The 57671-nt window shown below is 62.0% G+C and carries 51 protein-coding genes and 1 pseudogene (2 of these 52 cut by a window edge); 19 read left to right on the top strand and 33 right to left on the bottom strand.

Annotated features, from left to right (window positions below; genetic code table 11):
- Positions 1–592, top strand: the 3' portion of a protein-coding gene (locus tag LPB73_RS28120; RefSeq protein WP_231078917.1) for a YidB family protein. The gene continues 38 nt to the left of window position 1, outside the view; the window shows 592 of its 630 coding nt (coding positions 39–630); its start codon lies off the left edge, out of view; the stop codon is at positions 590–592.
- Positions 593–619: 27 nt separating this feature from the next.
- On the top strand, positions 620–889 hold the full coding sequence (locus LPB73_RS28115) for a GlsB/YeaQ/YmgE family stress response membrane protein (protein ID WP_089267746.1): 270 nt from the start codon (positions 620–622) through the stop codon (positions 887–889).
- 74 nt (positions 890–963) lie between these two features.
- Here the strand turns inward: LPB73_RS28115 and LPB73_RS28110 are convergent, their stop codons facing one another.
- Positions 964–1749 (bottom strand): SDR family NAD(P)-dependent oxidoreductase, encoded by a 786-nt coding sequence (locus LPB73_RS28110; protein WP_231078916.1) that lies wholly within the window; start codon positions 1747–1749, stop codon positions 964–966.
- Between the two features lie 256 nt (positions 1750–2005).
- Between LPB73_RS28110 and LPB73_RS28105 the strand changes: the two genes are divergently transcribed.
- Genes LPB73_RS28105 through LPB73_RS28095 form a run of 3 tightly spaced genes read left to right on the top strand, consistent with a single transcriptional unit; the run spans position 2006 to position 5090 of the window.
- Positions 2006–3070, top strand: a complete 1065-nt coding sequence (locus LPB73_RS28105) for an acyl-CoA dehydrogenase family protein (RefSeq protein ID WP_231078915.1) — start codon at positions 2006–2008, stop codon at positions 3068–3070.
- Positions 3071–3097: 27 nt separating this feature from the next.
- Positions 3098–4258, top strand: coding sequence for an acyl-CoA dehydrogenase family protein (locus tag LPB73_RS28100; RefSeq protein WP_231078914.1), 1161 nt, complete (start codon positions 3098–3100; stop codon positions 4256–4258).
- 25 nt (positions 4259–4283) lie between these two features.
- Complete coding sequence (locus LPB73_RS28095) at positions 4284–5090, top strand: enoyl-CoA hydratase/isomerase family protein (protein ID WP_089267749.1); 807 nt, start codon at positions 4284–4286, stop codon at positions 5088–5090.
- Positions 5091–5190: 100 nt separating this feature from the next.
- Here the strand turns inward: LPB73_RS28095 and LPB73_RS28090 are convergent, their stop codons facing one another.
- The 4 genes from LPB73_RS28090 to LPB73_RS28075 all read right to left on the bottom strand — a co-directional run bounded on the left by LPB73_RS28090 (position 5191) and on the right by LPB73_RS28075 (position 10238).
- Entirely contained in the window at positions 5191–7317 is a 2127-nt protein-coding gene (locus LPB73_RS28090) for an acetate--CoA ligase family protein (protein WP_231078913.1), read from the bottom strand.
- Between the two features lie 110 nt (positions 7318–7427).
- Complete coding sequence (locus LPB73_RS28085) at positions 7428–8189, bottom strand: hypothetical protein (protein ID WP_414716833.1); 762 nt, start codon at positions 8187–8189, stop codon at positions 7428–7430.
- A gap of 2 nt (positions 8190–8191) precedes the next feature.
- Positions 8192–8980 carry an enoyl-CoA hydratase gene (locus LPB73_RS28080; protein ID WP_231078911.1) on the bottom strand — a complete coding sequence of 263 codons (789 nt, stop codon included), beginning with the start codon at positions 8978–8980 and terminating at the stop codon, positions 8192–8194.
- 52 nt (positions 8981–9032) lie between these two features.
- Positions 9033–10238, bottom strand: coding sequence for an ABC transporter substrate-binding protein (locus tag LPB73_RS28075; protein WP_089267753.1), 1206 nt, complete (start codon positions 10236–10238; stop codon positions 9033–9035).
- 195 nt (positions 10239–10433) lie between these two features.
- On the opposite strand from LPB73_RS28075, the gene LPB73_RS28070 reads away from it, so the two are divergent.
- Both LPB73_RS28070 and LPB73_RS28065 read left to right on the top strand, forming a co-directional pair.
- Positions 10434–11222 (top strand): thermonuclease family protein, encoded by a 789-nt coding sequence (locus LPB73_RS28070; protein ID WP_231078910.1) that lies wholly within the window; start codon positions 10434–10436, stop codon positions 11220–11222.
- Between the two features lie 101 nt (positions 11223–11323).
- Entirely contained in the window at positions 11324–12787 is a 1464-nt protein-coding gene (locus tag LPB73_RS28065; protein ID WP_414716832.1) for a M48 family metalloprotease, read from the top strand.
- A gap of 84 nt (positions 12788–12871) precedes the next feature.
- Here the strand turns inward: LPB73_RS28065 and LPB73_RS28060 are convergent, their stop codons facing one another.
- The 5 genes from LPB73_RS28060 to LPB73_RS28040 all read right to left on the bottom strand — a co-directional run bounded on the left by LPB73_RS28060 (position 12872) and on the right by LPB73_RS28040 (position 19983).
- Entirely contained in the window at positions 12872–13936 is a 1065-nt protein-coding gene (locus LPB73_RS28060; RefSeq protein WP_414716831.1) for a CarD family transcriptional regulator, read from the bottom strand.
- A 259-nt stretch (positions 13937–14195) separates the two neighbouring features.
- The gene (gene fdxA / locus LPB73_RS28055; protein WP_068730400.1) at positions 14196–14534 is read right to left on the bottom strand and encodes a ferredoxin FdxA; all 339 of its coding nucleotides are present in this window, start codon (positions 14532–14534) and stop codon (positions 14196–14198) included.
- Positions 14535–14685: 151 nt separating this feature from the next.
- Positions 14686–14955 (bottom strand): RNA-binding S4 domain-containing protein, encoded by a 270-nt coding sequence (locus LPB73_RS28050; protein ID WP_089267756.1) that lies wholly within the window; start codon positions 14953–14955, stop codon positions 14686–14688.
- Between the two features lie 48 nt (positions 14956–15003).
- Entirely contained in the window at positions 15004–18477 is a 3474-nt protein-coding gene (locus LPB73_RS28045) for a helicase-related protein (protein WP_231078908.1), read from the bottom strand.
- Positions 18478–19023: 546 nt separating this feature from the next.
- The gene (locus tag LPB73_RS28040) at positions 19024–19983 is read right to left on the bottom strand and encodes a DUF3108 domain-containing protein (RefSeq protein ID WP_231078907.1); all 960 of its coding nucleotides are present in this window, start codon (positions 19981–19983) and stop codon (positions 19024–19026) included.
- Between the two features lie 373 nt (positions 19984–20356).
- On the opposite strand from LPB73_RS28040, the gene rpmB reads away from it, so the two are divergent.
- Positions 20357–20659 (top strand): 50S ribosomal protein L28, encoded by a 303-nt coding sequence (rpmB, locus tag LPB73_RS28035; RefSeq protein ID WP_089267758.1) that lies wholly within the window; start codon positions 20357–20359, stop codon positions 20657–20659.
- Positions 20660–20765: 106 nt separating this feature from the next.
- Here the strand turns inward: rpmB and LPB73_RS28030 are convergent, their stop codons facing one another.
- The 9 genes and pseudogenes from LPB73_RS28030 to LPB73_RS27995 all read right to left on the bottom strand — a co-directional run bounded on the left by LPB73_RS28030 (position 20766) and on the right by LPB73_RS27995 (position 27435).
- A complete protein-coding gene (locus tag LPB73_RS28030) occupies positions 20766–21239 on the bottom strand; it encodes a nucleoside 2-deoxyribosyltransferase (RefSeq protein WP_231078906.1) in 474 nt (157 codons plus the stop codon).
- Positions 21240–22886, bottom strand: coding sequence for an SIR2 family protein (locus tag LPB73_RS28025; RefSeq protein WP_231078905.1), 1647 nt, complete (start codon positions 22884–22886; stop codon positions 21240–21242). It lies immediately after the preceding gene.
- Positions 22887–22892: 6 nt separating this feature from the next.
- Positions 22893–23246: a hypothetical protein gene (locus LPB73_RS28020; protein ID WP_231078904.1), complete on the bottom strand. Its 354-nt coding sequence runs from the start codon at positions 23244–23246 to the stop codon at positions 22893–22895.
- A 462-nt stretch (positions 23247–23708) separates the two neighbouring features.
- Positions 23709–24101 (bottom strand): annotated as a pseudogene (locus tag LPB73_RS29265) (DUF6884 domain-containing protein); the annotation flags it as partial.
- 3 nt (positions 24102–24104) lie between these two features.
- Complete coding sequence (locus LPB73_RS28015; RefSeq protein WP_256461231.1) at positions 24105–24728, bottom strand: 7-cyano-7-deazaguanine synthase; 624 nt, start codon at positions 24726–24728, stop codon at positions 24105–24107.
- Positions 24729–25064: 336 nt separating this feature from the next.
- Positions 25065–25397 carry a helix-turn-helix domain-containing protein gene (locus tag LPB73_RS28010; RefSeq protein ID WP_231078902.1) on the bottom strand — a complete coding sequence of 111 codons (333 nt, stop codon included), beginning with the start codon at positions 25395–25397 and terminating at the stop codon, positions 25065–25067.
- A 283-nt stretch (positions 25398–25680) separates the two neighbouring features.
- A complete protein-coding gene (locus LPB73_RS28005) occupies positions 25681–25947 on the bottom strand; it encodes a hypothetical protein (protein WP_231081272.1) in 267 nt (88 codons plus the stop codon).
- 330 nt (positions 25948–26277) lie between these two features.
- Positions 26278–26931 carry a dihydrofolate reductase family protein gene (locus LPB73_RS28000; protein WP_231078901.1) on the bottom strand — a complete coding sequence of 218 codons (654 nt, stop codon included), beginning with the start codon at positions 26929–26931 and terminating at the stop codon, positions 26278–26280.
- 60 nt (positions 26932–26991) lie between these two features.
- Entirely contained in the window at positions 26992–27435 is a 444-nt protein-coding gene (locus tag LPB73_RS27995) for an SRPBCC family protein (protein WP_231078900.1), read from the bottom strand.
- Positions 27436–27500: 65 nt separating this feature from the next.
- On the opposite strand from LPB73_RS27995, the gene LPB73_RS29140 reads away from it, so the two are divergent.
- Both LPB73_RS29140 and LPB73_RS27990 read left to right on the top strand, forming a co-directional pair.
- A complete protein-coding gene (locus tag LPB73_RS29140; protein WP_349768816.1) occupies positions 27501–27740 on the top strand; it encodes a DUF2283 domain-containing protein in 240 nt (79 codons plus the stop codon).
- 365 nt (positions 27741–28105) lie between these two features.
- Positions 28106–28441: a PepSY domain-containing protein gene (locus tag LPB73_RS27990; protein ID WP_231078899.1), complete on the top strand. Its 336-nt coding sequence runs from the start codon at positions 28106–28108 to the stop codon at positions 28439–28441.
- A 222-nt stretch (positions 28442–28663) separates the two neighbouring features.
- Here LPB73_RS27990 and LPB73_RS27985 read toward each other — a convergent pair whose 3' ends face one another.
- Positions 28664–29296, bottom strand: a complete 633-nt coding sequence (locus LPB73_RS27985) for an HAD-IA family hydrolase (RefSeq protein WP_231078898.1) — start codon at positions 29294–29296, stop codon at positions 28664–28666.
- 280 nt (positions 29297–29576) lie between these two features.
- The gene (locus LPB73_RS27980; RefSeq protein ID WP_231078897.1) at positions 29577–30503 is read right to left on the bottom strand and encodes an AraC family transcriptional regulator; all 927 of its coding nucleotides are present in this window, start codon (positions 30501–30503) and stop codon (positions 29577–29579) included.
- A 349-nt stretch (positions 30504–30852) separates the two neighbouring features.
- On the opposite strand from LPB73_RS27980, the gene LPB73_RS27975 reads away from it, so the two are divergent.
- From LPB73_RS27975 to LPB73_RS27965, 3 genes are all read left to right on the top strand, one after another.
- Entirely contained in the window at positions 30853–31602 is a 750-nt protein-coding gene (locus LPB73_RS27975; RefSeq protein ID WP_231078896.1) for an SDR family NAD(P)-dependent oxidoreductase, read from the top strand.
- A gap of 240 nt (positions 31603–31842) precedes the next feature.
- The gene (locus LPB73_RS27970) at positions 31843–33333 is read left to right on the top strand and encodes a sensor domain-containing diguanylate cyclase (protein ID WP_231078895.1); all 1491 of its coding nucleotides are present in this window, start codon (positions 31843–31845) and stop codon (positions 33331–33333) included.
- Positions 33334–33458: 125 nt separating this feature from the next.
- Positions 33459–36188, top strand: a complete 2730-nt coding sequence (locus LPB73_RS27965) for a bifunctional diguanylate cyclase/phosphodiesterase (protein WP_231078894.1) — start codon at positions 33459–33461, stop codon at positions 36186–36188.
- A gap of 68 nt (positions 36189–36256) precedes the next feature.
- Here LPB73_RS27965 and LPB73_RS27960 read toward each other — a convergent pair whose 3' ends face one another.
- Genes LPB73_RS27960 through cobS form a run of 4 tightly spaced genes read right to left on the bottom strand, consistent with a single transcriptional unit; the run spans position 36257 to position 40694 of the window.
- Complete coding sequence (locus LPB73_RS27960) at positions 36257–37309, bottom strand: esterase-like activity of phytase family protein (protein WP_231078893.1); 1053 nt, start codon at positions 37307–37309, stop codon at positions 36257–36259.
- A gap of 51 nt (positions 37310–37360) precedes the next feature.
- Complete coding sequence (gene cobT, locus LPB73_RS27955; RefSeq protein WP_231078892.1) at positions 37361–39262, bottom strand: cobaltochelatase subunit CobT; 1902 nt, start codon at positions 39260–39262, stop codon at positions 37361–37363.
- A gap of 9 nt (positions 39263–39271) precedes the next feature.
- Positions 39272–39682 carry a GNAT family N-acetyltransferase gene (locus LPB73_RS27950; RefSeq protein WP_089267772.1) on the bottom strand — a complete coding sequence of 137 codons (411 nt, stop codon included), beginning with the start codon at positions 39680–39682 and terminating at the stop codon, positions 39272–39274.
- 4 nt (positions 39683–39686) lie between these two features.
- The gene (gene cobS, locus LPB73_RS27945) at positions 39687–40694 is read right to left on the bottom strand and encodes a cobaltochelatase subunit CobS (RefSeq protein ID WP_068729504.1); all 1008 of its coding nucleotides are present in this window, start codon (positions 40692–40694) and stop codon (positions 39687–39689) included.
- A gap of 297 nt (positions 40695–40991) precedes the next feature.
- Here cobS and LPB73_RS27940 point away from each other — a divergent pair, with 297 nt between their 5' ends.
- Both LPB73_RS27940 and LPB73_RS27935 read left to right on the top strand, forming a co-directional pair.
- Positions 40992–41642, top strand: a complete 651-nt coding sequence (locus LPB73_RS27940; protein WP_231078891.1) for a DedA family protein — start codon at positions 40992–40994, stop codon at positions 41640–41642.
- A 139-nt stretch (positions 41643–41781) separates the two neighbouring features.
- Positions 41782–42744, top strand: coding sequence for an acetyl-CoA carboxylase carboxyltransferase subunit alpha (locus tag LPB73_RS27935; protein WP_231078890.1), 963 nt, complete (start codon positions 41782–41784; stop codon positions 42742–42744).
- A 285-nt stretch (positions 42745–43029) separates the two neighbouring features.
- On the opposite strand, the gene LPB73_RS27930 is transcribed toward LPB73_RS27935, so the two are convergent.
- Entirely contained in the window at positions 43030–43977 is a 948-nt protein-coding gene (locus LPB73_RS27930) for a GlxA family transcriptional regulator (protein WP_231078889.1), read from the bottom strand.
- A 122-nt stretch (positions 43978–44099) separates the two neighbouring features.
- Here LPB73_RS27930 and LPB73_RS27925 point away from each other — a divergent pair, with 122 nt between their 5' ends.
- A complete protein-coding gene (locus LPB73_RS27925) occupies positions 44100–44927 on the top strand; it encodes an SDR family NAD(P)-dependent oxidoreductase (protein ID WP_231078888.1) in 828 nt (275 codons plus the stop codon).
- Positions 44928–44990: 63 nt separating this feature from the next.
- Here the strand turns inward: LPB73_RS27925 and LPB73_RS27920 are convergent, their stop codons facing one another.
- Positions 44991–45929, bottom strand: a complete 939-nt coding sequence (locus LPB73_RS27920; protein WP_120287408.1) for a peptidylprolyl isomerase — start codon at positions 45927–45929, stop codon at positions 44991–44993.
- A gap of 368 nt (positions 45930–46297) precedes the next feature.
- Here LPB73_RS27920 and secA point away from each other — a divergent pair, with 368 nt between their 5' ends.
- Both secA and LPB73_RS27910 read left to right on the top strand, forming a co-directional pair.
- The gene (gene secA / locus LPB73_RS27915; RefSeq protein ID WP_231078887.1) at positions 46298–49144 is read left to right on the top strand and encodes a preprotein translocase subunit SecA; all 2847 of its coding nucleotides are present in this window, start codon (positions 46298–46300) and stop codon (positions 49142–49144) included.
- A 202-nt stretch (positions 49145–49346) separates the two neighbouring features.
- Positions 49347–50054: an MgtC/SapB family protein gene (locus tag LPB73_RS27910; RefSeq protein WP_231078886.1), complete on the top strand. Its 708-nt coding sequence runs from the start codon at positions 49347–49349 to the stop codon at positions 50052–50054.
- Positions 50055–50084: 30 nt separating this feature from the next.
- On the opposite strand, the gene LPB73_RS27905 is transcribed toward LPB73_RS27910, so the two are convergent.
- Both LPB73_RS27905 and LPB73_RS27900 read right to left on the bottom strand, forming a co-directional pair.
- On the bottom strand, positions 50085–51593 hold the full coding sequence (locus LPB73_RS27905) for a L,D-transpeptidase family protein (RefSeq protein ID WP_231078885.1): 1509 nt from the start codon (positions 51591–51593) through the stop codon (positions 50085–50087).
- A 400-nt stretch (positions 51594–51993) separates the two neighbouring features.
- Positions 51994–52650 (bottom strand): J domain-containing protein, encoded by a 657-nt coding sequence (locus tag LPB73_RS27900; RefSeq protein WP_089267780.1) that lies wholly within the window; start codon positions 52648–52650, stop codon positions 51994–51996.
- A 137-nt stretch (positions 52651–52787) separates the two neighbouring features.
- On the opposite strand from LPB73_RS27900, the gene LPB73_RS27895 reads away from it, so the two are divergent.
- Positions 52788–53060 (top strand): BolA family protein, encoded by a 273-nt coding sequence (locus LPB73_RS27895; RefSeq protein WP_184512230.1) that lies wholly within the window; start codon positions 52788–52790, stop codon positions 53058–53060.
- 169 nt (positions 53061–53229) lie between these two features.
- On the opposite strand, the gene LPB73_RS27890 is transcribed toward LPB73_RS27895, so the two are convergent.
- The 4 genes in view from LPB73_RS27890 to LPB73_RS27875 are tightly spaced (at most 15 nt apart) and all read right to left on the bottom strand, a layout consistent with a single transcriptional unit that may run on beyond the window.
- Entirely contained in the window at positions 53230–53457 is a 228-nt protein-coding gene (locus tag LPB73_RS27890; RefSeq protein ID WP_068729526.1) for a formate dehydrogenase subunit delta, read from the bottom strand.
- Positions 53429–54286 carry a formate dehydrogenase accessory sulfurtransferase FdhD gene (gene fdhD, locus LPB73_RS27885; RefSeq protein ID WP_231078884.1) on the bottom strand — a complete coding sequence of 286 codons (858 nt, stop codon included), beginning with the start codon at positions 54284–54286 and terminating at the stop codon, positions 53429–53431. The genes LPB73_RS27890 and fdhD overlap by 29 nt, the downstream gene beginning before the upstream one ends.
- A gap of 15 nt (positions 54287–54301) precedes the next feature.
- Complete coding sequence (gene fdhF / locus LPB73_RS27880) at positions 54302–57211, bottom strand: formate dehydrogenase subunit alpha (protein ID WP_231078883.1); 2910 nt, start codon at positions 57209–57211, stop codon at positions 54302–54304.
- An 11-nt stretch (positions 57212–57222) separates the two neighbouring features.
- A protein-coding gene (locus LPB73_RS27875) for a formate dehydrogenase beta subunit (RefSeq protein WP_231078882.1) crosses the window boundary here: on the bottom strand, positions 57223–57671 show its 3' portion. It continues 1123 nt past the right edge of the window; only the last 449 of its 1572 coding nucleotides appear in the window; its start codon lies off the right edge, out of view; the stop codon is at positions 57223–57225.

Below are 57671 nucleotides of genomic sequence, written 5' to 3'. Positions count from 1 at the left end.
GCCGCGTGGCCCCAGCGATCCCGACGACAAGAGCGGCGGCATGTCGCCGATGACGATGGCGATCCTCGCGCTGCTCGCCTACAAAGGCTACAAGCACTTCACTGGCAGCCAACCGGCGGCACAGGGGCACGCGCAAGAAATCCCGCCGCCGAATACAACGCAGGCCAGCGTGCAGGATGGCGGCCTCGGTGGTATGCTTGGCGGCCTCCTCGGCGGAAATTCTGGCACTGCAGCAGGCGGTGGCGGCCTCGGCGACCTTCTGAAGGGCCCGCTCGGCGGTCTGTTAGCGGGTGGAGCTGCCGGCAGCGTGCTTAGCGGTGGCCTCGGCGACCTGCTCAAGCAGTTCCAGCAGAACGGCCATGGCGACGCCGCTGATTCCTGGGTCAGTTCCGGCCCGAACAAGCAGATCTCGCCTAATGATCTCGGCGCCGCACTTGGCGCGGATCAGATCGCGCAACTGACGTCGCGCACCGGCATGTCCCGCGAGCAGCTTCTCGCGGAGCTGAGCAACGAACTGCCCGATGCCGTTAATCAGTTCACACCGCATGGCCGGCTACCCACGGAAGACGAAGTTAAGTCCAGCTGGGTTTAAAGCGCACTTGAAAGAGGGGATATTGCTATGATCTGGATTCTCGTTGTGGGCTTTGTCGCTGGCATTATCGCCCGCCTTCTGTCACCGGGGCCAAACAATCCCAGCGGCTTCATCCTGACTACGATCCTGGGTATTGCCGGCGCATTCCTGGCGACATTCATCGGCCAGCAGATCGGCCATTACGGCCCGAACCAGGGTGCCGGCTTCATCACCGCCACGATCGGCGCGCTGGTGGTGCTGTTCATCTGGAACAGACTGGTTGCCCGCCGGATGATTTCCGATCCGGGCAATCGCTGACGTGCCTGCAGTCGAGAATGAAAAAAGCCTCGGGCATCACCCGAGGCTTTTTGCTGTTTGACGCAGGTTTCCGATCAGGCCAGCAGATGCATGCCGGCATCCATCCGCACCAACTCGCCCGTCATATTGCTCGATGGCGACGTGGCGAGGAAGCAGATCAAGGCGGCGACGTCCTCCGCGGTCGAGGCCACCTTCAGCGGAACTCGCGCGATTACGGCATCGCGAACTTTGGCAGCGCCGTCCGCACCGCGTCCCTTGGTGAACCATGGCGTATCGATATAGCCAGGGCAGACCGTATTGACGCGGATCAGCGGAGCCAATGCCCGGCCGAGCGACAGCGTCATCGAATTCAGCGCGCCCTTGCTGGCGGCATAGGCGACTGACGAACCGCCGCCTGTGATACCGGCCATCGACGAGACATTGACGACGGCCGAAGCACGACCCGACGCCTTGGCGCCGGCTTCGAGCAAGGCACGCGCCGCACGCACCATCTGATAGGGCCCGATCGTGTTGACCGCATAGATGCGCTGGAAATCTTCCGCGGACAGGCCATCGAGATCGTGATGCGGCACATGCTTGGTCATGCCGGCATTGTTGATCAGCGCATCGAGCCGCCCCCAGTGCTGGGCAGCCGCGACGATGTTCTTGCAATCGTCGTCCTTCGATACATCGCCTTGAACCACGATGACTTCGGTTGCACCCGCATCGCGGCACAGCTCGGCAGTGGCTTCGGCTTCCTTCTGACTCGACGAATAGTTGATGACAATACGGGCGCCGTCCTTGGCGAGAATGGCGGCGGTCGCAGCACCAAGCCCCGATGCCGACCCTGTAATCACGACGCACAAACCGTCACTTGCCATCTGCATTTCCTCTGCTTGTTCTGCCGCTGATGCGATCTACCATAATGCGGTCGCGCTGGTATACAACGCGGCACAAGTTCGCTTTGCGGAATTAAATTGCGTCGCACCAACATATCATGCCGCCACCGCAGGCCCCTCTGCGGCCAGCCCGCTTGTCTTCCTTCCGCCTTTTCCGCATCATGAATGCAAGAAAAGTGGCAGCGCCCATGCCCGGCATTCCCTGCCGAATGAGATGCGCTAGCACACGGGGAACGCCTTGACGGACGCAGACAATATCGTTGCGGAAACCGCGGAACGTATTTTCGCCGATCTCGCTGACGCACAGACCATCAATCACGACAAGAACGGCAGCTGGAAAGCGCCGCTCTGGCAGGCACTGACCGATGCTGGCCTGCCGCTCTCATGGGTGCCTGAAGAGTGCGACGGCTCCGGCACCAGCATGGCCGAAGGTTTCAGCGTCCTCAGCGTCGCCGGCCGCGCCGGCGTTGCGGTGCCGCTCGCCGAGACCATGCTGGCAGGCTGGCTGCTCACCCAGGCCCAGATCAAATCGCCGGCAGGAATGATGACCGTCGCGCCGGCAAGCCCGCGCGATCGCCTCACGCTCAACGCGGATGGTACAATCACCGGCCGCGCACGTGGCGTGCCGTTCGCGAAGGATGCGAAATACATCGCCGTCGTCGCCTCCGGCATTGGCGGCGCCTCTATTGCCCTGGTCGACGCCAGCGCCTGCCGGATTGAGGGTGGGCTCGGTCTGGCCGATGACCCGTCCGACACGGTGCATTTCGACGCTGTGAAGCCGGTGACCCTTCAATCTGCACCATCGGGCTTCGATCAGAACGCGCTGTTGCTGATGGGCGCACTCGTGCGCAGCCAGCAGATTGCCGGTGCACTGGAAACCATGCTCGGCATCGGCGTGAACTATTCCGGCGAGCGCGTGGCGTTCGAGAAGAAGATCTCGAAATTCCAGGCGGTGCAGCACAATCTGGCGAAGCTCGCAGGCGAGACCTCGGCAGCCCTCGCCGCTGCCAGTTCCGCGGCTGACGCCTTCTCCAGCGGGGCACCGCTTGACGACGCGCTCTTCCTCGAGGCCGCCGCTGCAAAGATCCGTTGCTCCGAGGCCGCCGAAAAGGGCGCCGCCATCGCGCATCAGGTTCTTGGGGCCATCGGCTTCACGCAGGAGCACATCCTGCATCGCTACACGCTGCGCGCATTGGCATGGCGCGATGATTTCGGCAGCGAGAGCTACTGGGCGGTCGAGCTCGGCAAACTGGTCGCTGCGCGCGGTGCCGACGAGCTGTGGCCTCTGGTCGCTTCGCGCTGATCGAATACAAGTAACGAGATCTTTCACATGACCGCAGCCCTTCGTTTCGATCCGATCCGCCTTCCGCCCGAATGCGAGCAGTTGCGCAAGGAAGTCCGCGCGTTCCTCGCCGAGGAAATCGCCGCCGGCACTTTCGATCCGCACAAGCCCCAGCGCGAGGACTCGGACAATCCCGAATTCAGCAAGCGCGTCGGCGAACGCGGTTGGCTAGGCATGACCTGGCCCAAGAAATATGGCGGCCACGAACGCTCGTTCCTTGAACGCTACGTTGTTACCGAGGAGATGCGCGTTGCCAACGCGCCGGTGCGCCGCTTTTTCGTCGCTGACCGCCAGAGCGGCCCGGTGCTGCTGAAATACGCGCCCGAACACATCAAGATGGATATCCTGCCGCGCATCTGCCGCGGCGAGGTCTGCTTCTCTATCGGCATGAGCGAACCGAATTCCGGCTCCGACCTGTTCGCCGCCAAGACCAAGGCCACCAAGACCGACGGCGGCTGGCTCATCAATGGCAGCAAGATCTGGACGACCTCGGCGCATATGGCCGACTACATGATCGCGATCTTCCGCACATCGGCCCCGACCAAGGAAAATCGCCGCCACGGGTTGACGCAGTTTCTGGTCAATATGAAGACACCGGGTATCACCGTGAACCCGATCGCGCAGATCACCGGCCAGTATGAATTCAACGAAGTCGTCTTCACCGATCACTTCGTGCCGGACGACCACATGCTGGGCGAAATCGACAGCGCCTGGAAACAAGCCACCAGTGAGCTCGCTTATGAGCGATCCGGCCCCGAACGTTTCCTTGAGACCTATTACGTGCTGACTGAACTGGTCCGCGCTGTCGGCCCGGAACCGGACACCCGCAGCGCCGAAGGCATCGGCCGCCTTGTCGCGCAGCTGCACACGATGCGGCGCATGTCGGTGTCGGTGGCCGGCATGCTGCAGGCCGGCAAGGAGCCGGTGGTGGAAGCGTCCATCGTCAAGGATATCGGCACAATCTGGGAGCAGCAGTTGCCGCATCGCGTGCGCGAACTCGCAGCCTTCGTCGACGACAACGCCTCGAACCACGCCACGCTGGACGAAATGCTCGGCTTCGCCATCAAGACGGCACCGAAACTCACCATTCAGGGCGGCACCACCGAAGTCCTGCGCGGCATCATCGCGCGCGGACTTGGTCTGCGCTGATCCATCCATTCAACAGAGAGCCATCATGACCACCTACAAAGACATCGGCGTCGAGACCCGCGGCCACATTGCGATTATCGAGATTCGCAAGCCGCCTCTGAACTTCTTCGACATCCTGCTGATCCAGCAGATCGCCAACGCGCTGGACGAGATCGATGCCAATCCCGAAATCCGGGCGACGGTTCTGTGCGCGCAAGGCAAGGCGTTCTGCGCCGGCGCCGATTTCAGCGATCCCAACCGCAAGGAAACCGAAGCGGCCGCCAAAAGCGGCGACCCCGCTGACAATCTCGGTTCCATCGGCCATCTCTATATGGAAGCCGTGCGTATCTTCCGCGCCAAGAAGCCGATCGTCGCCGCCGTCCAGGGCGCAGCCATCGGCGGTGGCCTCGGCCTCGCGGTGTCGGCCGATTTCCGCGTAGCTTGCCCGGAAACCCGCTTCGCTGCCAATTTCACCAAGCTCGGCTTCCATCCCGGCTTCGGCCTCACTGTGGCGTTGACCGAGCTGATCGGCAAGAATAACGCCGAGCTGATGTTCTATACATCGCGCCGCGTCGGCGGTGAGGAAGCCTTGAAGATGGGCCTCGCCAATGTGCTGGTGCCGCAGGCCGAGGTCCGCGACGCCGCCATCAGGCTTGCGGAAGAAATCGCGGAATGCTCGCCGCTCGGCCTGCTTTCGACCCGCGCCACCATGCGCAACGGCCTCGCCGACCGCGTCGCCAAGGCGACGGAGCACGAACTCGCCGAACAGACGCGCCTGCGTAAGACAGAAGATTTCAAGGAAGGCGTTGCGGCGACTGCCGAACGCCGGGTGCCGAACTTCAAGGGGCGCTAAGTCCCCGTCGGGTTTGTTTTTCAAACCTCACTTGGAAATGGCCGGGCAGCGCGAAGCGAGCTTCGCTAGACGCCCCGGCCATTTTTATTTGACGGCCGCGCTACCCCTTCCTCACCACCAACGCATCGACGATGGTGACGCCCTCGCCCGCCGGATGCACGAGCACGGGATTGAGTTCGATCTCCGCGATCTCGCCCTCGAACTGCGCCGCAAGCTGCGAGAGCTGCGCAATCAGCTCCGCCGCCGCCGACACATCGGCCTTCAGCGCGCCGCGAAAGCCGTTCAGCAACGGCGCGGCCCTGAGTGCGCCTAGCATGGAAGCAGCCTCAGCGGCACTCACGGGCGCCGGACGATAGACCACGTCCTTGAACAATTCCGCCGTCACTCCACCAAGGCCGACCATCACCATCGGCCCAAAGGTCTCATCCAGTAGTGTGCCCACGATGATCTCGACACCCTTGCTAGCCATCGGCGAAACGAGCACGCCCTGCAGCGCGGCCTGCGGTCGGTGCTGCCGGGCGCTGGCGGTCAGCGCATCATAGGCAGCTGAGGCTTCATTCTTCGTGGTGATGTTGACCCTGACGCCGCCAACCTCGCTCTTGTGCGGAATGTCGCGTGACTGGATCTTCATCGCCAGCGGGAAGCCGATCTTGGCAATCGCTGCATCCAGCGCCGATCTGTCGGTGACAAGAACCTCGCCTGGCAGCGCGACACCGGCAATCTGCAGCAGCGTCTTGCTGTCATACTCGGAGAGCGTCGGCGCGGTCAGATGCTCAACCAGATCGTTCGGCGCAGCCGCGACCGTGGCGACCGGTTCAGCCAGATTGAAACTGGCGTGATCGACAAGTCGCCTCAATGCGACGCTGACATGCGTGAGGCCGGATAACACGACCACACCGGATTCGGCGAGACCGGTGCGCGCAAAATTGGACGGCAGCGTATAGGACCAGAACACGATCGGTTTGCTCTGCGCAGCAATGACGGGCTTCAGCTCCGGCGTCTTGAACGGCATCCGCGTCTCGCTCGATAGCGAGATGACCACCAAGATTGCATCGACCTCGTCAGACCTGTCGAGCAATTCAATGGTCTTTTGTAGCCCGCCACTATGCACCGCTTGGGCCGTGATATCGATCGGATTGCATGGCGACCCGTAGGACGGGATCAGCCCGCGAATCGCCGCCTGAACGCCGTCCGACAATTCGGGCACCTGCAGCCCCTGCGCCGACACGGCATCAGCGCCCCAGATACCTGCGCCGCCCGAGACGGTGACGACAGCGACGCGATCGCCCTTCGGCAGCGGCGACGTGGTCAGCACGGCGGCGATGGTCACCGCTTCGTCGAGATCGTTGGAGACGATGAAGCCATAACGCGCGAACACCGCATCATAGGCAGCCGTCCAGCCCGCCATGCTGGCGGTATGCGAGGCTGCTGCGCGCCCGCCAGCACCGGAGCGGCCAACCTTTACGACGATGACCGGCTTGCCGAGCTCCGCTGCCTTGCGAGCCGCGGCGAGAAATTTGTCGACGTCGCGAATGCCCTCGATGAACAGCAGGATCACGTCGGTTGCCGTATCCTGCACCATGTAGTCGAAGAATTCGCCGGCGCCGAGATCGGACTCGTTGCCGGTCGAGATCACGGTGCTCAGAGCAATGCCGAGCGACTTGGCGCGGTTATAGATCGCAAAGCCGATGCCGCCGGATTGTGCGACGATGCCGATCCGCTTCGTGGTAGCGGCCAGCGGTAGCTGATCCGGCCTTACATCAACGGTTGGGCTGAAGGTCGCGGCAATGCCGGCGATCTGGTTGTAGTACCCCTCGGCGTTCGGTCCGGAGATCCGCATCCCCGTGCGCTTCGCCAGCGTCGCAATAGCATCCTGCATCGCGATGGAATCGCCGCCTTCCTCGGCAAAGCCGGAGGAGATGACGATGGCGTGTTTGACGCCGAGCGTCGCGCACTCCTCAAGCGCGCCGAGCACGACACGCGCAGGAATGATCACGATGGCGAGATCTATCGGCTGCCCGATGGCTGCGATGCTCGGATGGCACGTCAGCCCATCGATATCCGGATAGTTCGGATTGACCGGATAGATCGCGCCGGAGAACTGGTTCTTGCGCAGAAAGGAGAGAAGCAGGCCCGGGATCTTCGTGACATCGCGGGAGGCGCCAATGATGGCGATGCTAGATGGATTGAAGAACGAGTCCAGCGGATGCGGACATGTCACAGTCATGGCATTTCCCGTTTATTGTTGTTGCCGTAGCGTTTCCGAGCGAAGTGGATACCGGTTCGCATGAAGGAAACGCGTCAGAACAAGAAGGGATCGTGCGGCGATTGCCGCAATCACGCAACGACGCGAAACGTGACCCCGGCCAGCAGAAATGCATCCCCGGCGCAAGGACAGCCACGCGCCCGTGCACTGCCGAGCACCTGCGCAACGTCGTTGACGCGAAAGGTGAGCCCGGTCATTGCCTCTGCCTTGCCCTTGGCGAAGCGCAAACAGCCGTTCGTGAACGCGATCTGCGGATCGTCGTTGCGGGCCGAGGTCAGCGGCACGCCGATGATATTGCTCCAGTGCTGCGCTAGATCGTAATGGTCCGGACTCTGCAGCTCGACCTCGGTGAGCGCGCGCGTGATGTCGTGGCGGATCGCGTCCTGCCAGTCCGGACCGGCCGGTGGATACGGCCCGAAATCGTCGTCGCTGTCTTTGGTGTGATTGAACTCGATGAAGGCGGCCCGGCAATCGCGTGGATGCAATTGCACGCCGTGATAGGGCGGATGATCGATCACATTGGCGGTGCGCACGCCGATGCTGGCGGCGAAGCGCCCGCGCTCGTCAGGATCCTCGCAGGACAGGATCACCATATAGCCGCCGCGCCCGCCGGATTTCTCCATGAACCGCCCGGCCGCCGTGCCCGGCTGCGTCGGCGCGACCACTTCGAGCAACGTCGCCTCAACCGGCATCAGTGCATTTTCGAGGCCGTATTTGCCGACATGGGGGTCGCGGTAGCAGATATCCAGGCCGAGAATGGCCGCGATATCGCTCACCACCGGCTCCAGATGCGGAGCGACCAGACAAACTTGCCGCAACCGCATCTGGCTCATGGTCATTGCCCCTTGAAGACCGGCTTGCGCTTCTCGACGAAGGCCTGGGCGGCCTCCTTGTGATCGTCGGTGTCGCTGCAGCGGGTGTGATGGATCGACTCGGCGTCGAAACAGGCTTCGAGCGTCATCGTCTCGGCATTGTTGATGTTGGTCTTGATGTAACCGTAGGTGATGCTCGGGCCCTGGGCGAGTGACATCGCCAGGTCGCGCGCCGCTGTCTCCACCTCGGCGTCATCGACGACCTTGGTCACCATACCGAGCGCCAGCGCTTCCTGTGCGGAGAGCACCGGCGACATCAGATAGAGCTCGCGTGCCTTGGCGCTGCCGAGCATCTTGGTCAGGAAATAGGTGCCGCCATAATCACCGGAGAAGCCGACCTTGGCGAAAGCCGTGGTGATCTTCACCGATTTGCTGGCGACACGGAGATCGCAGGACAGCGCGATCGAAAGACCGGCGCCTGCGGCCGCACCGTCGAGCTGCGCCACCACCGGCTTCGGCATCTGGTGCAGAATGCGCGACACTTCCATGCCGCGGCGCAGATTGGCGCGCTTGGCCTCGAACGGCAGCGGCGCGCGGCCGGCCGCCATCGACTTGACGTCGCCACCGACACAGAACGTGCCGCCGGCGCCCTTGATGAGCACGGCGCGGACGTCGTGATCTTCCTGCGCACGGCGTGCTGCCGCGACCAGCCCCTGTGTCATCTCCGGATTGAGCGCATTGCGCCGATCCGGACGATTCATGGTGATGGTCAGAAGACCGTTGTCGAGGTCCTGCAGGACGATGTCGCTCATGATTGCGCTCCTTGTTGTTCTTGATCGTCCGGCAAGCTTCAGGCCCCGACGATTACTTTTTCACCAGCGGACAGCGCGAGGCCTCCAGCGGCTGGAACGCCTGCTCTGCGGGAACGGTTGCCAGCAGCTTGTAGTCGTCCCAACGGCCCTTGGATTCCGACGGCTTCTTCACCTCGAACAGGTACATGTCATGCACCATGCGCCCATCCTCGCGAATCCGGCCATTCTTGGCGAACATGTCGTTAATCGGCGTCTCCTTCATGAGCTTCATGACCGGAGCCGAGTCCGTGGTGCCGGCGGCCTTCACGGCCTTGAGATAATGCAGCACCGATGAATACACGCCGGCCTGGGCCGATGTCGGCACGCGCTTGGTGCGCTCCTGGAAGCGCTTGGTGAACGCGCGCGTCTCGTCATTGAGATCCCAGTAGAACGCTTCCGCCAGGATCAGGCCCTGTGCAGTATCAAGACCGACGCTGTCGATGTCGGAGATGAAGGCCAGCAGCGGCGACAGTTTCTGGCCACCGCTACGCGTCAGGCCGAATTCGGCCGCCTGCTTGATCGCGGTGATGGTATCACCGCCGGCATTGGCGAGGCCGACGACCTTGGCTTTCGAGCTCTGCGCCTGCAGCAGGAAGGACGAGAAGTCGGACGTATTCAGCGGATGCTTGACCGATCCCAGCACCTTGCCGCCGGCCTTGGTCACGACAGCCGTGGTGTCTTTCTCGAGGTCCGCGCCGAATGCATAGTCGGCCGACAGGAAGAACCAGGTGTCGAGACCGTTTTTCACCGTGGCGAGACCGGTCACATTGGCCTGCGCGTAAGTGTCGAACACGTAATGCACCGTATAGGGGCCGCAGGCCTCGTTGCTGAGGCGGATTGAGCCCGGGCCGTTGAAGATGATGATCTTGTTGCGCGCACGCGCGATCTCGCTCGCAGCCAGCGCGGTCGCCGATGCCGCAACGTCGATGATCGCCTCGACACCTTGATTGTCGAGCATGTCGCGCGCGATGTTGGCGGACAGATCGGCCTTGTTGAGATGGTCCGCAGCAATGATCTCGATCTTACGGCCCAGCACTTCACCGCCGAAATCTTCCGCAGCCATCTTCGCAGCGGTTTCGCTGCCAACGCCGGTGATATCGGCATACAGGCCCGACATATCGAGAATTGCACCGAGCTTCAGCGGCTTGGTCTGCGCCATGGCACTTGTGGCCGCGAATGCCATTGCTGACGCCAGCAGACCTGAAATGATCTTCTTCAAAAGTCCCTCCCTCAGACGCGCCGTTGTTGTTCGTGCGCGGTGTTGTTGTTATCGCGATAATGCCGCAATGGAACAACAGCGGCAAGCGGCGGCGCTGCCAAGAATAGCTGCAAAGACATCAAGGTTTTCCGCAAAGCGGAATGGATTGCTGGCTATGATAGACGAGAGGTTGACCGGAGCTCGCAGGGTGGCGTGATGCGTGCCGCATCAGCAAAGTGTGACGTGTCGCATGCCGCAACGCTGTTGCTGGCAGTGATCGCCATTTCAACATCCGCGCAATCTGCGTCGGCGGCCTGCATGTTCGCCGCCCAGGGCGAAGGTCGTGTCGCCGACGTGATCGATGTCAGAACATTGCGTTTGAGCGACGGCAACGTAATCCGTCTGGCGGGGATCGAGCCGATCGCAAACTCATCAGGGCCGACGAACGATCTCTCGACACTCGTTGTCGGCCGCGATGTCACGTTGCATGGCGAAAGCGATATGCCGGATCGCTACGGCCGACAACCGGCTTTTGTCTTCGTCGATCCCACTGCGCCGTCGCTCCAGGCGCAGCTTCTGGCACAGGGCGCCGCCCTCGCCTCTGGCGCGATTTCCGACAAGGCCTGTGCGGCGGAACTCGCCGCTGCAGAAGGCTTGGCCCGCCGGCTGAAGCGCGGAATCTGGGCTCAAACCAACGTCATAAAAAACGCGGAAAGTCCCGGCGATATCTTGGCCGATGTGGGGCGTTTCGGGGTGGTCGAGGGGCGGGTTCTGTCGGTTCGCCAGGCCGGGACGGTGACCTACGTCAATTTCGGGCGTCGCTGGACTGAGGACTTTGCGGTGACCGTTTCAAGGCGCATGATAGCCGCCTTCGAGACGGCAGGAATTATGCTTAAGTCCCTGGAAAGACGAAATATTCGCGTTCGGGGATGGATCGAGAGGCGCGGCGGGCCGCGGATCGAGGCGCTCGGGGTGTGGCAGATCGAAGTGGTCGGGGACAAGTAGGCCACTTGGGCAGCAAGATCGCTTGAGCGAAGATGATTTGGGCGAATGGGCTGTTTGGGCAGAGAGTGGACGACGTGACGGGTGTGGGACGGCAAACCAGCTTGAGCCGCCGCCTTTGGGCTGCGCCTGCCCTGCTGTGCGCCGCGCTCGCTCTATCGGCCTGCGGCGATGCCAGCCGGTTCGAGGCCGCCTCGTCGGTCAAGCCGACGGTGCCGGCCAAGCCGCCGAAGCCTGCCGTGGTGCAGACCCCGGCCGCCGAGAAAGAACACGAGCGCATCCTCGCATCCTATGGCGGCGCCTATGACGACCCGCGGCTGGAATCACTGATCACCAAGACCGTCGATCGGCTGGTCGCTGCCTCTGAGCGACCGGACCTCGCCTACAAGGTCACGATCCTCAATTCCGGCGCCGTCAACGCCTTCGCCCTGCCGACCGGACAACTCTATGTCACGCGCGGCCTGATCGCGCTGGCCAGCGATACATCCGAGATTTCATCGGTGCTGTCGCACGAGATGGCGCATGTGCTCGCCAAACACGCGTCCATCCGCGAGGAGCAGGCACGGCAGGCCTCGATCGTCACGCGCGTCGTCACCGATATGGGCAGCGATCCCGATCTCACTGCGCTCGCGCTCGCCAAATCCAAACTGACGATGGCGAGCTTCTCGCGCGCGCAGGAATTCGAAGCCGACGGCATAGGCGTAGGCATCTCGGCCCGCGCAAAGTTCGATCCCTATGGCGCGTCGCGCTTTCTCGCTGCGATGGAGCGTAACGCGGCGCTGAAGGCCAGCCGCACGCCGCTCGATCCCCGCGCGCAGGACTTCCTGTCGTCCCATCCGGCGACGCCCGAGCGCGTGCAGAATGCGCAAGCCAATGCGCGGCAATATTCCTCGCCCGATGGCGGCGAGCGCGATCGCGAGACCTATCTCTCGGCCATCGACGGCATCGTCTATGGCGAGGACCCGAGCGAGGGCTTCGTGCGCGGCCGCCGCTTCCTGCATCCCAAGCTCGGCTTCACCTTCCAGGCGCCGGAGGCCTTCACTCTCGACAATACGGCGCAGGCGGTGATCGGCGTGCGCGAAGGCGGCAATCAGGCCATGCGCTTCGATGTGGTCCGCGTACCATCCGAACAGACGCTGAGCGACTACCTCAATTCCGGATGGATGGAGAATGTCGACAAAGCCACCACGGAGGAGCTGACCATCAACGGCTTCCCGGCAGCGTCCGCCATCGCGCGCGGCGACCAGTGGCAATTCCGCGTTTACGCGTTGCGCTTCGGCAGCGACGTCTACCGCTTCATCTTCGCTGCCAAGCAGAAGAGCACCGAGAGCGAACGCAACGCCCGCGACACCGTCAACTCGTTCCGCCGCCTGACCCTGGCCGAGATTCAGGCCGCCCGTCCGCTGCGCATCAAGGTGATCACCGTGCAGCCCGGAGACACCGTGGAGTCACTGTCGCATCGCATGAGCGGCGTCGATCGTCCACTGGAGCGCTTCCGCGTATTAAATGGGCTCGAGAACAATGCCAGCGTGAAAGCCCGCGACCGCGTCAAGGTCGTGGTGGATTGAGATCCACCCAAGTACTTGCTCATAGACAACAAAAAAGCCCGGCCTCTCGGCCGGGCTTTTCGTATTCAACTTGCGAGACGCTGCTTACGCAGCCTCGTCCGCGGCGGCGACATCATCGTCACCATCGCTATCGGCCTCGTCAGCACCGGCTTCGGCGCCTGCCTCGGCCTTGGCGCCACGGCGCGGGCTCTTGGCGAGCTGGCCTTCGATCTCCTTGACCGCTTCGGTCTCGGTGACGTGCTGAACCACCGCGATTTCGCGCGACAGACGATCGAGAGCTGCTTCATACAGCTGACGTTCGCTGTAGGACTGCTCGGGCTGCGAGTCGGAGCGGAACAGATCGCGGACCACTTCGGCGATGGCAACGATATCGCCCGAGTTGATCTTCGCTTCGTATTCCTGTGCGCGGCGCGACCACATGGTGCGCTTGATGCGGGCACGGCCCTTCAGTGTCTCCAGCGCGCGCTTGACCAGCGCCGGCTCGGACAGCTTGCGCATGCCGACATTCGCGACCTTCGCGGTCGGAACGCGCAGGGTCATCTTGTCCTTCATGAAATTGATCACGAAGAGTTCAAGCCTGGCGCCTGCAATTTCCTGCTCTTCGATGGCGAGGATCTGGCCAACACCATGCGCCGGATAGACCACGAATTCGTTGGTCTTGAAGCCCTGACGCTGGGTCAGTGGCTTCTTCGGCTCTTCGACGCGCGGAGCCGCAGCGGGCGCCGGCTTGGCGGCAACCGGTTTGGCAACGACCGGCTTCGCAGCAACCTTGGCAACTTCCTTCGGCGCAGCAGCCTTCACAGCAGGAGCGGCGGCGGGAGCCTTCGCAGCCGTCTTCGGCGCAGCAGGCTTGGCGGCAGTGGTCTTCGAAGCAGCAGCCTTCGGGGCAGGTTTGGCAGTCTTGTTGGGCATTGCACTTCTTTTATTTTTGGAGGACTTTTCAGCCGCAGCCTTCGCGGCGGTCCGGGTGTCCTTGACAGGAGCCCGGGCACGGCCTTTGGTGACAGAATTCTTCGCAGCAGGACCCTTCACAACGCGGCTCGCCGCAGTTGTTTTCTTGGAAGCCTTCGGATCCAAAACCTTCGAAGCAGTAGCCTTCTTCGAAACAGCAGCCTTGGAAACACTCTTTTTACGCGTTTTCTGTGACACAGCCTGCGCGTGGAAACCGCCACGCCCCTGTTTGATGTTTAAACGGGAACCCGGCAGGGCCAAATCGAGCGGCACCACATGGTCCAGCTTCTTGAATTGTGCCTATTATAGCACATTTCCCGCAAAAATCAATGATTTATGCCCTGTCGCGGCCGCTCGGCGGCCGCTTCCGGGGCATAATCGGGGCTAGGGTAAATTTCGTGTGGCTGGGGGTATCGGGGTCACCCGATCAATTGCTTGATCGTTGTGACCGGGGAACTCAGTCGCCCTTGCCAGGCGCCGCCGAGAAATACTTCTCGTACTTGCCTTCCTGACCATCGAATTCCTTGGCTTCGGGCAGTTCGTCGATCTTCTGGGTGATGTTCGGCCACGTCTTGGCGTGTTCCAGATTGATCTGCAGCCACTTCTCGATATTGCCTTCGGTGTCCGGCTTGATCGCGTCAGCGGGACATTCCGGCTCGCAGACACCGCAATCAATGCATTCGTCCGGATGGATGACCAGCATGTTTTCACCCTCGTAGAAGCAGTCCACGGGACACACTTCGACGCAGTCGGTGTATTTACATTTGATGCAATTGTCGGTGACGACGTAAGTCATCCAGAACTCCGGAAACGATCGATATTCAATGTTTGCGTAGCGCACCAACCCCGCTGCCGCAAGGGATGCAGCCGGCATAGGTCAGGGCATTTCGACCAAGGAAAAAGCCTGCCACGAAACCATCGTTGGACGCGGCATCTAGCCTAGATAGTTACTCCGGAAGGTGTTGCAAATCGGTATAGAGCACGCGCGCCGCAGTGGCATCGCCACGCCGTTCCGAGAAGCCCTCGACCTTCATCACCCGCACGGTGCGATCCAGCGCCACCGTGAGCACGTCGCCGATCTTCACACCATGGCCCGGCGATTTCTCGCGCTCGCCATTGATGCGAACCTTGCCGCCTTCCACCAGCGCAGCGGCACTGGTGCGGGCCTTGACCACCCGCGCGTGCCACAGCCATTTATCGAGACGCTGGCGCTCCAACCGACACACCACCAAATGGCGGCTCGGTGCCGCCTTACATGACCTGCATCAATCCTTGCGGCCGCTGAGCTGTTCCTTGAGCGCGGCGAGTTTCGCGAAGGGGGAGTTCGGATCGATCGGACGGTCCCGTTCGCGCGGTGCGGCCGATGTTGCGAACGGACGGGTCGCGCCGCCGCGGTCGTTGCCACGGCCCTCACGGCCCTTGTCGCCGCCCTTGAAGGGGCCTTTGCCCTTGCCCTGGAAGCGTTCGCGCTCACGCGGCGGACGACCGGCATCGCCCGGCTTGTTGTCGCGGTTACCGCGATTGCCACGGTTGTCGCGGTTCGGCGCCCCTTCGGCGGAGACCGCGGCGGCCGGTGCATCGCTGCGCGGACGACGGAACTCGTTGTTATTGTTGCGATCGCGGCGCCCTTGGCCTCCGCGATCATGCCGCTCGCGCTTTTCGCCATCGGCCACGGCGCCTTCGGCGGGAGCCGACTGCGTAGCGCCCTGCGGGGCGTTGGTGTTGCGATGGTGGCGGTTGCGGTCGTGGCGCGGCGGACGGCGTTCTTCCGAACGGCCACCCGGACGCCAGACTTCGACCAGTTCGGGCTCGGCAGCGACGGCAGGAACCGCAGCGGCGTCGCCCTCGGCAGGCGCAGCGGCATCGGCCACGGCAGCAGGTGCGGTCTCGGCAGCAGTCTCGGCCTCGGCAACGGCCGCAGCGGGCTCTGGCTGCGCTTCGACGGAAGCTGTCTCTTCAACAGACGCCGCTTCCGGCTCGGCGCTGGGCACCAGTGCGACTTCAGGCAACAGCGATGCAGACGGCACGGCTGCAGCTTCCACGGCCGGGGCCACTTCGGTCGCAACCTCGGCAGGTGCGACATCCGCAGTCGCGATCTCAGCTGTCTCGGCCGCCTCAGCGGCAGCCTCGACTGCAATGACATTGTCCTCACCGGGCTTGTCGGACTCGGCAAGTCCCACCAGGGCGTCGGGCTGATCGCCGGTGTTGTCGTCAGCCTTGACCTCGATCGGCGTCGTCGCAGCGACCGGCTTCGGCGGTGCCGGCGGCAGCGGCGCCTTCTTCTCCATGCGATAGCCCAGGGCACGCAGGATCGAGGCGAAATCCTCGCCGGCCGAGCCGGTGAGCGAGGTCATCGCCTGCGTCACCACGAAGTGGCGGCCATCGAAGGCGCCGGCGGGCTTCTCGCCCGGTGACGCTTCGCGCCAAGCGAGAGCTGGACGGATCAGATCGGCAAGACGTTCGAGAATATCGACGCGCACGGCGCGCTCGCCGCACTGGCGATAGCCAAGCACGCGATAGGCATCGCGATCGAGCAACTTGTCGACCGGGAAGGATGTACGGCCCGACCCTGCGAGATGCTGCGCGCTCGACAGCGCCGACATATCGACATTGTCCTGCTTCAACGCCCAGAGCAGCGCCGCGAGCGAACGCCCCGCAGGCTTCAGCAGGCCGGGAATATAAATATGATAGGCGCCGAACCGGACACCGTATTTGCGCAAGGTCGCGCGCGACGGCTGATCGAGATCCTTCATCTCGGTCGCGATCTTCTGCCGCTCCAGCACGCCCAGCGCTTCGGTGAGCTGGAAGGCGATGCCGCGCGCGATGCCGGTGATGTCTTCGGCCTTGGTGAGATCGAACAGCGGCCCGAGCAGCTTCTCAATATGCATCTTCAGCCAGAGATCGAGACGGGCCTGAACCGCATCGCGCGGCGCGCCGGAGAGGCGCTCGTCGGCGATGATACGGAGACGGGGATGCAGCACGTCGTCGGCTGCGACCAGACGGGCCACCGCATCGCCGGTCCAGCGCATGGTGCCGTCGGAGGCGAGCACGAACTGATCGTCCGGCGCGTTGCCGAGTTTCTCGGCGCGCGCGTCGATCTCGCCGGCCAGCGCCTTCAGCGCCGTGGCCTGCAAGGCCTTCGCATCCGAGCCAGCCTCGGCCGCATCGGGCAAAAATGTAAATCCGTCGAGACGGCCAATTACATGGCCCTCTACGATCACTTCGCCCGTCTTACCAATTTCAGTATTCAGCATCGTGTTTTCCCGCAAGCGGCGCATCAATACACTGGTACGACGATCAACGAAACGCTCAGTGAGCCTCTCATGAAGGGCATCTGACAGTTTATTTTCCAATTCGCGCGAAATTCCCTGCCAATGATCGGGATCTGAGAGCCAATCGGGACGATTTGCCACGAATGTCCAGGTCCGGATTTGCGCGATTCGGCCCGATAATGTGTCGATATCGCCATCGGTTCGGTCCGCTTGCGCGATTTGAGCGCCAAACCAGGCATCGGGGATGCGCCCACGCTGCATCAGGAAGTTGAAGATAGTGACTACCAGCTCTGCGTGTGCAGCGGGCGCGATGCGGCGGTAATCTGGAATCTGGCACGCATCCCACAGTTTCTCGACGGCGACCTTGCCCTGCGCCATTTCGCGCACGTCGACGTCACGGACGGCATGATCGAGCACGCGCAGGTCCTCGGCGATCGGCGCACGGGTCAGCGCCTCATGGCGCGGCACCTCCGCCAGCGACACCTGCAGCGACGCGATCGATGAGAAATCCAGCTTCGAATTGCGCCACTGCAGCACCTTCACCGGCTCGAAGATGTGGTTCTGCAACTGATTGACGAGTTCGGGCTCGAACGGCTCGCAGCGGCCTGTGGTGCCGAAGGTACCGTTGCGCGTCGCGCGGCCGGCGCGGCCGGCGATCTGTGCGAATTCCGACGGCGTCAGGCGACGGAATTGATAGCCGTCATATTTGCGGTCACTGGCAAATGCGACGTGATCGACGTCGAGATTGAGGCCCATTCCGACCGCGTCGGTTGCCACTAGGTAGTCAACGTCACCATTCTGGAACATCGCGACCTGCGCGTTGCGGGTGCGCGGCGACAGCGAGCCCAATACGACTGCAGCGCCGCCATGCTGGCGCTTGATGAGTTCGGCAATCGCATAAACTTCGTCGGCGGAAAATGCGACAATCGCTGTCCTGCGCGGCTGCCGCGTGATCTTGCGATCGCCGGCGAATTCCAGATGCGACAGACGCGGCCGGGTGACAATGCTGGCGCCGGGCAGCAGCCGCTCGATGATCGGGCGCATGGTGGCGGCGCCGAGCAGCAGCGTCTCGTCGCGGCCGCGGCGATGCAGGATGCGATCGGTGAAGACATGGCCGCGCTCGAGATCTGCCGCTATCTGGATCTCGTCGACGGCCAGAAACGACACGTCGAGATCCCGCGGCATCGCCTCGACGGTGGAGACCCAGTAGCGCGGCTTGGCGGGCTTGATCTTCTCCTCGCCGGTGATCAGCGCCACGGCTTCGGGGCCGACGCGGTCCAAAATTTTATTATAGACCTCGCGCGCCAGCAGGCGCAGCGGCAGGCCGATGATGCCCGACGAATGCGCGAGCATGCGCTCGATGGCGAGGTGGGTCTTGCCGGTATTGGTGGGGCCGAGCACCGCGGTGACGCCGGCGCCGGGGGCCCTGCCGTTGGACAGCGTGGGCGGAGAAGACAAAAAGGCCATGTTTTTCAGATATTTCCGCGTCGCCGACTGTCAAGACCGAGACAGGTTACGACGCTTCAGAGCCGCGCTTTTTGATGGTTTGGAACGAGTCCGGAACGAAAGCGGCCCGAATCGGTGACTCGGCACCTCCCTGGCCGCATCACCCCAACATCTCGCGCTGACATTCTCCGAGACTGACTAGATCAAGTTTGTGACAGCGCAACAAGGGCCGACAAATCCCCGAAGTTATGAACAGCGCACGGACTCCGAACCGGCTTTGAGTCAAGCCGGGATCCTGCGCAAATCCTGCGGCGCGTTTGCGACGATGCTGCGATGGCGCACTTTGTCTTGCGGCAATCCTGCGGCAGCGTCCCGTCTCGGTCCCTCATGGTGAGGAGCGCGGCTTCGCGCGTCTCGAACCATGAGCTGGCGGGGCCGGACTTGCATCGATCCCGGGCGAATGACTTTGCCATTCGCAGGAGACGCCCCGAAGACGGGGCTCCTCAGGATGAGGCCGGATGGGTTGCCTCCTTTGAACGTGTCCTCGCGCTCCGCTCGTTCGTCGACTCAGTTCGTCTTCGCCACGGCCTTGGCCGGCGCGGGGGTGGTGACGAATTCGGTGGCTTCCAGCATGGCGACGCCGAGCGGGGTCGGCACCACCATGCGATAGGGCACCAGCACGCGGGTTCCGGCGATCGGCACCAGGGTCACTTCGATATTGCGCTGGGCGGCAAGATATTTGATGGCGGCGCGGTCGGGCACATAGCCCGCGATCGGCGTGAAATAGACGGCGCAGACGATGGCAGGTCCGCGATAGCCCTTCTCGGCCTTCACGCTTTCCATGCGCTTGTAGTCGAGCTTGAGATCGTAGCGCATGCGGCCGTCGAAGATCGACGCGCCGGTGCGGCACGAATCCGGCGTCAGCAATTCGCCGGTGCCGCCGACGCGCATCAGCGAGCCGGTCATCGGATCGATCACGTTACGGCGATGCGCATCGGTGATCGGAATCTTCTCGGGATCGAGCGGCGGCTCCGGCTCGATGGAAAACTCCTTCACATAGCCCGGCGTGATCAGCATCTTGATCGTCTCGGACTTCTTAGCGGAGGTGGTGACGGCCTGATAATTCGACGGCACCAGCGCGCCCGCGACCACGCGGCCGGTGGACTGGCCGGAGCCCGAGCCGCCGGCAAATGCCTTCAGCAAACCTGCGGTGCCCCCACTGGCGGTCGCGGAATACTGGTCTTCATTGATGTCGATGGCCCACTGGCCCTTGCCCACCGCGATGCCGGCGAGGCTGGCTTCATATTTGGCTTCGAGCTTGCCGCCGGCCAACACCGCCTGGGCGGGGGCCTGAACCGGCACGGCGGCCGGCGCCTGGCCTTGCGTCTGGCTTTGGATCTGGCCTTGCGCCTGCGCCGAGGCCTCCACCGGCAAAACCGGCAGCATCAGGCCCGCGGCGACGGCGAAACGCGCGCCAAAACCCGCAAATCGTACTCTTGCGGGCGCGGCGGTCCGCGGGGTCGTCACCGGTCGGGTCACAAAGCTGGGCGTGCGAAGGCTCACTTGCTGATATCACCTGGTCGGCGATCCCCCGGCCAAAGGCCTAGGGCCGCATCGCTCAATTGGGCTGGAGCGACCTGTTTCCGGCCCGAATACGTCGTTTATATGATGGGAACCGCGCCAGATTCCATGTGGTTTCCGCTCGTAGGACGGGCTATACAGCCCCCGAAAGCGCAGGCTTTTGCCGGTTTTGCCGCGACTTTCGCTGGCCGGATATCTTGACGATCGCGGCCAAGCCCCCTATACGTCCGCCACTCCTGAAATGGACGTGATTTTTGACCCCCTGCCCGGCTTTGGGCTCTTCGCCTTTTAGCTGCGGGGATGACAGAGGATTTTCGCCATGTCTCGGCGCTGTGAACTGACACTGAAGGGCCCCCAGGTGGGCCACAAGGTGAGCCATTCGAACATCAAGACCAAGCGCCGGTTTCTGCCGAACCTGGTCAATGTGACCTTCCTGTCCGACGTGCTCGGCCGCGGCGTGCGCCTGCGCGTGTCGGCGAATGCCGTGAAGTCGGTCGACCACCGCGGTGGCTTCGATGCCTATCTGATCAAGGCCCGCGAGAGCGAGCTGTCGCAGAAGGCCGTGCTGCTCAAGCGCGCTATCGAGAAGAAGAAGGCCGAGACCGCAGCAGTCGCGGCCTGAGCCTGACCCGCCGCTCAACTTGAGCGGACTGAAATTTGAAAACGGCCGGATCGCAAGATCCGGCCGTTTTTGTTGTTTGAACTTACCTCTGTGTGTCGCCCTAACTTTAACAGGCTCGACTTGCCTCACGGCAGCTGGCTCGATCCAAAGCGCTCTTGATCCAAGTTAGCAATTCTTCCTCTGAGCCCGCGATTCCATTTAGCCCTTGAGAGATCATGGGATTGTTGCCAGTAGGCAAAGCGCGCCTCACATCCGTCTGAAGGCCAATACACCTCGTCTTGAGCGCGAACAAAAACCCGATTTCGAACGCGACTCCATCATCGACTACTGCTCCATCGAGGACCGCCACCGCCATCGACGCCCTTGCCATTGCTTCTGTGTCTTGAAGAAACACGCGGCGTTCGGCAACTTGTTGAGAGACGCCGGCGGACAACATATCGACCAACAACGCGCCGTTTCTTTGCGGCAAGAACACCTCAGCTCCGAGCAATTCTATCTGGTGTACAAGCCGCGCGTTAAACGCGCGCTCTCTTTCGTTGAAAAGCGGCGCAGCAAAGTAAACAGAGAATCTCTCAGACATTTACTCCTCTCCTGCGAAGTGCCGCAGATGCTCTGAAATATTTGCTGGCTCATAGTCAGCCAAAAATATGACCTTCGCAATCTCGCGCGCGACCTCCGCGGCGTCCCGTCCTCGGGTACATACTGCTGTCTTTTCTACGCGGTGATACACCTCGTCAATATCCTCCAACAACCCCTTCAACTCTCGATTTGACCAATACTTGTGCTTCAAACTATTTCGAAGCTTCAACTCATCGAAATCGCAGTCGAGCAGAATCACGTGCCCGGCCTCAATCGGAATAGATTTGTTGTTTGTGATGGTTTGGAGCAGCTTCTGGGCCTTGCTTTGCCTATCTCCTGGGAACGTCAATGGGTCGAGAGGACATCGGTCCACTATGTGGATTCCTTCTCGGCAATCCTTTAGCGCATGGTTCTTCTTCATGAACTGCGTGGCAATCCAACCATCCAAATCGGACACAACCTCTTCATCAACCTCGCTTTGGGGCTTCGCTAGCTCCGGCAGCCTCTCATCGATCCACTCATCGTACGTTATCAGATTTCGAAAATTGCTTGCCGCCGTGCTTTTACCAGCACCAATAGAGCCTATTACGTAATAGACATACTTGCGCTTCTCTGGCGGGAATTTCTGATCAAACTCTTTAACTGGCATTCTGATCAATTCAGCCAGCGCTCTAATTCCAGAGGCATCCAAGAAGATCGTAAACAAATTATAAGACGAGAAATTTGCGTCAAAGATCGTCTTGCGAGCGTCCTTCGAAAGCCCATCAGTTTGAACGAAATAAACGAAGTAGTGAATATGACCGGGATTACTCACAGCGTTCTGACGCAACATGCTTTGGAGCGTCGCGTCGTCAAGTGAAAGGCCGATCAATAGACAGGTATTGCGAAAGAGGTGATTCGAAAGATGAACGTATCGTCCGTGCGCGGCGCTAAGGAGCTGATCCTGAAATGCGTCATTCGCGAAAACCACCTCCGCGCTCGTTCCATCGTCAAATTTCGACGGGATAAATCCATTCGGATGGTAGACTACGCCCGAGTTGTTCTGGAACTGCGCGCTTGGCTGGTCTGCGACTTCATAACCTCTCGTTGTTAGCTGCTCATCCTTCGTTCGAGAATTTATTAGCAACTTCTCCAGAGTATCATCGAAATTGTAATTAACGGTGAGCGGAGACTCTTTAATAATCTCCGTGAATGCGGTCAGGTACGGGTGCTTGTCTATATCTTCTGTACGCTTGGATGCATCCACATCCTTATAGAGCTCACGGTGAATAATACGGAGCCAATCGCTCTTAATGCGATGCTCCTCTAACAACGGCACTGAGCCTGTCAGCCGTTTCTTCTTAAGCTGACGCGACCGAAAATGTTCAAAGATTATGTGCGATTGCGTGGCCTGAGAGGCGACATTCGAAACTCCCTGCCTGATTAAATCCTTGATTTTTGATTTTGCTTGAACACTGGGGTTTGCCGCAATCCGCGAAATCAATCCTCTCCAATCAGGGAACCCCAAATCTTTGCTAACCCCAGAACCAAAAACGAGGCCCAGCCTTTGACGCTGTCTCTGTGCACGCAGATGAACCACAGCTTTTGAATGGACATCCATCAGATTGGAGCCATCACATTTATCCTCATGAACCTCAGACGCCGCCATGTTTCCTCACCGCCCCGCAAAGAGATTCAGTTGTTCTTTTTCTTGATTCGCGATCACATCGCCCCATCCAGATGGAGCGATAGAATGTGTAATGGGGGAGGCCCCAGGCTCCATGGCGTCAATATAAGCTTCGAGGACACCTAGAAATTCAGGCGCGGGACGATAGAAAAGATGGTCCAAATTCCAGAGACCGCTTGCGGCTATCCTCCAATCGCTGCTCTCATTTCCGAGCCAATCCGCATTAGGTTGCCGCTTGGTCCCAAGAAGATTTGCTCGCGATAACAGGCCGATGATGTTGCGTTCAAGGTACGCGCGATCACTTCGCGGCCCTGGCGCGTCGGACACGTCGAGCCATAGCATGCGCATAGCGCCTATGATTTCTGAAACTCGCCTTTCGAGATGAACTTCATTAACTCGGATATCTGCAGGCGCGGACTGTCCGACCCCCCACGAATCAAGTGACCAAGCGGCATCCTTTTCAGACCGAGACAGCGCCCTACCGACGTGAGCACGGAAGATCGAAGATCGGTGGCTCCCAGCCCCCAGATTGGTCCCTCTGTGCGTGCTAATGCGATCCCAAAGAGTGGTACGCGATCCAAGACTTACCGCATGTGTACCGACACGAGTTATGGTTGAATTCCGCTTAGGACCAACCGTTTCCGTAACAAAGTATAATCCGCGCTCGGGCCAATCTTGGCGTCCACTGCATTCTGAAATTTGCCGGCCACCTTTCTGCAGCCTGCTGAGTCGTTGCATCAATTTGATGAAGTGAGGCAGCGTTGCTTCCAGCTCTGCTTCGCCATTGAGCTTGCGCAAATGACTTAGGCGCTCCCCTAGCGAACGGTCCCCTAGAGGAAATTCGAGTCCGTACCCTCGGAGTCTCAGAAAATCCCGAAGCGGTCGCGAATAATCTGCACCGGAAAAAAATACGAGTCTGTCTCGGGGCTTAGCTATCTCTATAATCGCGTGGGAGACGCGATCTCCCCATGCCTTCCGGGAAACCGCTGACATGTGCTTCAACGTCATTTCATAAGGGTCTAGTCGAGCTCCAAGCTCAACTAACCCATGCTTGGCAGATAAAATGTAAACGCTCTTCGAACGATCTAAGGCAGCAAGCAATGACTTCCTATAAAGAGCCGACACATAGAGCGCCGCGGCCGTACTTGATCGAGACGCCTTTGTTTTTGCACATGCAACGAGTGCAATATCTGCCATTGTTCAGTCTTTCTGCCACGCGTGAGCATGCAGGCGGCAAGCATCGCACTCATGGCAAGGAACAACGGCGCCTTCTTTTAGCTGTGGCCGATAGCAACTCCAGGTGTCCCACTCACCAAGGCCCAATGAACGGGCTTTCTCAGCAATCTGTCGCTTGCTCAGGTTCAGCAATGGGGCACTCACAACAAGGCTCGGATCCGCTATAGCAAGCGTGGCCTTGAACGCATCAAAGAACTCAACCGTACAGTCTGGATAGCCCGAGAAATCAACGCAATTCAGACCGATTTGCACTTCGTCAGCTTGCACACCAGCCGCGTGCGCCGTAGCGAGAGCTAGGAAGGAAAGGTTCCGCCCGGGCAAAAATGCAGGCGATACTGAAGCCTTCATTTCAAGAACACTACGGTTAACGGGGATCTCTCGTTCAGGCTTATTCCACTTTACTTGAACTACATCACGACGCACCCCAAGCGCTGCGCAGTGCTTCTCAGCAAACATCATCTCGACTCGGAGTCGCTGACCATAGTCGATGCCGAGGCTTACAACTTCATTGCCAGCCTTATGAGCTGCATATAGGCAAACAGTGGAGTCCATGCCTCCGCTATGCAAGACTAAAATCCGGCGGTGCATAATGGCCTCCCGATAACCCCTCAGCAGATGCGCACAGTTATGCTCAAAGGAATATACCTGCGACTCAAGACGCTCCAACGCTGTCGGACCTTAGAGCTCCGCTTCAGACGGCGAAAGGCGTCGTCTTACGTACAGGTTTGGTTTTAGGAGAGCTGCAACCATACGGTTGTGGATAAACCTAGAGTTTTGCGCACCAACTCTCCAAGCTTTGACGTAACGCACCTCGCGTGTCCCCACAACATCGCCTCATTTCCTGCGAGAACGAGGCGCAGCGTGCATCGTTCTTAACCCGGTTGCGCCGCACGGGGCGCGCGCAACTCACGGCTCTTATCGCAATCAAAGAATCGCCTCAAAGCCCTTGCGGCGGATGACATCGAGCAGCACCAGCGTCGGTCCTTTCGGACTTTCCGTGCCGCGCTCAAGCCTGGAGACATAGCCGACTGTCAGCTTCAGGTAGCTTGCAAACACCGCCTGGCTGAGATTGGCCTGCTCACGAAGTGCCTTGATGTCCTCGCCCGTCAGTTCAGCCGGATCTGCAGGAGTGGCGGCACCGCCGAGGTGACGCATCGTGATCTTGTCGCGGACAACGTCTGTCAGAACACCGCTGGCGTGCATGTCACGCGCCGTTTCCAGCAGCTCCAGGGTCAGGCGGGTGTTGCCCTTTGTCACGCGTGTTGTCCCGGCCTTTTTGCCGGCCGTCATCGCCCGCTTTTTCGCGCCCTTTGTTAGTTGGTTTTTTTAGCTGTCGAGGTCCATCGCGAACCTCTCGTCTGATAGAGATATCACGGGATTGGTAACATTGAGCAGATGGATCGCCCGTCTGTCATGAGCCCCTCACCGCCGCGAAGACGCGGCACCTCTCCCCGGCGGGGAGAGGTGCGGCACCGCCCTGATGTGCACGCGAAGCCCTTTCGAAAATGAAAGACGCGGCGATATCGGTACGAGGTGCCGGTCAACGAAGTGAGCGAGCGGTTTCGGTCCGGGTTGGTGCCGTCGCGGTCGTCATTTCCGTCCGCGGTGCCAGAACTCTCAGCTGATGCAGAGACGCCGTGGAGGTTGGCGCTGCCGACTGTTCCTGGACGTTCGCAGCTCCCAGCACGCGAACCTGCACCGCCGATATCGGCAAACCCGCCGATCCATAGGTCGGCAACTCCGCAGCGAAGCCGGCGCAGCCACCCGCAATCGAGATCACGGCCGCGACGGCGATCGATAAGGTCATCTTCACTGTTAATCTCCTCGTAGGATTGAACGAGGAGCCTAGACTTCTTTTGCTGCATTGCACAGTTCAATACCGCATTGCAACATTGCAGTTTCCGCGCATCGCGCCAGCCAGCCCCGGCCTCCCGAGGCTGCCCCGGCGCGACCTGAGGTGCTTTACGAATATTCCGATCACAGACTGCGACGAAACGCTCATCATCGATCTGGTGGTCTCGGCACTTCCCTACGCCAAACGGACCATCGGTTCCTCATGTCGTGGATCGCGCCGTTACCGAACGCCTTCGGCAGTTCGACGACATGGCATTTTGGGATCGGTTTCTGGCGCCGTTTCTCATAGCGGTTTGTGCTTTCGCGCGAATGTCATGTGTGCGACCCCGCCGGGAGAGGATGTCGTCTCGATCTCGTAGTCCTTCTCGAGACCCTCCACGCCATCCCACAGGCGCACGCCTCGGCCGAGCAGGATCGGAACCACCACGATGTGCATGTGATCGACGAGCCCGGCGGCAAGGAAGTCGCGGATCGTGGTGGGACCTCCGCCGATGCGCACGTCCTTGCCGGCCGCAGCCTCGCGGGCCGTCTCAAGGGCTTCGGCAGGCGAAGCGTCGATGAAGTGGAACACCGTGCCACCCTCCATGTCGATCGATGCGCGCGGACGATGGGTGAGGACGAAGACCGGCGTATGGAACGGCGGGTTGGGACCCCACCAGCCTTTCCAGTCCGGATCCTCATGCCATGTGGGAGGACCGAACTTCCTGGCGCCCATGATCTCGGCGCCGATCCCGGGCGCGAACAGCCGCAGGAACGCGTCGTCGATGCCCGCCGTGCCGCCGGGCTGGCCGAGCATCTGGCGACCCCATCGGGTCGCGAACATCCATTGGTGCAGCCGCTCGCCGGCATGGCCGAACGGCGCGTCAAGGCTCTGGCCTTCGCCGGTGGCGAAACCGTCGAGCGAGACGGAGACATGTTGGACACGGGCGAGTGACATGGCTGGCGCTCCTTCCTGCTGTTGATTGAATTTCCCCAAGCCGTTCCGGAAGCAACGGCGCTACTGGTTGATCTCGGGCTCGACCAGTTTCGTGAGCTTGCGCAGGGATTCCTGCCAGCCGAGATAGCAGGCCTCGGCCGGGATCACGTCGGGTACGCCCTGCTGCTCGATGTTCACCTCCGTGCCGACAGACACGGCCTTCAACGTCACCGTGACCTTCATCTCGCCCGGCAGGTTGGGATCATCGAAGCGGTCGGTGTAGACGAGACGCTCACCGGGAACGAGCTCCAGATAGGTCCCGCCAAAGGCGTGACTGCCGCCCGTGGTGAAGTTCCGGAATGACATCCTGTGATGGCCACCGACCCTCGCATCCAGCTCATGGACGGTGCATGTGAATCCATAGGGTGGGAGCCAGCTCGCAATCGCGTCAGGCTCGAGGAACGCGCGATAGAGCTTCTGCGGCCTGGCGGCAATGACGCGATGCAGACGGATCGTGCTGGGCATGGGCTTCTTCCTGTGGCTCGGTTACTTCGGTTGTCGTCCGGCGGGCAGCTTCCGCCGCCCGATACATCCATGACGAACGGGCCCGCCAGGCTCCGACATCTCAGCGGAATAAAAATCCTGACAGTCTCTATATCGCGCTGAAGGATGCGCCCGGCGCCAGGAGCCGGGAAATCGTCGCAGGGTTGGTGGTCGATCTCGACGCCAACGGCGATGTGGTGGGCTTCGCTATCGATCAGGCATCCGGCAAGCTCGACCTCACGCGAATCGAGACGTTCGCGCTGCCAGCGGTGAGCGCAGCAGAGTAAGCGCAAGGCCGCTCACCCGCGCGCGAGAGCGCGCGACCTCTCCCCGGCGGTGACGCATCGTAATCTTGTCACGGACACCGTCTGTCAGAAGACCGCTGGCGTGCATGTCACGCGCAGTTTCCAGCAACTCCGCCGTCAGGCGGACGTTGCGGTTTTTCACCAACACTTTGCCAGCTTTCTTTGTCATCACTGACCTCGACCAAAAATCTCATTCGTGAGAGTGCTGATGTGCTGCTGCCAGTATAGCGCATCACCGCTTTTCCCGCACCAAATCGCCTCATTTCCTCCGGGAACGCAGTGCAGCGTGCACCGTTCTTAACCCGGTTGCGCCGCATGCGGCGCGTGGGACAGATGAGGAGATTTCGATGCAACAGATTTTGAAGAAGGCCGTATTTTCGAAGGCCTTGCTTCCGCTGGCACTGGCGGGCGCGCTCGGTGCGGCTGCGCCGGCTGTCGCCGCCGATGTCTATATGCGCCAGCCCGCGCCGCGCGCGGCCATGGTGCCGGTGCCATCCGGCCCGCTGACGCTGCAGGATGCGCTGGCGATCGCGTCGGGGATCGGCGTGGTGACGGTGCAGAACACCCATTTCGACGACAACGAATGGGAGATCGAGGGCCGCGATCAATACGGCAAATGGATCCAGGTCGACATCGATGCGCGCACCGGCGAAGTGCGCCATGTGGACCGTTCGATTATCTGATCGGGTGGGAAGTGAGCAAGCGGCGCGCGATGAGCGCGCCGTTTGTTTTTGTGTAGTGCTGGTGAGTGAGACGCGCCGCGGCTGGTAGACTCCCTCCCCCTTGCGGGGAGGGTCGGCCGATAGGCCGGGGTGGGGGTGCCACACGTGACATCAGAGCTTGGGGCACCCCCACCCTGACCCTCCCCGCAAGGGGGAGGGAACACTGCTGTCCGCGTTCGCGGCTTACGTCAGCTTCAATCCCGTCGCGGCTTCCAGTTCGGCCAGCGCCTGCGCGGCGGATGTCACCTTGATCGTGGTCATGCCGAGTTCGCGCGCGGGCTTGAGGTTGACGCCGAGGTCGTCGAGATAGACGCAATGTTTCGGATCGACCGACAGTTTGTCGGTCATCATCGTGTAGATGCGCGGATCGGGTTTGCGCAGGCCGATCTTGGCGGATTCGATGACGTGATCGAACAGCACCATCACCTCGGCCACATAGAGCGCGCGGCCATCGGTGGAGCCCATGGCATTGGCCGGCAGGTTGTTGGTGATGCAGCCGGTCTTGAACGCCGCCTTGATGCGGCGGAGCGCCTCGACCATCTCTGGGCGGATCTCGCCTTTCAATAGCTTGACCACATCGCGGCCGGGCACTTCGGCGCCGAGCGCTTTGGACTCGGCGGCGAACAGCGCATCGAAAGTGGCGAGATCGATTTCGGCGCGCTCGAATTTCGCCCAGGCATTCTCGAAATGGTTGTCCGCATTGGTGCGGCGGATGATGTCCTTCGGCAGGCCATGGCTCTGCTCGTAATGCGCAAAGGCCTCGAAGGGCGAGGAGGTGATCACCCCGCCGAAATCAAAGATCACCGCAGAGATCATGTGTTTCCCTTGTTGTTGCTTCGTTGTCGTGCGTGGCCGCGCGCGCTTCACACTCCGACGTCATACGCGGGCTTGACCCGCGTATCCATCTTTACTGAGCTTGACCATCAAGGTGGATTGCCGGGTCATCTAGCGAAGCTCGCTTCGCGCTGCCCGGCAATGACGTGGGGAGAGTTGGCAGCGTCGCCGAATCGAGGGCAGCGGAGCTTGCGGAAAGTCCCCCTCACCCGGCGCTTCGCGCCGACCTCTCCCCGCAAGCGGGGCGAGGTAAAGAAGGCCGTCACCCCGCGACGCGGGCCTCGCCGCCGAGTACCGGGCCGCGCGCACTGCCGACATCGCGGATCGGGGGCTGGCCGTAGAGCCGGGCATATTCGCGGGAGAATTGCGACGGGCTCTGATAACCGACCGCATAGCCGGCGCTGCCGACATCGAGACGCTCGACCAGCATCAGGCGGCGCGCCTCATGCAAACGAAGCTGCTTCTGATACTGCATCGGCGTCATCGCGGTGACGGTCTTGAAATTGTGATGCAGCGAGGACTCGCTCATGCCGACGCGGTCGGCGAGATCCTCGATGCGGAGCGGGCTGGCATAGTTGCTGCGCAGCCAGGAGATCGCCTTGGCGACCTTGTTGCTCGGGCTTTCGGCCAGCGCGATCTGGCGCAGACGCGCGCCGTAAGGGCCGACCAGCAGGCGATACAGCACTTCCTGTTCGAGCAGCGGCGCCATCACCGGAATGTCCTGCGGCCGGTCGAGCAGGCGGAGCAGCCGCAGCGTGGCGTCGAGCAGATCGGCGGAGGCCTTGGCAACGACGACGCCGCGCTCGGGGAGCTGCGGATGGGCGGGCGCATCGGCATGGCCGTTGCCGAACCGGCCGAGCACCTCCTTCAACAGTTGCGGATCGATGGCAAAGCCCATGCCGAGATGCGGCTGCGCTTCCGAGGCCTCGACGATGCAGGACGACATCGGCAGATCGAGCGACACCAGCACATAATCGCCGGCGGCATAGGTGTAGGTCTCGGTGCCCAGTTGCAGCCGCTTGGCGCCCTGCGCCACGAGGCCGAAACACGGCCACTGCGCGGTATGCACGAGCTGCGTCGGCTCGGTCTGCCGCTTCAGATAGAGGCTGGCGAGGCCGGTCGGATGGTCGCTGCCATTGGCGGCGTAACGGGCAATGATGTCGGCAATCTCACGAATCGTCTCGGTCACACGCAAACCCCTCAAGCGGCAGGCCTTTTATGCCGACGTGTATCTAGGTGCAGTGCCGTGGCAGGGAAATGGCTGCGGGATCACTTTTGCAGGATCGTGCAAAACAGATGCAGGATCGCGCTAACGCCGACGCGGCTGCATTTGCGATAACAGCGTCAGCCACAGAGCAGATCGGCGAGCCGCCCGCGGGCCTCGGATCTGCCAGGCCATACGGGTATCGGGTCGAACTCCCCGCCTTGCGCGTCCAGACTGTTGTCGGGGCGCGATCACGCCCGGATCGATTCCGCCTCAAAATCTACGCACACGACTGACGATCAAGACAGACATCATCCAGATCTAAGGACATGCCATGACAAGACTGGCAGGAAAAGTTGCGCTCGTGACCGGCGCCGCGGACGGCATCGGCGCGGGCATTGCGCGGCGCTTCGGCGCAGAAGGCGCGGCAGTAATCGTGCATCACGCGGACGATCCCCGCGGCGCGGCGCGCGTGGTCGCCGAAATCGTGTGGCGCGGCGGCCGCGCCATTGCCGTGCAGGGCGACATCGCCCGCTGGCCGGACGTGCGGCGGCTCTATGAGGAGATCGCGGCGACCTTCGGCCGGCTCGATATTCTCGTCAACAACGGCGCCTTCGCGCGCAGCGAAATAGAGGACGTGGTGTCCGAGGACGAGTTGCACCGGCAGCGCGAGCTGAAGGTGTTCGGCGCCATGCTGCTGTGCCAGGAGGCGGTGCGGATGTTCGGCGTCGCCGGCGGCAGTATCGTCAATCTCACCGCGCTCGACGGGATTCCGACAGCGCCCGCATCACTGCCGGACCCCGGCGCCGACGCCGCCATCGATGCCATGACGCGCGGGCTGTCGCGCGCCTATGGCACGCGCAACGTCCGCGTCAGCACCATCGCGCCCGGCATGCTCGGTCCGGAGGAACCCGCCGCCATCGACGTGCTCGACGGCAGCGTGCGGAACCGGCAGTTCATCGCTTTGCCCGCTGCGCGCAACCACACAACCGAAGGCATCGCCGACATCGCCGTGGCGCTGACCTGCGACGACAGTGCTGATCGTTCCGGCCGCGACATCATGGTGGCCGGCGCCATGCGGTGACCCCGGGAACCCGCTTTCCAGGTTCCTATCGACCTTATGGGCGTGCCTGCGCGGCACGCCCATATTTCTTTTTGCGCATTCGCCGACCAAAGCGTCTCGATTTCTTTCACATCCTATTAACCGCCCGTCACAAAACGGCGAAACGAAACTGTTGATCACCGCGTAGCTGTCAAAGAATTACCGGTTCTGATGCTATGCGTCGGTGATTGTAACGCAGTCCTTTTTGATCGACGAAAGCCAATGCTGGCCCGTAATACATCCGAGACGACCCGCCGGATCTCCCCGCGCTGGCTGCTGGCCGCTGCGGCGATCGTCGTTGTCGGATTCACAGTCATCTGCGGCAGCGTGCTGATGAGCATGCGGCGCGGCGACGAGAAGCTGGCGCACCAGACACTCGGCAACCTCGCCTCCAGCATCGATGCCGATGTCGCCCGCAATGTGGAACTCTACGACCTCTCGCTGCGCAACGTGGTCGGCAACATGACCGAGCCGGAACTGGTCGAGATTTCGCGGCCGATGCGGCAACTGATCCTGTTCGACCATGCCGCCACCGCGCGCCACTTCGGCGCCATCCAGGTCACGGACGTCGCCGGCAATGTGACGCTGGATTCGTCGACGCTGGATCCGAAGCCGCAGAATTTCGCCGATGAGGAATTCTTCAAGGTCCACAAGCGCGATCCGCTATTCGGCCTCTATATCTCCAAGCCGATGCTGCATCAGGGCAGTTACGGCATCGTGCTGAGCCGCCGCATCGCGGCGCGCGACGGAACTTTTCTGGGCATCGTCGCCGGCTTCATCCGCTACAGCTATTTCCACGAGATCGCCGATCGCCTGCAGCTCGAGCCGAACGACGTCATTTCCGTCATCCGGCAGGACGGCGTGTTGATCATGCGTGCACCGTTCGACATGGAGATCATCGGCCGCGATCTCAGCCGGGTCCCGGGCGTACAGAAAGCGCTGGCCTATTTCTCCGGCTTCCATATCGGCGATTCCGCCACTGACGGCGTGCGGCGTCTTTTTGTCTGGCGTGAAGGCTCGCACCCGCTGATCGTGATGGTGGGGCGGTCCACCGACGTGATCTTCGGCCAGTGGCGCAAGGAAGCGCTGCAGATCGGCGGCGCTATGGCCGCGCTCGGCCTGATCGCCTGTGCGCTGATGCTGATCCTGGCGCGCGAGATGGGCAAGCGCGGCGAGATGGAAGACAGGATGGCGCGCCTCGCCATGACCGACGGCCTCACCGGCCTCGCCAACCGACGTCATTTCGACGTGGTGATGGATAAGGAATGGCAGCGCGCCCAGCGCGCCCGGGCACCGATCTCGCTGCTGATGATCGACGCCGACCACTTCAAGGTGTTCAACGACAATTTCGGCCATCAAGCCGGCGACCTCGTTCTGTGCGGGATCGCCTGGAGCATCGCCCGGCATGCCAAACGCGCCAGCGATTGCGCCGCGCGCTATGGCGGCGAGGAATTCGCGCTGATCCTGCCGGGCCTCTCCCTGGCCGACGCCATCGAACTCGGCGAACGGATCCGCGTCGAAGTCGGCCATCTCGAGCGCGACGGCATGACCACGACGACGATCAGCGTCGGTGCAGCGTGTCTCGTGCCGTCATCGCTGACCACGTCGAACGACCTGATCAGCAATGCCGACAGTGCGCTCTATGCCGCAAAAGCGCACGGTCGCAACCAGACATGGCCGGTCGCACCGCAGCAGAAAAGCCTTGCGGCGTAAGCAGATACCATTTGTACGGTTGTAATTAACCCGCGGTTCACCTGACTTCCTAACGCGTCTTCCACCCTTGCTCGGGTATTCCTATGCACGAGGGGTAGGAATTCATGCGGCTGCTGGGGAGGCGAATGACGAACGACGTGCGCGTTTCAGCGCCGGGCGCCGCCGAGCATGGCGATGGGCGCTCGACGACACGCCGCGCGCCGGTGCGCTGGCTCGTGCTCGTTGGCGCCGTGCTGATCGTCACCATTGCCGCCGGCACGGCGATGACCGTGAACAATTTCCGTCAGCGCACGATCGACAATTCCAATCGCGAACTTGAAAACACCGTGCTGCTGCTCAGCCGGCATTTCGATCAGCAATTCCAGGATCTGCAGCGCATCCAGAAGAGCCTCACGGCTCATCTTCTCGCCAATGGCGTGATGTCGGTCCACAGCTTCGCCAGCAGCATGTCGAGCTACGAATCCCACATGATGCTGAAGTCGAAGGTGGATGATGAATTCGTCAACGACATCACCGTTCTCGATGCGGAAGGCCGTCTGGTCAACTGGACAGGAGCCTGGCCCGGGCCGGATCTGGTGCTGGCCGACCGCGAATATTTCCAGAAACTCAAATCGCAGACCTTCACCCAGGACGAAGAGATCGTGCAGCCCGTCCTGAGCCGCATCACCGGCCGGTGGAAAACGCTGTTCGCACGTCGCATTACAGGGCCCAAGGGCGAATTCTTCGGCATCGTGACGCGTAGCGTCGAACCGCAGCAATTCGAAAAATTCTTTGCCTCCGTCTCGCTCGGCGAGAACGGGACCATCGCAATGTTCCACCGCAATGGCACGTTGCTGGCGCGATACCCGCAGACGCCCTCGTCGATCGGCAAGGTTTTCAATAGCGGCCCGCTGCTGCAGCATCTGCGCTTCAGCGACGCGCCCGCAACCATCCGCACCGTCAGCCCCATCGACAATATCGATCGGCTCGGCTCGATCCGCCTGCTGCAAAACTTTCCGGTCGCGCTGGTCGCAACCACGACGGTCGAGGGCACACTGGCCAACTGGCGCGACCAGACCAAATTTCTCGTGACCCTCGCGACGCTATCGGCCCTGATCCTGGCAGGCCTGCTATATCTGATGATCCGTCACATCCAGCGGCAGAACCGTGCAGCACAGTTGCAGATGACGCTGGAGAAGAACCGCCTCGACACCGCCATCAACAACATGACACAGGGCCTGCTGCTGTTCGATGCGCAGGCGCGCGTAGTGGTTTGCAATCAGCGCTATCTTGATATGTACGGACTGTCGCGCGAGGTCATCACACCCGGCCGTACGTTCCGCGACGTGATCGCACATCGCAAGGAAACGGGCTCCTTCGCTGGCAGCGTTGACGCCTATGTGGCGGAAGTGTTGCCCGACGTCGGGCGGTCGCACATCCAGATCATGCAGACCGCCGATGGCCGCACCATCCAGATTTCGTCGCGACCGGTGGCCGATGGCGGCTGGGTCGCGACCCATGAAGACATCACCGAGCGGCGCAATGCCGAGGAGAAGATCGCGCATCTGGCGCATTACGATGCGCTGACCGACCTGCCGAACCGCACGCTGTTCCGCAACGAACTCGAACGCGAATTGAAGCGCGTCGCGCGCGGCGCGCAATGCGCGGTGCTCTATATCGACATCGACGAATTCAAGGGCATCAACGACTCGCTCGGCCATCCCGTCGGCGACGAACTGCTCAAGGGCATTGCACTGCGGCTGCGCGGCTGCGTGCGCAGCTCCGACGTGGTGGCGCGGCTCGGCGGCGACGAATTCGCCATCGTGCAGACCGGTGTGGAGAGCCATTCCGATATCACGGATCTTGTCGGCCGCATCTATGATGCGATCCGCCAGCCATTCGATTGTCTCGGCCACAGCCTGCTCACCGACGCGTCGATCGGCATCGCGCTGGCGCCGCGCGACGGCGCAGACCTCGATACGCTGCTGAAGAACGCCGACCTTGCGATGTATGGCGCCAAGGCCGACGGCCGCCGCACTTTCCGCTTCTTCGAGCCCGAAATGGATGCGCGGGTGCAGGCCCGCCGCTCGCTGGAGCTTGAACTGCGTCACGCCGCCGGTGATGGCGGCTTCGCCAAAGGCGGCTTCGAAGTCTATTATCAACCGCTGCTGACGCTGCGCGACGACGCCATCGTCGGCTGCGAGGCTTTGTTGCGCTGGCGTCATCCCGAACGCGGCATGATCTCCCCGGCCGAGTTCATTCCGGTCGCCGAAGATATCGGCATCATCAATGAGCTCGGCGAATGGGTGATGAACACCGCCTGCGCCGAGGCTGCCAGCTGGCCCGACGACGTCCGGGTGGCGGTCAATGTCTCGCCGGTCCAGTTCCGCTGCGCGTCGCTCGCCCTGAAGGTGACCTCCGCCCTCGCCGCGTCCGGACTGCCGGCGCGGCGACTGGAGCTCGAAATTACCGAGGCCGTGCTGATCCGCGACGACGAGATCGCACTGGAAATCCTGCACGGGCTGCGCGAGATCGGCGTGCGCATTGCACTAGACGATTTTGGCACCGGCTATTCCAGCCTGAGCTATCTGCAGCGCTTCCCGTTCGACAAGATCAAGATCGACCGCTGTTTCGTGACCGATATCGCCGATGCACAGGGGTCGTCCTCGATCGTGCAGGCCGTGGTCAATATCGCCAGTTCGCGCAACATGACGACGACGGCCGAAGGCGTCGAAACGCCCCGGCAGAAGGAGCTGCTGCGCGCGCTCGGCTGCACCGAGATGCAGGGCTATCTGTTCAGCCCCGCCAAGCCCGCAGCAGAATTGCGGGATCTGTTGATCGCGCATCAGGCCAAGCAGTCCGAGGCTGCGGCCTGACCTCCCATAGCGTTTTCGAGCGAAGTGGATGCCGGTTCGCATTAAGAAAACGCGTCAGAACCAAGACTCTATTCCAGCAGCGTGAACTGCATCAGCAGAGTTCGCTGCAGCATCGAGAAATTGTCGTCCGAGATCAGCGTCAGCACTGTGTCGCCCTCCGGCGTCACATGGACATCGAGCCCTTCGAAATTGTCGATCTCGTAGCCGAGATCCGCATCGAAGATGGTGGGACCGTCGATGACGGCCTCCGGCACGATCGATGCGAGGGGAATGCGGCGGATGCGGACGCCGGTGTCGCCGAACAGCGAGAACTTGCGTTCCAGCAACAGCAGATCGCCGGAGGGCAGCAGCGCCGCATCGCTGATATCGTAATTTTTGGTGCGGCGGACCGAGAAACTTGCCGGCACCTTGCCGCCGATGATCCAGGCCGCAATATTGCCGGCGCTGTCTAGCCCGCGCTCCGAGATCGCCAGCAGCATGCCGGCCAGCGGCGAGGTCTTGAACCTGTCCCTGCGCACCATCACCAGCGCTTCGAGACTGCCGTTGCTGGGCAGCTTGCGCATGCCCGGCGGCTGCGGGATCGGCTCCCCCCGGGCGCGCACGCCATCGCGGCCGAAGTCGAATTTCAGGATCTGATGCACGCGTTCGAGGCCGATATAGACCGTCGGTCCGTCCACCGCGATGGACTCGGTGTCGTACCAGCCGCGCGCGGTGATCGGCCTGCCGTCGGCGCCCAGCATCGGCGCCGCCTCGACATCGACAATGCCGACCATGGTATCGCCGCTATAGGCGATCTTGCCGGTGAACCAGTTGCCCTTGTCGCTGATGGCGATGAAACCCTCGCCCTTGTCGTCCAGGCGAAGACCGGAGATGCCGCCGAAGTCCTTGTAGCGCGACGTCAGGACCAATCCGCTGCGATATTGCAGCGACCCGAACCTTGTATGCGCGCGATCACGCGTATCGAAAGCCGGGATCGGCCGCGCTTCGATCTCGATCGACACCGGCGCACGCGCCGATGGCGTTGCCGGCACCGGCACGGGCTGCGCACGGGCAAGCGACGGCAGCGCGGCTGCTGAAGCCGCGGCTGCAAGAAAGTGACGACGGGTGAGATGAGCGGTCAAGCGATGGCCCTGGAGGATGGGTAGAGCAAAGCAAAACCCATCCTGTAAAGCCTAATGCGTCTTGCGTCGCCGACCATGGGTCGGTGCCGGCCCTGCCGTTTCGCTGAACAATTCAGCCAGCTTCTCGGTGATGGCGCCGCCGAGTTCTTCGGCGTCGACGATGGTCACGGCGCGGCGATAGTAGCGCGTCACGTCGTGGCCGATGCCGATGGCGATCAGTTCGACCGGCGAGCGGGTCTCGATCTCTTCGATGATGTGGCGCAGATGCCGCTCCAGATAGTTGCCGGGATTGACCGACAACGTGCTGTCGTCCACCGGCGCGCCGTCAGAGATCATCATCAGGATCTTGCGCTGCTCGGGACGACCGAGCAGGCGCTTGTGCGCCCAGTCGAGCGCCTCGCCGTCGATGTTCTCCTTGAGCAGACCTTCGCGCATCATCAGACCCAAGTTTTTGCGCGCCCGGCGCCACGGCGCATCCGCCGACTTGTAGATGATGTGGCGGAGATCGTTGAGGCGGCCGGGATTGGCCGGCTTGCCGGCGCCGAGCCACGCCTCACGCGACTGCCCGCCCTTCCAGGCACGCGTCGTGAAGCCGAGAATCTCGACCTTGACGCCGCAGCGCTCCAGCGTCCGCGCGAGAATATCGGCGCAGGTCGCAGCCACGGTGATTGGGCGCCCGCGCATCGAACCGGAATTGTCCAGCAGCAGCGTCACCACCGTATCGCGGAAGGTCGCTTCCTTCTCATGCATGAAGGACAGCGGATGATGCGGGTCCGTCACCACGCGCGACAGGCGCGCGGGGTCGAGGATGCCTTCTTCAAGGTCGAAATCCCAGGCGCGATTCTGCTGCGCCATGAGCTTACGTTGAAGCCGATTGGCCAGGCGCGCGACCACGCCCTGCAAGTGCGCGAGCTGCTTGTCGAGATAGGAGCGCAGCCGCTCGAGCTCGTCGTGATCGCAGAGGTCTTCGGCCGCGATGACTTCGTCGAATTTCGGCGCGAAGGCGTGATATTCTGGACCGCGCGGCTCGTTCGCGCCGCGCGAATTCGGACGCGTAGCTTCGCCGGGCGTTTCGTCGTCGCCCATCTCGCCGTCTTCGTCGAACGTGTCCGATGCAGACGCCTGCGCGCTCTCCATCGAGCTGTCAGACATTTCGTCGGACGACTGCTGCGCCTGATCGGCGCTCATTTCCTGCGACGCGTCACTCTCCGGCGAGCCTTCGGCACCGGCCTGATCGTTCTCGCCCTGGCGCTCGTCGTCCTCGCTCTCCTCGTCATCCGGCTCGGCATTGCGATCGTCGCCGAGCTCCAGCGCTGACAGCAGGTCATGCACGGCATCGCCGAACTTGGCTTGGTTCTCCGCGAACCGATCAAGCTGGTCGAGGCGATCGCTGATCTTGTCTTCGAGAACCGGCCGCCAGAGGTCGACCATCTTCTTCGCGGCGGCCGGCGGCGCCATGCCGGTCAAACGCTCGCGCACCAGCATCGCCAGCGCATCGGCCAACGGCGCATCGGCGCGGTCGGTGATTTCGTCGAACTTGCCGCGATGGAAATGATCGTCGAGCATCGCCGTGAGGTTCTTGGCCACGCCGGCCATGCGGCGCGACCCGAGCGCTTCCACGCGGGCCTGCTCGACGGCTTCGAACACGCCGCGCGCCTGTGGATTGCCCGGCATCAGCTTGCGATGAACCTTGGGATCGTGACAGGCGAGTTTGAGCGCGATCGAATCCGCGTGGCCGCGCACGATGGCGGCGTCGCGCTTGCTCATTTTTCGCGCGGGTTCAGGAAGACGGGCTTTGCCCGGTGAGAGACCCGGCCGCTCGGCCGCGAAGGTCACTTCAAGCTCGGGCGCTTTGGCGATGGCGCGCAAACACGACGTCACCGCGCGCTTGAACGGCTCGGTCGGCGCTTCCTTGGAGCCGGGGCGGAATTTGTTGGTCGTCGTCGTGCTCATCGCCAGTCCCTACAGCGCCTTGGTAAACCAGTGGCGCGTCACGCCGCCTGGATAACCATCGATGGTGCCTAAAGCTTCATAGTCACAGGCGCGGTAGAAGTCTGGCGCCTGAAAACTCATCGTATCAACATAGGCACGCACCGCGCCGAAGTTTCGCGCTTGATCCTCGATCGATTCGATCAGCGCCTTGCCATGACCCTTGCCGCGAAACTGCTGATCGATCCAGAAGAGCTGAATGAACAGCACGGTCATCCAGACTTCGCCAACAATGCCACCGACGACCTCTTTCTTGTCGCGCAAAGAGATGGCGAAGCTCTTGTGCTTCTGCTTCCCCATCTTCTCGACATTGTAGCGAAACAGGCCACCTTGAACCGCGCGCTTGGTTGCTCCAATCGTGCGCTCCACGGTGACCTTCGCCATCACATCAGCTCAGCGCCACATTCACCGAGCTTTCCGCCAGCTCTGCATTGAAGCAGCGCTGATAGAATTCGGCGACCAGCGGACGCTCGAGTTCGTCGCACTTGTTCAGGAAGGTCACGCGGAACGCGAAGCCGATATCGTTAAAGATGTCGGCATTCTCGGCCCAGGTGATCACCGTACGCGGGCTCATCACCGTCGACAGATCGCCATTGGCGAAGGCGTTACGCGTGAGATCCGCAAGGCGCACCATCTTGTTGACGATGTCGCGGCCCTCGGGGTTCTGATAGTGCTTGGCCTTCGCCAGCACGATCTCGACTTCCTCGTCATGCGCCAGATAGTTCAGCGTGGTGACGATCGACCAGCGATCCATCTGGCCCTGATTGATCTGCTGCGTGCCGTGATAGAGGCCCGACGTGTCACCGAGACCGATGGTGTTCGCGGTCGCAAACAGACGGAACGCCGGATGCGGCTTGATCACCTTGTTCTGGTCGAGCAGCGTCAGGCGGCCGGAGACTTCCAGCACGCGCTGAATGACGAACATCACGTCCGGACGGCCGGCGTCGTATTCGTCGAACACCAGCGCGACATTGTGCTGCAGCGCCCAAGGCAGAATGCCGTCACGGAATTCGGTGACCTGCTTGCCGTCGCGGACCACGATGGAGTCCTTGCCGACGAGGTCGATACGGCTGATGTGGCTGTCGAGATTGACGCGCACACACGGCCAGTTGAGGCGGGCAGCGACCTGCTCGATATGGGTCGATTTGCCGGTACCGTGGAAGCCCGTGACCATCACGCGGCGGTTGCGCGAGAAGCCGGCGAGAATGGCAAGCGTGGTGGCGCGATCGAACCGGTAATCGGGATCGGTGTCCGGCACATGCGGATCGGATTCGGAGAAGGCAGGCACTTCGAGGTCGGAATCGATGCCGAACAACTTGCGCACCGACACCATCTTGTCGGGAATGCCAATCAACGCGTCGGTCTTTTCTTGCAGTTTGGTCGAGGCGGCGGTCATCAATCCTCCGTGGTCCCGGATATCCCGAAACCAGTCTAGTAATGGCTGCGGATGGGGTGCTTTGTGGAACGTATCAGAGAGCCGCGGCTGGACAAAGCCCAGCTCTTCATCAAAGTTCCCGAATGTTATCATCGAGATAGGTTCTAACGGCAATTTTTGGAAGTCTGCCCTGCGAATCAGCCGATGCTCCGGGTCGATCAATTTGCAGCGGTATTTGGGGATCGAACGGCGCGGCCGGCCATTTCAATCATATATGCGGTCAGTTGGCTGAGGCACCCCGCGCTGGATCGGAATTTCGTGACGTCCTTCATCGATTCCCTGACCCATTTTGTCGCCGCGCATGCCTGGCTGGGCTACCTCACTATTTTCCTCGCTGCCTTGCTGGAAGCCGTGCCGGTGCTCGGAACATTCATCCCAGGCACCACGATCATTCTGGCGCTGAGCGCCCTGATCCCGGCAGGCGACCTCGATCTGGTGGCGGTGCTGGCGGCCGCCGTGGCGGGCGCCGTGCTCGGCGACGGGAGCGCATTCTGGATCGGGCATGTCCGGCAACGACAACTGCTCGACGCGTGGCCGCTTTCGAATTATCCGGGCGTGGTGGCGCAGAGCGAGGCCTTCTTCCATCGCTTCGGCACGCTGGCCGTGTTCCTCGGCCGCTTCGTTCCGCCCATCCGCGCTTTCGTGCCGGTCACGGCCGGAGCATTGGGGACCGCACCGGCGAAATTCTATGCCGTAAACATCCCCGCAGCATTGCTCTGGGCGCCGGCGCACGTGTTACCCGGCGTGCTCGCAGTGTCGGTGCTGGACCGCTATGGCGGCATTGCCGGCCTCGAAGGCCAAGCCAAACACTACTGGATTCAGGCCGTGATCGTGGCGGCCGTGCTGGCCGGCGCCACCATCTGGTGGTGGCATCGCCGCAAGCGCAACACAGCAATGGAAACGTCATAAAAAGGCGCTTGAACGTTGAAATATCTCTTTGATTTTTCAAAGTAAATGACACCTTCGCGGCTTGACTTGCAGCCCCGATTGACTTGAAAAGCCTTCACCGGCAGTTTCGCCCGCCGTCCGTCCTTCCCATATCCAGTGAATGTCCGAACCCATGCGCAGCTATCTCGACTTTGAAAAGCCCGTCGCCGAGCTGGATTCCAAGATCGATGAATTGCGCACGCTGGCCGCCAGCGGCAGCGACATCGGCGAAGAGATCGTGCGCATCGAGGACAAGGCCGTCGCCGCGCTGCACGAGCTCTATGCGAACCTGACGCCGTGGCAGAAGACCCAGGTCGCGCGGCATCCGCAGCGCCCGCATTGCATGAATTACGTGGAAGCGCTGATCACCGAATTCACGCCGCTCGCCGGCGACCGCAAGTTCGGCGAGGATGAAGCGCTGGTGGCCGGCTTCGGCCGTTTCCGCGGCGAGAGCGTTTGCGTGCTCGGCCAGGAAAAGGGCAACACCACCGAGAGCCGCCTCAAGCATAATTTCGGCATGGCCCGCCCCGAAGGCTACCGCAAGGCAGTTCGCCTGATGGAGATGGCCGACCGTTTCAACATTCCCGTGCTGTCGCTGGTCGACACCGCCGGCGCCTATCCCGGCATCGGCGCGGAAGAGCGCGGCCAGGCTGAAGCCATCGCACGCTCCACCGATGCCTGCCTCGGCCTTGGCGTTGCCAATGTCGCTGTGATCATCGGCGAAGGCGGCTCGGGCGGCGCCATCGCCATTGCCACCGCCAACAAGGTGCTGATGCTGGAACACGCCATCTACAGCGTGATCTCGCCGGAAGCGGCATCGTCGATCCTGTGGCGCGACTCATCCAAGGCGCAGGAAGCCGCGACCAATATGAAGATCACGGCGCAGGATCTGCTGCGCTTCGGTGTGATCGATTCCATCCTGAAAGAGCCGCCGGGCGGCGCCCACCGCGACCCCACCGCCATGATTGCCATCACCGGCGACGCCATCGCCCAGGCTTTCAACGACATGCGCGGCATGGACGCGGCGACTATTCGTCAGCAGCGCCGGCAGAAGTTTCTGGATATCGGCCGCAAGATCGGGTGAAGCCCGTCAGCAGACAAACAAAAGCCCGTCTTCGTTAAGAAGGCGGGCTTTTTGTTTGCAGCAGAGCTCTGATCCCCTCTCCCCCGCGCGGCGCAGCCGCGAAGGCGGGAGAGGGTGGATCGAACGCACGGCAGTGCGTTCGAGACGGGAGAGGGGGTGGTGCGGACCGGAAGGACCGAGCTTTTAGAAAGAGCCCTCTCCCGCCTTCGCTGTGCTCAGGCACCCTCTCCCGCGGCGCGCGGCTGTGCCGCGCTGGGGGAGAGGGGAAGCGAAGAGCTTCTCTGCTCACGCGTCCATCTGAGACCGCGCATTTCGGCGGATCACCTGCGGCGGCTGGCCATAGGCGCGCAGAAATGCGCGGCGCATGCGGTCACGATCGGCAAACCCCGTCTGCTGCGCGACGGTGTCGATGGGATGCCGGCTCTGCTCCATCATCAACCGCGCGACCTCTAGCCGCAGATGCTCGACGGCCTTGGCGGGCGATTGGCCTGTCTCGGCGTGAAAGGCGCGGCTGAACTGCCGCGGGCTCAGACTCGCAGCATCGGCGAGATCATTCACTGTCAGTGGCTTTTGCAGATTGTCTCGCGCAAAAGCGAGCGCCTTCTGGATACGGTCCGACTTCGGCGCCAATTCCAGCAGCGCGGAAAACTGCGACTGACCGCCGGCACGGCGGTGATACACGACCATCTTTTTCGCGATGTTGCGTGCGACGTCCTCGCCGAGATCAGCCTCGACCATCGCCAGTGCGAGATCGATGCCCGCGGTCATGCCGGCCGAGGTCCAGACCGGACCGTCATTCACGAAGATGCGGTCTTCATCGACCCTCACTTTCGGAAATTGCTTCTGCATGTCGCGCGCATAGAACCAGTGCGTGGTCGCGCGCCGTTGATCGAGAATGCCGGCTTCGGCGAGCACGAAGGCGCCGATACAGATAGACGCAACACGCCGCGCATGTTTGGGCGCCTGTCGTACGAAATCGATCAGGCCGGGCGTCGCGGATTCGACCGTCAGACCGCCGGCAATGATCAGCGTGTCATAGGCATCAGCCGCATTGAACGGTTCGGTGGTCAAACTCATGCCCAGCGAGGTGCCGACCTGACCGCCCCGCTCCGACAACACATGCAGATCATAGGTGGGCGGATCGGTCAGCATATTGGCCAGTTCAAAGACCGACATCGCCGCAAGGCTGATGGGCGAGCACCCCGGGGAAACAACAAGGCCGATGCGCTGCATGTGTTCGCTCCCTCAAGACAAAACGTCCTAAAACGCCGCTTATATGACATTTGAGACATGAGCGCGCAAGACTAGGTTTCCTGACACGGCCGCTGCGGCCGAGAGCATTCAGGAGAACGACAATGACGATTTCACATCAGGGCACGGCACTGATTACGGGCGCCTCGACGGGTATTGGCGCCGTTTATGCGGACCGGCTGGCCAGGCGCGGCTATGATCTCATTCTGGTGGCGCGGAACCAGGACCGCCTGGCGGCCCTCGCCAAGCGACTGACCAGCGAGACCGGACGATCGGTCCGCACGCTGGCCGCCGATCTCGGCAACAAGGCCGATCTGGCAAAGGTCGAAGCCGCGCTGCGCGACGATGCGAGCATTACGATGCTGGTCAACAATGCCGGAGTCGGCGCGGTGGCACCGTTGCTCAATGCCGATGTCGACAAAATGGAAGACATGATCACGCTGAACATCACCGCGCTGACACGGCTGACCTATGCCGCCGTGCCCGGCTTCGTCGCGCGCAACAAAGGCACGATCATCAACATCTCGTCAATCGTTGGTATCGGTGCAGAAATCCTCAACGGCGTCTACGGAGCCAGCAAGGCCTATGTGCTCAGCTTCAGCCATTCGCTGGTGCATGAACTCGCCGACAAGGGCATCCGCGTGCAGGCGGTGTTGCCGGGCGCAACGGCCACCGAATTCTGGGACATCGCGGGCTACCCGCACCAGAACATGGATCAGGCCACAGTGATGCGCGCCGACGACATGGTCGATGCTGCATTGGCCGGCCTCGACCAGGGTGAGCTCGTCACCATTCCGGGCCTGCAGGACGGCGCGAACTGGACCCGCTTCGAAGCAGATCGCCGCGCCCTCTCGACCAAATTCGGTCATGCGACGCCAGCGCCGCGCTACCACGTGACGCAGCGGCAGCGTGTCACCGAAACGCAGGCCTGAAGCCACGCACAGGCAGCAAAAAGCCCGCCCTCTCGACAGAGGGCGGGCTTTTCGAGTCCAGAATTACTTCTTTGCCGGAGCCATCTTGCTGTCAGCCGGCTTCGGCGCGTCCTTGGCGGCAGGCGCGGCGGGTGCCGCCGGAGCAGGCGTTGCAGCAGCCTGATCCATGCGTTCGACCTTGGCACCTTCACGCAACTTGGTGACGTAGTCGGCCTGTGCCTTGCGCACGACATACTGTTCGATCTGCGGCTTCACCTGGTCGAATTCCGGCGCCTTGCGGTTGCGCTTTTCCTCGACCTTGATGATGTGCCAGCCGAACTGCGACTTCACGGGGTCCGAGATCTTGCCCGGCTCCAGCGCGAAGGCAACGGCGGAGAATTCTGGCACCATCTGGTCCTTGGTGAAGAAACCCAGATCGCCGCCATCGGCCGCGCCCGGATCCTTCGACTTCTTCTTGGCGAGTTCGGCGAAATCGGCGCCCTTCTTCAGCTCGTCGGCGACCGTCTTGGCCTCGGCCTCACTCTCCACCAGGATGTGGCGGGCATGGACTTCGGCTTCGCCGGTGATCTGCTTGGCCGCGTCCTCATAGACCTTCTTCATGTTGTCGTCGGTCAGGGCTTCCTTGCCTTCGACGGCCAACAGGTTGTCCATGAGCAGGCGGTTACGGGCGAAGGCCAGCTTGGACTTGAAATCCTCACGATCGGCGATCTTCTTGTCCTCGGCAGCCTTGGCGACGATCTTCATGTCGATCAGGAACGACAGCACATTGTCCTTCCGGGTCGCGGGATCCATCTGGGCGAGGCTCGGGCCGAGCTCTTCCTCGGCAATGGTGACGTCGCTCTGGCGGATTTCCTGGCCGTTGACCTTGGCGAGGACCGGATTGGCATCCTGCGCGTAAACCGGGAAACTGGTGAGAAAGGCCACCGCAACGGCGCCGGTCAGGGCAGCCAGGGTGCGGCCCGGGCGCAGGCCCGGCGTCAGGGCGAGCGATACGAAGGTCATGGAAAATCCTTATCTCGGATAAGAGCCTGTTGGGGACGGCGGACACTCTCCCAAACGTACCGTCTTGGCAACGCGAAAACTCTGTCAAAATGATGAAATCCTTGAGAGGTTCGCGCCGTTGACAACCCCCCACACGGGCCATATCTCTCCCCGACCGGGCCGGTGGCGAAGGCGCGATTTCGGCCGCGCCGTGGTCATTGAACCCCTGATTGCCCTGCTCCCACTCATCTCCCGGGGTCTTGCTTTTTTGGCGCTCCGCACCGGGGTCCAGACAGCAATCCGCCACAGACTTTGGATATGACGAGGCTGGGCGACCGCTGCACCATTCCACGGCCTTCGGGCCGCATTGCTAAAGACAGGATTTCGTGATGATCGGCGCGCTCGCCCGCAAGTTCTTCGGCTCTGCCAACGACCGCCGCGTCAAGGGATATCAATCGCGTGTTGCCGCGATCAACGCGCTGGAACCTGAGGTCGCAGCGCTGTCGGACGATGCGCTCAAAGCGCGCACCGCCGAGTTCAAGGCACAACTCGAAGCCGGCAAGACTCTCGACGATCTCCTCGTTCCCGCTTTCGCCACCGTCCGCGAAGCCGCGAAGCGCACCCTCGGCCAGCGTCACTTCGACGTGCAGCTGATCGGCGGCATGGTGCTGCATGAGGGCGACATCGCCGAGATGAAGACCGGCGAAGGCAAGACGCTGGTCGCCACCCTCGCCGTCTATCTGAACGCGCTCGCCGGCCAGGGCGTGCATGTCGTGACCGTCAACGACTACCTGGCCAAGCGCGACAGCGGCTGGATGGGCCAGATCTACAGCTTCCTGGGCCTCACCACCGGCGTGATCGTTCACGGCCTCGACGATGCCGAGCGCCAGGCGGCCTATGCCTGCGACATCACCTACGGCACCAACAACGAATACGGCTTCGACTATCTGCGCGACAACATGAAGTACCGGCTGGAGGACATGGTCCAGCGCAAGCACTTCTACGCCATCGTCGACGAAGTCGACTCGATCCTGATCGACGAAGCGCGTACGCCGCTGATCATCTCCGGCCCGCTCGACGACCGCTCGGAATTCTACAACACCATCGACACCTTCCTGCCCAAGCTCGAAAAGGTCATCGACTTCGAAGTCGACGAGAAGCAGCGCACCGTGACGCTGACCGAAGCAGGCATGGAGAAGATCGAAACCCTGCTGCGCGATGCCGGCCAGCTCAAGGGCGAGACGCTGTATGACGTCGAGAACGTCTCCGTCGTGCATCACATCAATCAGGCGCTGCGCGCCCACTCGCTGTTCAACCGCGACAAGGACTACATCGTCCGCGACGACGAAGTGATCATCATCGACGAGTTCACCGGCCGCATGATGCAGGGTCGCCGTTATTCGGAAGGCCTGCACCAGGCGCTGGAAGCCAAGGAACACGTCACGGTCCAGCCGGAAAACCAGACGCTGGCCTCGATCACGTTCCAGAACTACTTCCGCATGTACAAGAAGCTGGCCGGCATGACCGGCACGGCGCTGACCGAAGCGGACGAACTGTTCGACATCTACAAGCTCGAAGTCGTCGAAGTGCCCACCAATGTCGGCATCGGCCGCATGGACGAGGACGACGAGGTCTATCGCACCCAGGACGAGAAGCACGCCGCCATCCTCGCCGAGATTGAGCGCGCCAATGCGCGGATGCAGCCGGTACTGGTCGGCACCGCGTCGATCGAAAAATCGGAAGTGCTTGGCGAGTATCTGCTCAAGAACGGCTACAAGCTGATCGACTTCACCAAGCCGAAGGCGATGGACAAGCTCTATGCGGCCGCGCGTTCCGGCAAGCCGGCGAAACTGTTCGCGGTGCTGAATGCGCGCTTCCACGAGCAGGAAGCCTATATCGTCGCCGAAGCCGGCGTCCCCGGCGCCATCACCATCGCCACCAACATGGCCGGCCGCGGCACCGACATCAAACTCGGCGGCTCGGTCGAGATGCGCGCGCAGATCGAAACGGCCGATATCGCCGACGAAGCCGAGAAGGTTGCCAAGATCGCCGAGATCAAGGCCGAGATCGAGCGCTTCCGCGAAATCGTGCTGAACGCCAAGGAAGTGGTCGAGATCGAGCCCGCCAAGGGCAGCAAGCCGGCCAAGACCGTCGAGAAGCCCGGCGGCCTCTACATCATGGGCTCCGAGCGCCATGAGTCACGCCGCATCGACAACCAGCTCCGCGGCCGCTCCGGCCGTCAGGGCGACCCTGGCCGGTCCAAGTTCTTCCTGTCGCTGGAAGACGACCTGATGCGCATCTTCGGCTCGGATCGTCTGGATACGATGCTGACGCGGCTCGGCCTGAAGGAAGGCGAAGCGATCATCCATCCGTGGATCAACAAGGCGCTCGAGAAAGCCCAGCAGAAGGTCGAGGCGCGCAACTTCGACATCCGCAAGAACCTGCTGAAATATGACGACGTGCAGAACGACCAGCGCAAGGTGATCTTCGAACAGCGCGTCGACCTGATGCAGAACGATAGCGTCGCCGAGACCGTCAACGACATGCGCCGCGCCTTCGTCGAGGACCTCGTCACCAAACACGTGCCGGAAAACCAGTATGCCGAGCAGTGGGACGTGGCCGGCCTGAAGGAAGAGCTCAAGCGCGTGCTCGACCTCGATCTTCCGGTGGACGAATGGGCCAAGGAAGAAGGCATCGCTGACGAGGAGCTGCTCAACCGTATCGAGCAGAAGGCCGACGAGCACATGGCCGCGAAGGTCGCCCAGTGGGGCCCCGACGTGATGCGTTACGTCGAGAAGACGATCCTGCTGCAGACGCTGGATCATCTGTGGCGCGAACATCTGGTGATGCTGGATCACCTGCGTCAGGTCATCGGCCTGCGCGGCTACGGCCAGCGCGATCCGCTGCAGGAATACAAGGCGGAAGCCTTCAACCTGTTCGAGGCGATGATCGCCAATCTGCGCGAAGCCGTCACCGCACAATTGATGCGCGTCGAAATCGTGCCGCCGGACGTGCAGCCCGAACTGCCTGTCATGGAAGCCCACAAGCTCGACTACAACACCGGCGAAGACGAAATGGCCTTCGCCAATGCGGCGCTGGCACCGATGGGCCAGCAACAGCCCGCCGTCGCCCGTGATCCGAACAACCAGGACACCTGGGGCAAGGTCGGCCGCAACGAGGACTGCCCGTGCGGCTCCGGCAAGAAGTTCAAGCACTGTCACGGGCGGTATGCGTAAGCCGACCACCGGTTAGATCGCGAAGCCATCTGAAATCCCTCCCCGTTCGGGAGGGATTTTTCTTTGGGCTGTTGGTTCCACGCATTCACGCAGCCAAGCACTGCGCTGGACGCCGCTGACGACGATTGGACAACGCGTCGCAGAGGACTAGCCTGTTCCATCGTGCCGACACGAGCGGCCGCAGGAATGAGGGGGCGTGCCGATGATGTCCAATTCCGAAATGTTGATCCGCCTGATCTCCGCCGCGGCGCTCGGCAGTCTGATCGGTTTCGAGCGGGAGCGGCTGCTCTGGGCCGCGGGCATCCGCACGCATATGCTGGTCTGCGTCGGCTCCTGCCTGATCATGCTGGTCTCACAATACGGCTTCTCCAACATCCTGCTCACGCAATCCAATGTCGTGCTCGATCCATCGCGTATCGCAGCGCAGGTGGTGTCCGGCATCGGCTTTCTCGGTGCGGGATCGATCCTGGCGCGCGGCGAGATCGTCAAGGGACTGACCACGGCGGCAAGCATCTGGACGGTGGCGGCGATCGGGCTCGCAGTCGGCGGCGGATTGTATCTCGCGGCCGGCGCATCGACGGTGATCATCCTGATCATCCTCGTCGGTATCAAGCCGCTCGAGGAGACCTATCGTTCGCGCAACCAGACCTGCATGCTGAAGGTGGAAGTCGAGAACAACGGCCTGACGCCGGAATTGCTGCGCGAGACACTCTCGCTGCGCGCCGGCCAGGTGAAGCGCTTCCTGGTGGAAAGCCGCGATCCCCAGGGCACCGACCAGCTCTCGATCCTGCTTAGCAAGGTGTCGTCACAGGATATCGCGAGCTATCCTTCGAAGCTGCAGGAGCTCGATGGCGTGCGTCAGGTGAGTATTGTCAAACGCGTCAGCGACCACGGCGCCAATCACACGTGAGCGATATGTCTGCAGGAAGAGCGACGCGCCTCAGCGCATCGCCGAGAAGCGATCCGTGAACGAATTCGCGGACACGACCGGGGCTGCGCCTGACAGCGCGGCTGTGCCGGCGCCGCCGCCGGAGGCTGGCGTGGATGGTTCGGCCGACAGCGTCGGCTTGAGCGGCGGGCGTGGGGTGGCGACGAGCGGTGCGGGTGCAGCGGCCGGCTTCGCTGCAGCTACAGAAGCAGGCGTCGCAGGAGCAGCCGACGGGGCGGCCTTGCTGGCGACGGCCTTCGGCTTTGCGGCCGGTGTCGGCACGGGAGCGGCTGGCGCCGTAGTTGCGGTGGCGGTCGTTTCCGAGCCGCCGATGCCGACCTTCTTGGCGAGATTGCTGAAGAAGCCACCATCCGACGAGGCCGACGCGACACGCGTGGAGGGCGCGGCGACGACGGGTTCTTCCGACGCTGCGAACAGCGAGGCCGAATAGGACGTCGAGGCCGCAGCATTGGCCTTCGGCGGATTGACGTGCGGCGGGATCGTGCCCGGTGCGCGCGAATAGGCGGCGGTCTGCACGCCCGGCGGCTCCGGATCCGACAAGCCGGTGGCGCCATCGGGCAGTTTGGAGGCGAAGACGCGGTTCATGCCGCCGTCGATATCGGGACGGCGCTGTGCGACCGGCGTGCCCTTGGCAACCAGTTCGGCAATCTTCGCATCATCCTGCGCCTGCTTGGCGCTGACGGCATCGGCGATCTCGGACGGAATCTGGTAGACTGGGCACTTGGCCGAGGCATTGAACACCAGCGGCTTGGTCGATCCTGCAGGTGCGGCCGGATCGAACACATACTTGTTCTCGCAGAACTCGACCTTCGGCTCCTGCCGCGTCACTTCGAAATGATCATAGCCCTGCTTGATCATCTTCCAGAACGGCATGTTCGGGTTGTTGCGATGCTTGGCCATGTTGACCGGCGTCATCTTGAACGGAAACGCCGCGAACTGGAACGAGCGCTGCCCGCCGAAGAAGGATTCACGGCCCAGCGAATAGATCTCGGCGATCTGTTCGTCGGTCATGGCGAAACAGCCCCGCGACGAGCAATCGCCGTGCACCATCAACTGCGAACCGGTGCGTCCCAGCGACTTGTCGAAGGCGTTGGGGAAACCGGTATTGAACGAGAGATAATAGGACGAGCGCGGATTCATCTGCGCCGGCGTGATCGCATAGAAACCTTCCGGTGCCTGGCGATCGCCTTCCTTGACCTTCGGACCGAGATCGCCGGACCAGCGGCAGATCGGATAGGTCTTCAGCAGCGCGAACTGGCCGGAGCGATTCTGCTTCCAGACTTCGAGTTCGGCTTCCTGCTTGAACACACGGACCAGCATCGGCGACTGCAGGTCCATGTCCTTTTCGGTCATCTCGGCGACGAGCTTGGGAGGAACGGGCTGGTTCGCCTTCGCGTTGCTGGCGAGTGACATGTCTTCGCCGTTGCAGCCGGCCAACACCACGCCTGTCGCAAGTACGACCAACGTCAGCAGCGCGCGAACAAGCGAGCGATGTTTCAAAGCCAAGCTCCGCAGCCGACGGGACGTCGACACCCCAAGGAATAAAGACAAATGAGCCCTTATTCGTACGCAAATATTAGCCTTAAGGCCCCTTGCTCGCAAGGCAACTGGCCGTGAGCAACAGGTTCCGTTCCGGCGATGGTCAACAGAGATTGAAGATCTCAGGCCGGGCGGAATTGCGGCGGTATCTGGCGGGAAGGCGAATTAAGCAGGCGGCGATGGGTTATGCTTAATAGTTTGGCAGCGCTCTCGACCCTCATGGCCGGGCTTGTCCCGGCCACCTACGTCTTTGTTCACTCGCAGCCAAAGACGTGGATGCCCCGGCACATCCAGCGAAGCTCGCTTCGCGCTGGCCGGGCACGACGAACATTGGCAAGGGCGTGGACAATCTCGGAGCGCCTCAGGAGCCCCGGACCACGGTCTTCAAGTAGTTGTAAGCCTTGATGATTTCGATCAACCGGTCCTCGGTGGAGCGGTCGCCGCCATTGGCGTCGGGGTGGTGCTGCTTCACCAGCGCCTTGTACTGCGCCTTGACGTCGTCCAGCGTCGCGCTGGGGCCGAGACCCATGACTTGCAGCGCCTTGCGCTCGGCATTGAAGATCTTGCGGGTTTCTTCCTTGATCGGCTGCTGCGGCTTGCGGGCCCGGCCGCGCCCCATACCCATGCCGTTCATCTCGTTGAACATGGCAAACGGATCGATCGCGCCGTCGAGGTCGGGCTGCCCGGCCTTGGTTTTGTCCGCAGAGCCGTTGGCGCCCATCTTCCAGGTCGGACGATGGCCGGTCAGCGCGTCCTTCTGGTACTTGGCGACCGCGTCCGGGGCCATACCCTGGAAGAAGTTGTAGCCCTGATTGTATTCGCGGACATGGTTCAGGCAGAAGTGCCAGTATTCCTTGTCCTGCGCACGGCCCTTGGGCGCGCGATGCGGACCCTTGTTCTTGCACTCGGGCCACTCACACATAATAGCTTCTTCGCGCGCAGCGGCCTGCTGCTTCGCGCTCAGCTTGTTCGGCTTGATACGGATGCTGTCGAAGAATTTGGATGAGTCGATGGGCATGGCTGACTATGACAACGCAATGCAAAAAGCTTCAAGTCTTGACATTCCGATTACCTCATTCGGCGCCCTGCGCCGCACCAATATGGTCGCCACATCGTGATTGACCATGAGCGGGGCAAACCGCTAAGCCGGCCATCATGACCATGAAAGATAACATCACAAAGAAGCTGACAGAGGCTTTCGCGCCCCTCAGCCTCGACGTTTCAGATGAATCGCATCTGCATGCCGGTCACATGGGCCACCGCCCGGAGGGTGAAACCCACTTCAGGGTCAATATTGTGTCGGAGGCCTTCGAAGGGAAGAGCCGGATCGACCGCCATCGCATGATCAACGAACTGCTGGCGGCGGAACTTGCGGGAACGGTACATGCGCTGGCGCTGAAACCGCAGACGCCGCAGGAAGCGGGCTAGGTTTCGTCGCGGCACCCTACACCCTCATTCCGGGGCGCGAGCGCCGCTTGGCGATCGCGAACCCGGAATCTCAGCATGGGAGTCTCCGACAGCGCCATGCCATGTCCAGATTCCGGGTTCGCGTCTACGAAGACGCGCCCGCGCCCCGGAATGACGAGTGCGGGTTGAGCTACTTCTTCAGCGAAGCGATCGCCTCGAGGACGTTCGGCTTCAGCCCGGCGCCGCCCGCATCCAGATGTTCGAAGATCTTCTTCCGCATGCGCGGATCCCAGAACTTCTTGATGTGCTCGGCAATGCCGGCCACGGCGTGATCGTGGCCCTGGCTGTTGAAGAAGTCGCCGATCTGGTTGGCCATATAGATCAGCCGGTCAGGCGACGTCGATGTGTGGGTGTCCATGCTCTTGCCCTGATGCATCCGCGGTGACGCCGTGCTGACGTACGCGATGCTGATGTGTGAAAACTTCGAACCCGTCGCTGCGCGCGATCGCGGCCAACGTAATGCCTGCGGCTTCCGCCATGCGGATGGCCAGTGCGGTGGGGGCCGAGACCGACACCATGAGCGGCGCGCCGATGGCAGCCGTCTTTTGCACCATCTCGACGGAGACGCGGCTGGTGAGCAGCACCATGCCCCGCCCTGCATCGACCTTGGCCTGCGCCAGCGCGCCGGCCAGCTTGTCGAGCGCATTGTGACGGCCGACATCCTCACGCAACGCGACGATGCCGTCGGCCGGCGTCCAGAACGCCGCGGCGTGCACGGCGCGGGTCTGGATGTTGACCTTCTGCAGTGGCGACAGCGTCTCCATCGCCGCCATGATCTGGTCGAAGGAGAACGCGCCGCCGGGCGCGACGATGGCCGCCGGCTTAACGGCTTCAGAAATCGAGTCGATGCCGCACAGACCGCAGCCAGTCGGCCCGGCGATCTGCCGGCGCCGCGCGCTAATGCTCTCGGCCTTCTCGCCTGCGAGCCACATGCGCAGCTCAACGCCATCGTCGAATTCAACGGCCTCGAAACTCTCGATCTCGTCGATCGAGGTGACCACGCCTTCGCTCAGGCTGAAGCCATAGGCGAAGTCGCGATAGTCCTGCGGCGTCCCCATCATGACGGCATAGGTGCCGCCATTATAGGTGATCGCCAGCGCGGTCTCTTCCGGCACCGCGCGCAGCCCCTCGCTAACGCCGGACTGGCGCCAGATCTTGCGGGGGACTGAGCGAACCGGATCGTGCATCTCTGGTTTCCAGACCTACTCTGCCGCTTCCACGACAGGCATGGCAATCCGGCGCGACTGGCGGGCCTGTTCGTCATATTCCTTCTGCCACTCGGACGGACCGTTCGAGGGCGAGATCTGCACCGCCGTCACCTTGTATTCCGGGCAATTGGTGGCCCAGTCCGAGAACTCGGTGGTGATGACGTTGGCCTGCGTGGTCGGGTGATGGAAGGTCGTATAGACCACGCCCGGCGCCATACGCTCGGTTAGCAGCGCACGCAACGTCGTCTCGCCGGCGCGGCTCTGCAGCTTCACCCAGTCGCCGTCGCGGATGCCACGCAGTTCGGCGTCATGCGGATGCAGCTCCAGACGATCCTCTTCATGCCAGACCACATTCTCGGTGCGCCGTGTCTGCGCGCCGACATTGTACTGGCTGAGAATACGGCCGGTGGTGAGCAGTAGCGGGAAGCGCGGCCCGGTACGCTCGTCGGTGGCGATGTATTCGGTGAGCATGAACTTGCCCTTGCCGCGCACGAAGCCATCCATATGCATGATCGGGGTGCCCAGAGGCTGCTTCTCGTTACACGGCCACTGCACCGAACCAACCTCCTCCAGCTTCGCATAGGAGACGCCGGCGAAAGTCGGCGTCAGCGCCGCGATTTCGTCCATGATCTCCGAGGGGTGATTGTAGGACATTTCATAGCCGAGTGCCTTGGCGAATCCCAAGGTCACTTCCCAATCCTCAAGACCATTTTTCGGCGACATCACCTTGCGGACGCGCTGAATACGACGTTCGGCATTGGTGAAAGTGCCGTTCTTCTCCAGGAAGGTGGAGCCCGGGAAGAACACGTGGGCGTAGTTGGCGGTCTCGTTCAGGAACAGGTCGTGGACGATGACGCATTCCATCGCCGACAGCGCCGCGACCACATGCTTGGTGTTGGGGTCGGACTGCAGGATGTCTTCGCCCTGCACGTAGAGGCCCATGAAAGTGCCTTCGGTGGCGGCATCGAACATGTTGGGAATGCGCAGGCCCGGCTCACTGTTGAGCTTGACGTTCCACATCGCTTCGAACTGCTCGCGCACCGCATCGCCCGAGATGTGGCGGTAGCCCGGCAGCTCGTGCGGGAACGAGCCCATGTCGCAGGAGCCCTGCACGTTGTTCTGGCCGCGCAGCGGATTCACGCCGACGCCGGGACGGCCGATATTGCCGGTCGCCATCGCGAGGTTCGCGATCGCGATTACGGTGGTCGAACCCTGACTGTGCTCGGTGACGCCGAGACCGTAATAGATCGCACCGTTGCCACCGGTGGCGAACAAACGGGCGGCGGCGCGCAGCTCCTTCGGATCTACGCCGGTCATGATGGCGGTGGCTTCGGGGCTGTGGTTCGGCTGCGCGACGAAGGCCGCCCAGTCCTCGAACTCGCTCCAGTCACAGCGCTCGCGGATGAAGGTCTCGTCGGCGAGGCCTTCGGTGACGATGACATGGGCCAGCGCGGTGAGCACGGCGACATTAGTGCCGGGCATCAGGGGCAGATGGTGCTGTGCCTCGATATGGGCCGAGCGCACGATATCGGTTTGGCGCGGATCGACCACGATCAGCTTGGCGCCGGCGCGCAAACGCTTCTTCAGGCGCGATGCAAACACCGGATGGCCATCGGTCGGGTTGGCGCCGATGATCATCACGACATCGGTATCTTCCACCGAGTCGAAATCCTGCGTGCCGGCCGAGGTACCAAAGGTCGAGGACAGGCCGTAGCCCGTCGGCGAATGGCAGACGCGCGCGCAGGTATCGACGTTGTTGTTGCCGAAGCCGGCGCGGATCAGCTTCTGCACCACGAATACTTCTTCATTGGTGCAGCGCGACGAGGTGATGCCGCCGATGGAGTCTTTGCCGTGTTTGGCCTGGATGCCCTTGAACTTCTTGGCCGCGAAATTGAAGGCCTCATCCCATGACACTTCCTGCCATGGATCGGTGATTTTCTCGCGAATCATCGGATTGAGGATGCGCTCCTTGTGGTTCGCATAGCCCCAGGCGAAACGGCCCTTGACGCAGGAATGGCCGCGATTGGCCTTGCCGTCCTTGTACGGCACCATGCGCACCAGCTCCTCGCCGCGCATTTCCGCCTTGAAGGTACAGCCGACGCCGCAATAGGCGCAGGTGGTCACAGCCGAGTGCTCGGGCTGGCCGATCTCGATCACGGCCTTCTCGGTCAGCGTCGCGGTCGGGCAGGCCTGCACGCAGGCGCCGCAGGACACGCATTCCGAACCCAGGAAGCTCTCGCTCATGCCCGGCGAGACGCGGCTCTCGAAGCCGCGGCCGGAGATCGTCAGCGCGAAAGTGCCCTGTACTTCTTCGCAGGCGCGGACGCAGCGCGAGCAGACGATGCACTTGGAGGGGTCATAGGTGAAGTACGGATTCGACTCGTCCTTCGCCATCCAGTGATCATTTTCGCAGGCTTCCGGCGAATTGTGATTGTGCTTCGGGCCAGACTTGGCGAACACATGGTTCTCGCCGTCATAGCCGTAGCGCACGTCGCGCAGGCCGACGGCACCGGCCATATCCTGCAATTCGCAATCACCATTGGCGGCGCAGGTGAGACAGTCGAGCGGATGGTCGGAGATATAGAGCTCCATCACGCCCTTACGCAGCGCCGCGAGTCGCGCATTCTGGGTATGAACCACGAGGCCTTCCATGGCCGGCGTGGTGCAGGAGGCCGGCGTGCCCGCGCGGCCTTCGATCTCGACGAGACAGAGACGACAGGAGCCGAAGGCATCCACCATGTCGGTGGCGCAGAGTTTCGGAATCTGCGTGCCCATCTCCATGGCGGCGCGCATGATGGAGGTGCCCTCGGGCACCGAGACGCTCTGCCCGTCAATGGTCAGCGTGACCATCTTTTCGGACTTCGAACGCGGCGTACCAAAATCGATTTCGTGAACGAGCGACATGTGTTGCTCCTTTACTCTGCGGCCTGAAGGCGCGATGGCGCCGGGCCGAAATCTCCGGGGAAATGTTTCAGCGCACTCATCACCGGATACGGCGTGAAGCCGCCCAGCGCACAGAGCGAACCGAACTTCATGGTGTTGCTGAGGTCCTGCAGCACGGCGATGTTCTCGGCGACGCGTTCACCACGGCGGATCTTGTCGATGGTCTCGACGCCGCGGGTGGAGCCGATGCGGCACGGCGTGCACTTGCCGCAGGATTCGATGGCGCAAAATTCCATCGCGAAACGCGCCTGCTTCGACATGTCGACGGTGTCGTCGAACACCACGATGCCGCCATGGCCGATCAGGCCGTCGCGCTTGGCGAAGGCCTCGTAGTCGAACGGCGTGTCGAACAATTCGCGCGGGAAGTAGGCACCGAGCGGACCGCCGACCTGCACCGCGCGGACCGGCTTGCCGGTGAAGG

It is taken from the genome of Tardiphaga sp. 37S4 (assembly GCF_021044645.1).
In the GTDB taxonomy this organism is placed as follows: domain Bacteria; phylum Pseudomonadota; class Alphaproteobacteria; order Rhizobiales; family Xanthobacteraceae; genus Tardiphaga; species Tardiphaga robiniae.
Note: the sequence above shows the minus strand (reverse complement) of the source record. Positions and strands in the feature narration are given on the sequence as shown.

Coding starts and splice junctions, on each gene's coding strand:
- LPB73_RS28015 (WP_256461231.1), bottom strand. CDS start 24,728: ATGCACCGCCGGATTTTAGTCTTGCATAGCGGAGGCATGGACTCCACT.
- LPB73_RS28085 (WP_414716833.1), bottom strand. CDS start 8,189: ATGAGCCAGATGCGGTTGCGGCAAGTTTGTCTGGTCGCTCCGCATCTG.
- LPB73_RS27920 (WP_120287408.1), bottom strand. CDS start 45,929: ATGACCTTCGTATCGCTCGCCCTGACGCCGGGCCTGCGCCCGGGCCGC.
- LPB73_RS27975 (WP_231078896.1), top strand. CDS start 30,853: ATGACAAGACTGGCAGGAAAAGTTGCGCTCGTGACCGGCGCCGCGGAC.
- LPB73_RS27990 (WP_231078899.1), top strand. CDS start 28,106: ATGCAACAGATTTTGAAGAAGGCCGTATTTTCGAAGGCCTTGCTTCCG.
- LPB73_RS27950 (WP_089267772.1), bottom strand. CDS start 39,682: ATGGCGAAGGTCACCGTGGAGCGCACGATTGGAGCAACCAAGCGCGCG.
- LPB73_RS27935 (WP_231078890.1), top strand. CDS start 41,782: ATGTCCGAACCCATGCGCAGCTATCTCGACTTTGAAAAGCCCGTCGCC.
- LPB73_RS27995 (WP_231078900.1), bottom strand. CDS start 27,435: ATGCCCAGCACGATCCGTCTGCATCGCGTCATTGCCGCCAGGCCGCAG.
- LPB73_RS27925 (WP_231078888.1), top strand. CDS start 44,100: ATGACGATTTCACATCAGGGCACGGCACTGATTACGGGCGCCTCGACG.
- cobT (WP_231078892.1), bottom strand. CDS start 39,262: ATGAGCACGACGACGACCAACAAATTCCGCCCCGGCTCCAAGGAAGCG.
- LPB73_RS28100 (WP_231078914.1), top strand. CDS start 3,098: ATGACCGCAGCCCTTCGTTTCGATCCGATCCGCCTTCCGCCCGAATGC.
- LPB73_RS28045 (WP_231078908.1), bottom strand. CDS start 18,477: ATGGCCTTTTTGTCTTCTCCGCCCACGCTGTCCAACGGCAGGGCCCCC.
- LPB73_RS28005 (WP_231081272.1), bottom strand. CDS start 25,947: ATGACCTTATCGATCGCCGTCGCGGCCGTGATCTCGATTGCGGGTGGC.
- LPB73_RS28080 (WP_231078911.1), bottom strand. CDS start 8,980: ATGAGCGACATCGTCCTGCAGGACCTCGACAACGGTCTTCTGACCATC.
- LPB73_RS27930 (WP_231078889.1), bottom strand. CDS start 43,977: ATGCAGCGCATCGGCCTTGTTGTTTCCCCGGGGTGCTCGCCCATCAGC.
- LPB73_RS28095 (WP_089267749.1), top strand. CDS start 4,284: ATGACCACCTACAAAGACATCGGCGTCGAGACCCGCGGCCACATTGCG.
- LPB73_RS28070 (WP_231078910.1), top strand. CDS start 10,434: ATGCGTGCCGCATCAGCAAAGTGTGACGTGTCGCATGCCGCAACGCTG.
- LPB73_RS28020 (WP_231078904.1), bottom strand. CDS start 23,246: ATGCTATGGCTCGACGTGTCCGACGCGCCAGGGCCGCGAAGTGATCGC.
- rpmB (WP_089267758.1), top strand. CDS start 20,357: ATGTCTCGGCGCTGTGAACTGACACTGAAGGGCCCCCAGGTGGGCCAC.
- cobS (WP_068729504.1), bottom strand. CDS start 40,694: ATGACCGCCGCCTCGACCAAACTGCAAGAAAAGACCGACGCGTTGATT.
- fdhD (WP_231078884.1), bottom strand. CDS start 54,286: ATGCACGATCCGGTTCGCTCAGTCCCCCGCAAGATCTGGCGCCAGTCC.
- LPB73_RS28025 (WP_231078905.1), bottom strand. CDS start 22,886: ATGGCGGCGTCTGAGGTTCATGAGGATAAATGTGATGGCTCCAATCTG.
- LPB73_RS28000 (WP_231078901.1), bottom strand. CDS start 26,931: ATGTCACTCGCCCGTGTCCAACATGTCTCCGTCTCGCTCGACGGTTTC.
- secA (WP_231078887.1), top strand. CDS start 46,298: ATGATCGGCGCGCTCGCCCGCAAGTTCTTCGGCTCTGCCAACGACCGC.
- LPB73_RS27970 (WP_231078895.1), top strand. CDS start 31,843: ATGCTGGCCCGTAATACATCCGAGACGACCCGCCGGATCTCCCCGCGC.
- LPB73_RS27965 (WP_231078894.1), top strand. CDS start 33,459: ATGACGAACGACGTGCGCGTTTCAGCGCCGGGCGCCGCCGAGCATGGC.
- LPB73_RS27900 (WP_089267780.1), bottom strand. CDS start 52,650: ATGCCCATCGACTCATCCAAATTCTTCGACAGCATCCGTATCAAGCCG.
- LPB73_RS27985 (WP_231078898.1), bottom strand. CDS start 29,296: ATGATCTCTGCGGTGATCTTTGATTTCGGCGGGGTGATCACCTCCTCG.
- LPB73_RS27910 (WP_231078886.1), top strand. CDS start 49,347: ATGATGTCCAATTCCGAAATGTTGATCCGCCTGATCTCCGCCGCGGCG.
- LPB73_RS28030 (WP_231078906.1), bottom strand. CDS start 21,239: ATGTCTGAGAGATTCTCTGTTTACTTTGCTGCGCCGCTTTTCAACGAA.
- LPB73_RS28110 (WP_231078916.1), bottom strand. CDS start 1,749: ATGGCAAGTGACGGTTTGTGCGTCGTGATTACAGGGTCGGCATCGGGG.
- LPB73_RS27895 (WP_184512230.1), top strand. CDS start 52,788: ATGACCATGAAAGATAACATCACAAAGAAGCTGACAGAGGCTTTCGCG.
- LPB73_RS28090 (WP_231078913.1), bottom strand. CDS start 7,317: ATGACTGTGACATGTCCGCATCCGCTGGACTCGTTCTTCAATCCATCT.
- fdxA (WP_068730400.1), bottom strand. CDS start 14,534: ATGACTTACGTCGTCACCGACAATTGCATCAAATGTAAATACACCGAC.
- LPB73_RS27890 (WP_068729526.1), bottom strand. CDS start 53,457: ATGGACACCCACACATCGACGTCGCCTGACCGGCTGATCTATATGGCC.
- LPB73_RS28115 (WP_089267746.1), top strand. CDS start 620: ATGATCTGGATTCTCGTTGTGGGCTTTGTCGCTGGCATTATCGCCCGC.
- fdhF (WP_231078883.1), bottom strand. CDS start 57,211: ATGTCGCTCGTTCACGAAATCGATTTTGGTACGCCGCGTTCGAAGTCC.